General features: G+C 51.3%; 51 protein-coding genes, 1 tRNA gene and 2 pseudogenes (2 of these 54 cut by a window edge). 29 read left to right on the top strand and 25 right to left on the bottom strand.

Translation table 11 applies throughout. From position 1 onward, the window contains the following. The 5 genes and pseudogenes from QQZ17_RS13025 to QQZ17_RS13005 form a co-directional block, all read left to right on the top strand. Positions 1–82 carry the final stretch of an SRPBCC family protein gene (locus tag QQZ17_RS13025; RefSeq protein WP_152400689.1) on the top strand. It extends 335 nt beyond the left edge of the window, so 82 of the gene's 417 nt are visible here — the last part of the coding sequence; the start codon falls outside the window, past its left edge; it ends in the stop codon at positions 80–82. Between the two features lie 157 nt (positions 83–239). Further along, a complete protein-coding gene (locus tag QQZ17_RS13020) occupies positions 240–452 on the top strand; it encodes a DUF1471 domain-containing protein (protein WP_152400687.1) in 213 nt (70 codons plus the stop codon). An 18-nt stretch (positions 453–470) separates the two neighbouring features. Beyond that, entirely contained in the window at positions 471–1,568 is a 1,098-nt protein-coding gene (locus QQZ17_RS13015) for an alkene reductase (protein ID WP_152400685.1), read from the top strand. A gap of 164 nt (positions 1,569–1,732) precedes the next feature. Further along, the gene (locus tag QQZ17_RS13010) at positions 1,733–2,224 is read left to right on the top strand and encodes a GNAT family N-acetyltransferase (protein WP_152400683.1); all 492 of its coding nucleotides are present in this window, start codon (positions 1,733–1,735) and stop codon (positions 2,222–2,224) included. A 56-nt stretch (positions 2,225–2,280) separates the two neighbouring features. Continuing rightward, positions 2,281–2,589 (top strand): annotated as a pseudogene (locus QQZ17_RS13005) (IS4 family transposase); the annotation flags it as partial. 93 nt (positions 2,590–2,682) lie between these two features. On the opposite strand, the gene QQZ17_RS13000 reads toward QQZ17_RS13005, so the two are convergent. The 3 genes and pseudogenes from QQZ17_RS13000 to QQZ17_RS12990 form a co-directional block, all read right to left on the bottom strand. Further along, positions 2,683–5,487, bottom strand: a complete 2,805-nt coding sequence (locus tag QQZ17_RS13000) for an autotransporter outer membrane beta-barrel domain-containing protein (protein WP_235922433.1) — start codon at positions 5,485–5,487, stop codon at positions 2,683–2,685. Between the two features lie 686 nt (positions 5,488–6,173). Next, positions 6,174–6,377, bottom strand: a pseudogene (locus QQZ17_RS12995) (Arm DNA-binding domain-containing protein); the annotation flags it as partial. Between the two features lie 194 nt (positions 6,378–6,571). Further along, positions 6,572–6,666: transfer RNA gene (locus QQZ17_RS12990), tRNA-Sec, on the bottom strand. A gap of 288 nt (positions 6,667–6,954) precedes the next feature. Between QQZ17_RS12990 and QQZ17_RS12985 the strand changes: the two genes are divergently transcribed. After that, positions 6,955–8,337: a glycoside-pentoside-hexuronide family transporter gene (locus tag QQZ17_RS12985; RefSeq protein WP_152400678.1), complete on the top strand. Its 1,383-nt coding sequence runs from the start codon at positions 6,955–6,957 to the stop codon at positions 8,335–8,337. 11 nt (positions 8,338–8,348) lie between these two features. After that, entirely contained in the window at positions 8,349–10,667 is a 2,319-nt protein-coding gene (gene yicI, locus QQZ17_RS12980) for an alpha-xylosidase (RefSeq protein WP_152400676.1), read from the top strand. Here the strand turns inward: yicI and QQZ17_RS12975 are convergent. Then, positions 10,664–11,839, bottom strand: coding sequence for an MFS transporter (locus QQZ17_RS12975; protein ID WP_152400674.1), 1,176 nt, complete (start codon positions 11,837–11,839; stop codon positions 10,664–10,666). The two genes, yicI and QQZ17_RS12975, sit on opposite strands and share 4 nt — an antisense overlap. Positions 11,840–11,936: 97 nt before the next feature. On the opposite strand from QQZ17_RS12975, the gene QQZ17_RS12970 reads away from it, so the two are divergent. Further along, positions 11,937–12,695, top strand: a complete 759-nt coding sequence (locus QQZ17_RS12970; RefSeq protein ID WP_152400672.1) for a MurR/RpiR family transcriptional regulator — start codon at positions 11,937–11,939, stop codon at positions 12,693–12,695. Here the strand turns inward: QQZ17_RS12970 and QQZ17_RS12965 are convergent. From QQZ17_RS12965 to xanP, 4 genes are all read right to left on the bottom strand, one after another. After that, positions 12,679–14,058: a family 4 glycosyl hydrolase gene (locus tag QQZ17_RS12965; protein WP_046492246.1), complete on the bottom strand. Its 1,380-nt coding sequence runs from the start codon at positions 14,056–14,058 to the stop codon at positions 12,679–12,681. The two genes, QQZ17_RS12970 and QQZ17_RS12965, sit on opposite strands and share 17 nt — an antisense overlap. A gap of 12 nt (positions 14,059–14,070) precedes the next feature. Next, positions 14,071–15,633 carry a PTS transporter subunit EIIC gene (locus QQZ17_RS12960; RefSeq protein ID WP_152400671.1) on the bottom strand — a complete coding sequence of 521 codons (1,563 nt, stop codon included), beginning with the start codon at positions 15,631–15,633 and terminating at the stop codon, positions 14,071–14,073. 194 nt (positions 15,634–15,827) lie between these two features. Beyond that, the gene (locus QQZ17_RS12955; protein WP_152400669.1) at positions 15,828–17,561 is read right to left on the bottom strand and encodes an AsmA family protein; all 1,734 of its coding nucleotides are present in this window, start codon (positions 17,559–17,561) and stop codon (positions 15,828–15,830) included. A gap of 121 nt (positions 17,562–17,682) precedes the next feature. Next, positions 17,683–19,074, bottom strand: coding sequence for a xanthine/proton symporter XanP (gene xanP, locus QQZ17_RS12950; RefSeq protein ID WP_042323367.1), 1,392 nt, complete (start codon positions 19,072–19,074; stop codon positions 17,683–17,685). 229 nt (positions 19,075–19,303) lie between these two features. Here xanP and gltS point away from each other — a divergent pair, with 229 nt between their 5' ends. After that, entirely contained in the window at positions 19,304–20,509 is a 1,206-nt protein-coding gene (gltS, locus tag QQZ17_RS12945) for a sodium/glutamate symporter (RefSeq protein WP_152400667.1), read from the top strand. A 45-nt stretch (positions 20,510–20,554) separates the two neighbouring features. Here the strand turns inward: gltS and recG are convergent, their stop codons facing one another. The 5 genes from recG to gmk form a co-directional block, all read right to left on the bottom strand. After that, the gene (gene recG, locus QQZ17_RS12940) at positions 20,555–22,636 is read right to left on the bottom strand and encodes an ATP-dependent DNA helicase RecG (RefSeq protein WP_152400665.1); all 2,082 of its coding nucleotides are present in this window, start codon (positions 22,634–22,636) and stop codon (positions 20,555–20,557) included. A gap of 3 nt (positions 22,637–22,639) precedes the next feature. Further along, the gene (gene trmH, locus QQZ17_RS12935) at positions 22,640–23,329 is read right to left on the bottom strand and encodes a tRNA (guanosine(18)-2'-O)-methyltransferase TrmH (RefSeq protein ID WP_152400663.1); all 690 of its coding nucleotides are present in this window, start codon (positions 23,327–23,329) and stop codon (positions 22,640–22,642) included. Positions 23,330–23,457: 128 nt separating this feature from the next. After that, positions 23,458–25,569, bottom strand: coding sequence for a bifunctional GTP diphosphokinase/guanosine-3',5'-bis pyrophosphate 3'-pyrophosphohydrolase (gene spoT, locus QQZ17_RS12930; protein WP_042323359.1), 2,112 nt, complete (start codon positions 25,567–25,569; stop codon positions 23,458–23,460). Positions 25,570–25,587: 18 nt separating this feature from the next. Continuing rightward, positions 25,588–25,863 carry a DNA-directed RNA polymerase subunit omega gene (rpoZ, locus tag QQZ17_RS12925; RefSeq protein WP_000135057.1) on the bottom strand — a complete coding sequence of 92 codons (276 nt, stop codon included), beginning with the start codon at positions 25,861–25,863 and terminating at the stop codon, positions 25,588–25,590. A gap of 54 nt (positions 25,864–25,917) precedes the next feature. Then, positions 25,918–26,541 (bottom strand): guanylate kinase, encoded by a 624-nt coding sequence (gene gmk / locus QQZ17_RS12920; RefSeq protein WP_152406220.1) that lies wholly within the window; start codon positions 26,539–26,541, stop codon positions 25,918–25,920. 256 nt (positions 26,542–26,797) lie between these two features. Between gmk and ligB the strand changes: the two genes are divergently transcribed. Then, positions 26,798–28,483 (top strand): NAD-dependent DNA ligase LigB, encoded by a 1,686-nt coding sequence (ligB, locus tag QQZ17_RS12915; RefSeq protein WP_152400661.1) that lies wholly within the window; start codon positions 26,798–26,800, stop codon positions 28,481–28,483. On the opposite strand, the gene QQZ17_RS12910 is transcribed toward ligB, so the two are convergent. Further along, positions 28,480–29,097 (bottom strand): trimeric intracellular cation channel family protein, encoded by a 618-nt coding sequence (locus QQZ17_RS12910; RefSeq protein WP_152400659.1) that lies wholly within the window; start codon positions 29,095–29,097, stop codon positions 28,480–28,482. The genes ligB and QQZ17_RS12910 overlap by 4 nt on opposite strands. 255 nt (positions 29,098–29,352) lie before the next feature. Continuing rightward, positions 29,353–30,216, bottom strand: coding sequence for a YicC/YloC family endoribonuclease (locus tag QQZ17_RS12905; RefSeq protein WP_046492189.1), 864 nt, complete (start codon positions 30,214–30,216; stop codon positions 29,353–29,355). Between the two features lie 125 nt (positions 30,217–30,341). On the opposite strand from QQZ17_RS12905, the gene rph reads away from it, so the two are divergent. Together rph and pyrE are read left to right on the top strand one after the other, a co-directional pair. After that, positions 30,342–31,058: a ribonuclease PH gene (rph, locus tag QQZ17_RS12900; protein ID WP_042323350.1), complete on the top strand. Its 717-nt coding sequence runs from the start codon at positions 30,342–30,344 to the stop codon at positions 31,056–31,058. 78 nt (positions 31,059–31,136) lie between these two features. Next, positions 31,137–31,778 carry an orotate phosphoribosyltransferase gene (pyrE, locus tag QQZ17_RS12895; protein WP_152400656.1) on the top strand — a complete coding sequence of 214 codons (642 nt, stop codon included), beginning with the start codon at positions 31,137–31,139 and terminating at the stop codon, positions 31,776–31,778. Between the two features lie 39 nt (positions 31,779–31,817). Here pyrE and slmA read toward each other — a convergent pair whose 3' ends face one another. The 3 genes from slmA to coaBC all read right to left on the bottom strand — a co-directional run bounded on the left by slmA (position 31,818) and on the right by coaBC (position 34,179). After that, positions 31,818–32,414 (bottom strand): nucleoid occlusion factor SlmA, encoded by a 597-nt coding sequence (slmA, locus tag QQZ17_RS12890; RefSeq protein WP_046492184.1) that lies wholly within the window; start codon positions 32,412–32,414, stop codon positions 31,818–31,820. A 108-nt stretch (positions 32,415–32,522) separates the two neighbouring features. Continuing rightward, complete coding sequence (gene dut / locus QQZ17_RS12885; protein WP_042998633.1) at positions 32,523–32,981, bottom strand: dUTP diphosphatase; 459 nt, start codon at positions 32,979–32,981, stop codon at positions 32,523–32,525. Further along, complete coding sequence (gene coaBC, locus QQZ17_RS12880; RefSeq protein WP_178823844.1) at positions 32,959–34,179, bottom strand: bifunctional phosphopantothenoylcysteine decarboxylase/phosphopantothenate--cysteine ligase CoaBC; 1,221 nt, start codon at positions 34,177–34,179, stop codon at positions 32,959–32,961. Before coaBC ends, dut begins: the two co-directional genes overlap by 23 nt. Positions 34,180–34,352: 173 nt before the next feature. Between coaBC and radC the strand changes: the two genes are divergently transcribed. From radC to mutM, 4 genes are all read left to right on the top strand, one after another. Further along, positions 34,353–35,018, top strand: coding sequence for a RadC family protein (radC, locus tag QQZ17_RS12875; protein ID WP_152400652.1), 666 nt, complete (start codon positions 34,353–34,355; stop codon positions 35,016–35,018). 216 nt (positions 35,019–35,234) lie between these two features. Continuing rightward, the gene (rpmB, locus tag QQZ17_RS12870; protein WP_003024071.1) at positions 35,235–35,471 is read left to right on the top strand and encodes a 50S ribosomal protein L28; all 237 of its coding nucleotides are present in this window, start codon (positions 35,235–35,237) and stop codon (positions 35,469–35,471) included. A gap of 20 nt (positions 35,472–35,491) precedes the next feature. Next, entirely contained in the window at positions 35,492–35,659 is a 168-nt protein-coding gene (gene rpmG / locus QQZ17_RS12865) for a 50S ribosomal protein L33 (RefSeq protein WP_003024094.1), read from the top strand. Between the two features lie 98 nt (positions 35,660–35,757). After that, on the top strand, positions 35,758–36,567 hold the full coding sequence (mutM, locus tag QQZ17_RS12860) for a bifunctional DNA-formamidopyrimidine glycosylase/DNA-(apurinic or apyrimidinic site) lyase (RefSeq protein WP_152400650.1): 810 nt from the start codon (positions 35,758–35,760) through the stop codon (positions 36,565–36,567). A gap of 25 nt (positions 36,568–36,592) precedes the next feature. On the opposite strand, the gene coaD is transcribed toward mutM, so the two are convergent. Both coaD and waaA read right to left on the bottom strand, forming a co-directional pair. Next, positions 36,593–37,072, bottom strand: coding sequence for a pantetheine-phosphate adenylyltransferase (coaD, locus tag QQZ17_RS12855; protein ID WP_152400648.1), 480 nt, complete (start codon positions 37,070–37,072; stop codon positions 36,593–36,595). Between the two features lie 8 nt (positions 37,073–37,080). Then, entirely contained in the window at positions 37,081–38,358 is a 1,278-nt protein-coding gene (waaA, locus tag QQZ17_RS12850) for a lipid IV(A) 3-deoxy-D-manno-octulosonic acid transferase (protein ID WP_152400646.1), read from the bottom strand. A 410-nt stretch (positions 38,359–38,768) separates the two neighbouring features. On the opposite strand from waaA, the gene rfaQ reads away from it, so the two are divergent. The 10 genes from rfaQ (at position 38,769) to QQZ17_RS12800 (ending at position 48,791) form a co-directional block, all read left to right on the top strand. After that, positions 38,769–39,839, top strand: coding sequence for a lipopolysaccharide core heptosyltransferase RfaQ (rfaQ, locus tag QQZ17_RS12845; RefSeq protein ID WP_152400645.1), 1,071 nt, complete (start codon positions 38,769–38,771; stop codon positions 39,837–39,839). After that, positions 39,836–40,960, top strand: coding sequence for a glycosyltransferase family 4 protein (locus tag QQZ17_RS12840; RefSeq protein ID WP_152400643.1), 1,125 nt, complete (start codon positions 39,836–39,838; stop codon positions 40,958–40,960). Before rfaQ ends, QQZ17_RS12840 begins: the two co-directional genes overlap by 4 nt. Next, the gene (rfaP, locus tag QQZ17_RS12835) at positions 40,953–41,750 is read left to right on the top strand and encodes a lipopolysaccharide core heptose(I) kinase RfaP (protein ID WP_152400641.1); all 798 of its coding nucleotides are present in this window, start codon (positions 40,953–40,955) and stop codon (positions 41,748–41,750) included. The genes QQZ17_RS12840 and rfaP overlap by 8 nt, the downstream gene beginning before the upstream one ends. A 45-nt stretch (positions 41,751–41,795) precedes the next feature. Further along, a complete protein-coding gene (locus tag QQZ17_RS12830) occupies positions 41,796–42,776 on the top strand; it encodes a glycosyltransferase family 8 protein (RefSeq protein WP_284554136.1) in 981 nt (326 codons plus the stop codon). A 19-nt stretch (positions 42,777–42,795) separates the two neighbouring features. Further along, complete coding sequence (waaB, locus tag QQZ17_RS12825; RefSeq protein ID WP_152400637.1) at positions 42,796–43,875, top strand: lipopolysaccharide 1,6-galactosyltransferase; 1,080 nt, start codon at positions 42,796–42,798, stop codon at positions 43,873–43,875. A gap of 5 nt (positions 43,876–43,880) precedes the next feature. After that, the gene (gene waaO, locus QQZ17_RS12820; RefSeq protein ID WP_152400635.1) at positions 43,881–44,894 is read left to right on the top strand and encodes a lipopolysaccharide 3-alpha-galactosyltransferase; all 1,014 of its coding nucleotides are present in this window, start codon (positions 43,881–43,883) and stop codon (positions 44,892–44,894) included. A 20-nt stretch (positions 44,895–44,914) separates the two neighbouring features. Next, positions 44,915–45,931: a glycosyltransferase family 8 protein gene (locus QQZ17_RS12815; protein ID WP_152400633.1), complete on the top strand. Its 1,017-nt coding sequence runs from the start codon at positions 44,915–44,917 to the stop codon at positions 45,929–45,931. Positions 45,932–45,944: 13 nt separating this feature from the next. Next, complete coding sequence (gene rfaY / locus QQZ17_RS12810) at positions 45,945–46,643, top strand: lipopolysaccharide core heptose(II) kinase RfaY (protein WP_152400631.1); 699 nt, start codon at positions 45,945–45,947, stop codon at positions 46,641–46,643. A gap of 180 nt (positions 46,644–46,823) precedes the next feature. Beyond that, the gene (waaZ, locus tag QQZ17_RS12805; RefSeq protein WP_152400629.1) at positions 46,824–47,678 is read left to right on the top strand and encodes a 3-deoxy-D-manno-oct-2-ulosonate III transferase WaaZ; all 855 of its coding nucleotides are present in this window, start codon (positions 46,824–46,826) and stop codon (positions 47,676–47,678) included. Between the two features lie 36 nt (positions 47,679–47,714). After that, complete coding sequence (locus QQZ17_RS12800; protein WP_152400626.1) at positions 47,715–48,791, top strand: glycosyltransferase family 9 protein; 1,077 nt, start codon at positions 47,715–47,717, stop codon at positions 48,789–48,791. 26 nt (positions 48,792–48,817) lie between these two features. On the opposite strand, the gene QQZ17_RS12795 is transcribed toward QQZ17_RS12800, so the two are convergent. The 4 genes from QQZ17_RS12795 to rfaD are packed head-to-tail and all read right to left on the bottom strand — an operon-like array spanning position 48,818 to position 53,048. Further along, a complete protein-coding gene (locus QQZ17_RS12795; protein ID WP_152400624.1) occupies positions 48,818–50,089 on the bottom strand; it encodes an O-antigen ligase family protein in 1,272 nt (423 codons plus the stop codon). 11 nt (positions 50,090–50,100) lie between these two features. After that, the gene (gene rfaC / locus QQZ17_RS12790) at positions 50,101–51,063 is read right to left on the bottom strand and encodes a lipopolysaccharide heptosyltransferase RfaC (RefSeq protein ID WP_152400622.1); all 963 of its coding nucleotides are present in this window, start codon (positions 51,061–51,063) and stop codon (positions 50,101–50,103) included. A gap of 3 nt (positions 51,064–51,066) precedes the next feature. Continuing rightward, entirely contained in the window at positions 51,067–52,113 is a 1,047-nt protein-coding gene (gene rfaF / locus QQZ17_RS12785) for an ADP-heptose--LPS heptosyltransferase RfaF (RefSeq protein WP_152400620.1), read from the bottom strand. Between the two features lie 2 nt (positions 52,114–52,115). After that, entirely contained in the window at positions 52,116–53,048 is a 933-nt protein-coding gene (gene rfaD / locus QQZ17_RS12780; RefSeq protein ID WP_152400618.1) for an ADP-glyceromanno-heptose 6-epimerase, read from the bottom strand. A 215-nt stretch (positions 53,049–53,263) separates the two neighbouring features. On the opposite strand from rfaD, the gene kbl reads away from it, so the two are divergent. The 3 genes from kbl (at position 53,264) to QQZ17_RS12765 (ending at position 56,766) form a co-directional block, all read left to right on the top strand. After that, positions 53,264–54,460, top strand: coding sequence for a glycine C-acetyltransferase (kbl, locus tag QQZ17_RS12775; protein WP_152400615.1), 1,197 nt, complete (start codon positions 53,264–53,266; stop codon positions 54,458–54,460). Positions 54,461–54,469: 9 nt separating this feature from the next. Next, positions 54,470–55,495 carry an L-threonine 3-dehydrogenase gene (tdh, locus tag QQZ17_RS12770; RefSeq protein WP_042323301.1) on the top strand — a complete coding sequence of 342 codons (1,026 nt, stop codon included), beginning with the start codon at positions 54,470–54,472 and terminating at the stop codon, positions 55,493–55,495. 236 nt (positions 55,496–55,731) lie between these two features. Then, positions 55,732–56,766 (top strand): glycosyltransferase, encoded by a 1,035-nt coding sequence (locus QQZ17_RS12765; protein ID WP_152400613.1) that lies wholly within the window; start codon positions 55,732–55,734, stop codon positions 56,764–56,766. On the opposite strand, the gene QQZ17_RS12760 is transcribed toward QQZ17_RS12765, so the two are convergent. Next, positions 56,753–57,671 carry the 3' portion of a divergent polysaccharide deacetylase family protein gene (locus QQZ17_RS12760; RefSeq protein ID WP_152400611.1) on the bottom strand. It continues 41 nt past the right edge of the window, so the window shows 919 of its 960 coding nt (coding positions 42–960); its start codon lies off the right edge, out of view; the stop codon is at positions 56,753–56,755. The genes QQZ17_RS12765 and QQZ17_RS12760 overlap by 14 nt on opposite strands.

The following is a 57,671-nucleotide window of genomic DNA, read 5'->3' as shown; positions in this document are numbered from 1 at the left end:
ATCTGACGAAGAGGCACGGGCGCTATTTACGGGCATCTACAGTGATGGTCTCAAGGCGCTGAAGGACAACTTCGTTTCCTGATACGACCTGCAGGCGTCGGAGAATCTGACGCCTTATTATTAACTAAAACGCAATAGTCTATTGCCATTTGTATCATTTATGTCATCAGGCTATAGGCGTATTCTTCTTCTATCGCGTTAATCAACGCCAAATTATCACTTTATTCTGGGATATAAACATGAAAACTATTTTCGCTATTTTTACGGCTTCTCTGCTCTCTGCTGCGGCGTTTAACGCCTCTGCGCAAAGCGTGACGGCAACGGGCACCACGCTGGATTCCGCTGAAGCGGTCATCGCGCAAAAAGCCAAAGAGATGAACGCCTCTGAATACAAAATTACCAGTGCGCGCATGGGTAACACCGTCACCATGAGTGCAGAACTGTATAAATAATCGCGAGAGGAACCCATTATGTTATTCGATCACTATGCGCTGAATGCCTTGCCGTTAAAAAACCGGATTGTTATGCCGCCGATGACGCGTTCTCGCGCCGGGGCAGGCGACGTCGCGACTGACATGATGGCGGACTATTACGCACAGCGTGCCAGCGCAGGGCTTATCATCAGCGAAGGCACGCAAATCAGCCAACAGGGCCAGGGCTATGCCTGGACGCCGGGCATCTATTCTGAAGCGCAGATTGCCGGCTGGAAAAAAGTCACCGACGCCGTGCACAAGGCGGGCGGTAAAATCTTCGCTCAGCTGTGGCACGTCGGTCGTGTTTCACACACCGTTTTGCAGCCTGGCGGCGCGGCACCGGTCTCTTCTTCTGCCATTCAGGCGCCAGGGGTGAAAGTGTTTGTCGATGTTGAAGGGCGTGGCCCGGAAAATGGCGTCGGCGAGATGGTGCAGCATGACATGCCGCGTGCCCTGACGCGGGAAGAGATCCCGGCTATCGTCAATGACTATGCCCAGGCGGCGCGCAATGCTATCGCTGCGGGGTTCGACGGTATTGAACTGCACGGGGCGAACGGCTATCTGATCAACCAGTTCATTGACTCGCAGGCCAACCTGCGTGATGACGACTACGGCGGCTCGCTGCAAAATCGTCTGCGCTTTATGCGAGAGGTGGTGACGGCGGTCTCTGCGGCGATTGGTAAAGAGCGTGTGGGCATTCGTCTCGCACCGCTGACCACGCTGATGGGTTCAAAAGATGATACGCCGGAAGCGACCTACCTGGCGGCGGCCTGTGTGCTGAATGAGCTGGGCATTGCCTATATTCATATCGCAGAAGCGGACTGGGAAGATGCGCCGGTCATGCCTGCCGCGTTTAAAGAAGCGCTGCGCATTATCTTCCACGGCACGCTGATTTATTCCGGTAAATACACCAAAGCGCGTGCTGAAGAGGCGTTGGCGAACGGCTGGGCCGATCTGATCGGTTTTGGTCGCCCGTTTATTGCCAACCCGGATCTGCCGCATCGTCTGAAAAATGACTTGCCGCTGAATGCGCCCATTAAAGAGACGTTCTTCGGCGGTGGGAAAGAAGGGTATCTGGATTACCCGGTTCTCTGATTCCATGACGCAGCGCGTCGATCTGCTCGCGCATCCACAAATGGCCCGGTGAATAACACAACGCCGGGCATCCCCTTCTTTCTTCATGTGAATACAATCAGCGTAAACCGTATTGTCAACAGGTATGATGAGGCTCTCCAGTTGATTCAGTAAAAGGGAAACGCATGTCCACTCCGCTATTCCGTCAGGCCACGCCCGCCGATATTGACCGCTGTTATGAGATTGAAACGCTCGCCTACGAAGGCGATGAAGCGGCAACCCGGGAAAAGATTGCCACCCGTATCCAGCGCTATCCGCAGGGATTTATGTGCATGGAACTGAACGGTGAGGTGGCTGGCTTTATCAATGCCGGATGCGCTTGGGCGGTGGTGATGTCTGATGAAGAATTTAAGGAGCTGGTGGGGCACGATCCGGATGCGCCCAATGCGGTGATTATGTCGGTGGTGGTACACCCGGATTTTCAGGGGAAAGGCTACTCGTCACTGATGATGCGTGAGTTTGTAACGCGGATGAAAGCGATGCACAAAAAAACGATTCACCTGATGTGCAAAGACCGTCATGTCGATCTCTATGCCCACTTTGGCTATCGCTACGTCAAACCGTCAGAATCCGATCACGGTGGGATGGCGTGGCACGAGATGGTGATGACGTTGTAAGTGAGGCGATGAGAACCGTGCAAAACACGAATGCAGAAGGAGTTTTAGGCTTTCTGAAGCAGGGCATGATGGACAATCTCTGGACGTTACGCAGCAAGTTGCCAGAACTGGTGCGACAGGAGTTATGGGGTGTACTGCTGACTTACAACCTGGTGAGATACCAGATGGTAAGAATGGCGTTCGAACTGAAAGGTGATTATCTGCCTTACCAACTGAGCTTTAGCGGGACAATAAGTGAAATAACCTGGCTACTGATAACGTTGCCATGGGCTTCACCGGGTAAGATGCCGGGTGAGTTAAGAACGTTGTATGAGCAAGCAAAGTGGCTGGTATTACCGGGAAGAAGGGAGCGAAGTTACCCCTAGGAATTGAGAGTAAAAGCCCAGAAATATCCGGCATAAAAAAATGCTGATCACTTTAAGTGACCAGCATTAGGGAAATTCCCGGCTTTCTTAGTATCAGAATGCGACTTTGACGCCCAGCATCGCGGAGGTATCGCTGTAACCCTTATCCCCCACCTGTTGCGCCACGTTGCCCCACAGGGTGACATTCTTATTCAACTGACCTTCAACACCTGCTTTTACTTCGCCGATATTCTTCGTGCCAGCGTAGTCCACGCTTTCGCCATTCAGCGTTGCGCCAAAGTCCTTGCTGTTACGGATCCAGTTCACTTCCACAAACGGCTGGAAGTTACGGCCGATGTTGTCATCGAGTGAGTTATGACCTTTGCCGAACAGACGGATGCCGAGGCGGGTCTGCAGGTTGCCATCCCCTTTGCCTTCGACACGCGTGCCGTTGGTTTCTTTATGGGAATCGGCTTTGACGCCCATCCAGGTTGCCTGGGCCTTCGGCTGGATATACACCGCCGACCGTTCGCTCAGATCGCTCAGTTTCCAGGTATAGCCCGCTTCTACAGAACCGGTAAAACCTTTGGATTTGTATTTCTCCGCGGCAACGTCTTCACCTGAGACGGTGTTGTCAAACCAGTTGTACAGCGCCCACGTATCCACATACGCGCCTTCCTGAGTTTCGTTGTTTTGCAGCCAGGTGCCATACATCCCAACGCTGTAACCGTCGATGGATGAATCCGCGCGATAACCCGTTTTGTTGCTGTTGCTGCGGCTCTTCTGGTTGGCGTAACCCGCCATCACGCCGACATGGTAGCGATCCTGATTGTCGGTGCTCCACTGGGCAATGTCGCTGCCCAGTTGCATGACATAGCGATTGCTCTGAATGCCGAGCTGGCCGCTGTTGTCATGAGCGCGCGTGTGACCGCCGCTGTTACGCAACCACAGGCTGGTGACAGATTCTTCGCCTGTGATGGCGTCAGTGTAATGCGTTTCGCCCAGACGGTCCTGCAGACGATGGTTAAACATCGTATTCGCGGCGTACAGGTTAGCACCGTACAGGCCCGCTTCCGGGCGGACCAGCGCTTCCGGTTTTGTTGCCGGGGCTTCTGGTGAGGCTGGCGCAGGCGTTGGATCGACGGGGTCAACCGGTTCTGGCGACAGGGCGCTGGTCAGATACCAGTTGTTGGCATTCTGCCCGTTGCCGCGCAGCAGGTTATAGTCATACGCACCGGCAACGATACGACCGGACTGCTTAAATACACCGTCAGAGGCGCCCGCCACGCTAATCAACTCGATACCGTTGGTGGTCAGCGCGCCGTTACCGCCCGCGTTTTTCACCTGGACGGTCGTCGAACCACTGGTGTTGCCGTTGATGGTCAGATGGTCCGTTTCAGAAGCGTCATCACCCAGCGCGGTGTTCATCACGATATGACCGTTTTCACCGTGGTAGTCGCCATTCAGCGTTAGCGTCTTAAAGGCAGGTGTGGCGCGGGTGGATCGGCTTGCGGCGCCGTCTTCATGCAGGAAGTTCAGCGTCGCGTCTTTCAGCGTCAGGTTGGTGACTTTTGAATTTCCGGTCATATCCCAGCGCGTATTGCCACCGTTCAGCGTCATGTTGATGACGCCGATGTTCGAATACGATATCGTTCGCCAGATTTCAGAATCCCCATAAAGATACGAATTATCCGTCGTGGCGATATCAATGACGGAATACGGATCGGCAGAGATTTTGCCCCACGCGACCAACTTGACGCCATCGATCGTCGCGGAGTTATAAATCGAATACAGGGTGCCGGTGGTCGTATCGTATGCCTTCTGGCTACCCAGCGTGACGTCGCCGAGGAAATGTGTTTTTTTGCTGACGCGGTCGAGCAAATAGACGTTTTCGCCGCCTTCAGTATCGACGGTTAATTTGCCGATGATGCTGTTATTTGCTGAATTAGAGACCCCTGAAATGCGGGATTTTTCTCCCCCTTTCAGGTAGATGTTCGCTTCATGGATCGTGGTGATCGATTTATCGTCACTGGTATTTGTACCAAAATGAAGGCCGTAAAGGTTATTGTTGCTGGACGCATTAATATTCAGCTTATTAACTTCCGTTTCGGCGTTCGCATAAATCGTGAAAAAGCCGGAAACTGCATTATGCACCGCCGGGTTATAGGCGATGTTGCTCTGCATTTTGATGTTAACTTCATTCATGAAAACATGCTTGCGGGCGCCATTTGCGTCGTTTGTATCCGCAAGGTTTACCCCATAGAGCGCACCCTGGGTTGAGGTTTCAAGGTCAACATTTGTTGTCCCGGTAATATTAACCGAGGCTTCATTATTCCATAGCCAAAGGCCGGATGCTTCATTAATACCAATAGTGTCCGGACCATTAGAACGGTAGGTCACATTGATATTTTCGGCATCCATTGACGCATGGCCCTGAAGATAGATCCCTTCGGCGCGGGCCATAGGAAACAGCATGTTTTCTTTGGTCGTATTAAGATTAATATTCGTGGTGCCTTTCAGCACCAGATGGTTCGAGCCATGTGCGCCGATCCCGTTGAAGGCGGCGCCTGTGCTGTTGACCGTCAGATTCTTTGCCGTAAATTGACCGTCGCCATTCAGGTCAATCACATCTTCATTACCAATCGCGTGGATCTGATCAGAGGTAAAGTTCACAACGGAACCATCCCCTAAATCCAGCTTTCCAGCGTTCTGGCTGATTGCCACACCCGGTGAAATTCCGGCCTGGCCATTAACGGTTGTTTTGCCATTTACGATTACGTCAGCATTTGGAGAATAAACGCTAATGCGTGACCAGACCGAATCATTATTAATGGTGACCTTTTGTTCAGGGGATGCGGGAGTTATATAAAGCAAGTCATCCGCCGCACAGGCGGACCCGGAGGCCAGTATTGCACTCATAATAAGTGCAATTTTTCTCGGTTTTAATTCCCTGTGATAATAGAAAGACAGCATAAGCGTACCTTTTAAATCCGTATATTAGTGCGTGGTTTGTGATAAAGTTTAATAAGAGTGTTTCTATTGCTGTGTTTTATTTCAATAATGAAATGGAAAAATAGTAAAATCTTTTTAACTCATTAAGCAGTAACCACCCGTCCTGGGAATATAATCAACACGCTAAGGTTGTACTTTATTATTTGGTTTCTGTTGTGATTATTTTAGTAACCGCTCGGATCAAATCATAATGAAATAGTCTTAAATTTTTCTTGCTATTAAATTCTTTTATATAATGAATTTAAGATATAAAAATCTTAAATAATTTATTTTTTTGGATTAAAAATCTGAATAAGAGTGGGGCGAGTGGCAGGAATCCGCTTTCGCCAGGCGCAAAAGCGGAATTTTTGTTTTTATTCACCACGCAGAATCTGGCGGAAATGGGATAAGGGACGAACTTCAGCAAGGTTAAAATCTAAATTATTTGAGACATTGACTGAGCGCTGCGCGACTCTCAGTAAAAGTAGCCCCCCCCGCAGCGGCCAGTTTATTTGTGTTGAGCCGCACATCTCGTGCGTCAGGGGCTTCGGACGAAATCAACAGCTCCGGCAGGCGCGCTTCCTGACCCAGTTCGGTAAGGATATGCCGGGCGATCTCATAGCGGCTGGCGTTATTCCGGGCGCCAGTGTGGTACAGGCCATAGACAGCATCTTTTCTTTACCGGCGAAGCGGTACTTCATACGCCAGTATTTGGAACCATTAGCGTTAATCAGCAGATACATACCGCCGCCATCAGCCAGCTTATAGGGTTTTTCTTTTGGCTTCGCGGTTTTCACTTTAACATCGATTAGCGCCATGACATCCTCCGGCTTTTGATGAATCCATCCTCCTGGGAGATTTCCGCCAGTAACCAGCCTGATACCCCCAATGCACCCCCAAAAACAACTTGATGTGGGTTGAAGTCGGGTGACCTCAGGATACAAGGACAGCCTGATATATAAGGGATTACAAAGGAGATTATTGACTTCGGGAGAGTTCAGTAGACGCAAACTGGCGGAAGATCACAGGAGTCGAACCTGCCCGGGACCGCTGGCGGCCCCAACTGGATTTGAAGTCCAGCCGCCTCACCGGAGACGACGATCTTCCGCGCCTGCATTGCTACATGGAGGCGGGGCGCATTATAGCTACTTCCTGACGTTTCCACACCCCCTCACTCACTTTTTTAACTTCCCTTTCTCCTTACCATGATCGGTTTCATATAAATCCTCATAAATTCCGCTAGTTACATTTCCTCACATCTTCTGGCGCAACCGCGATCACAGAAAACAAGAATCGTAATTTGATAACGAGATATCGGAATATTCGCAGCCAACGGGATGGTTTACAAAAACGGTAACCGGTACCAGTGCGCATGGGAGCGCCAAAGGATGTGTTATGACTATTCATGTTTTGTCTGTTAAGGAGAAGATTGGCTACGGTATGGGTGACGCGGCCAGTCATATTATTTTCGATAACGTAATGTTTTATATGATGTTTTTCTATACTGATATTTTCGGTATCCCTGCCGGTTTTGTCGGCACCATGTTTCTACTGGCGCGCGCGCTGGACGCTATTTCAGACCCGTGCATGGGACTGCTGGCGGACCGAACACGCTCTCGTTGGGGAAAATTCCGTCCGTGGATACTGTTTGGCGCCCTGCCGTTTGGTGTGGTTTGCGTTCTGGCATACAGCACGCCGGACCTCAGCCTGAACGGTAAGATGATTTACGCCGCTGTCACCTATACGCTGTTGACGCTGCTTTATACCGTGGTGAATATCCCGTATTGCGCGTTGGGTGGGGTGATTACCAGCGACCCGACGCAGCGTATTTCCCTACAGTCCTGGCGCTTTGTGTTGGCGACGGCGGGCGGAATGCTCTCGACCGTGCTGATGATGCCACTGGTGAATCTCATTAACAGCGAGAACAAAGCGGTGGGTTTCCAGGGCGGGATAGCGGTGTTGTCCGTGGTGGCGTTTCTGATGCTGGCATTCTGCTTCTTCACGACTAAGGAGCGTGTGGAAGCGCCGCCGAGCACCACCTCGATGCGTGAAGATCTGCGCGATATCTGGCAAAACGACCAGTGGCGGATAGTGGGGCTCCTGACCATCCTCAATATCCTCGCCGTCTGCGTGCGCGGTGGTGCGATGATGTATTACGTCACCTGGATCATGGGAACGCCGGAGGTGTTTGTCGCCTTCCTTACTACCTACTGCGTCGGTAACCTGATTGGCTCCGCGCTGGCAAAACCCCTCACCGACTGGAAATGCAAGGTCAGTATCTTCTGGTGGACCAATGCGGCGCTGGCCGTGGTTAGCCTCGCGATGTTCTTCGTCCCGATGCAGGCCGACATCACCATGTTCGTCTTCATCTTCGCGATCGGCGTGTTGCACCAACTGGTGACGCCGATCCAATGGGTGATGATGTCCGATACCGTCGATTATGGCGAATGGTGCAACGGTAAACGTCTGACCGGCATCAGTTTTGCGGGCACTCTGTTCGTACTCAAGCTGGGACTGGCGCTCGGTGGCGCGCTTATTGGCTGGATGCTGGCGGGCGGCGGTTACGACGCGGCGGCGAAAACTCAGAACAGTGCCACCCTCAGCATCATTATTGCGCTGTTTACGATCGTCCCGGCCATCTGTTACCTGCTGAGCGCCGTGATTGCCAAACGCTATTACACCCTGAAAACGCCCTACCTGAGAAATATTCTTGACCAACTGGCACAAGGCGCGCGCCGCAATCAGCACGAATTTACGCATAACGAATTTCAGAACTAAAGGAACAGAGTATGAAGATTAGCGACGGGAACTGGCTGATTCAGCCGGGCCTTAATTTGACTCATCCGATCCAGGTGTTTGATGTAGAACAGCACGGTAACGAACTGGTGGTTTATGCCGCACCGCGCGACGTACGTGAACGCACCTGGCAACTGGATACCCCGCTGTTTACGTTGCGTTTCTTTTCGCCGCAGGAAGGGGTTGTGGGCGTACGCATGGAACACTTTCAGGGGGCGCTGGATAACGGTCCGCATTACCCGCTCAACGTTTTACAGGACGTGAAGGTCGACATCCAGAACACGGCTGACGTTGCTGAATTGAAAAGCGGTAACTTAAGCGTACGCGTTACCAAAGGTGAGTTCTGGTCGCTGGATTTCCTGCGTAACGGCGTGCGCATCACCGGCAGTCAGTTGAAGAACAACGGCTATGTGCAGGACACCGACACGCAGCGAAACTACATGTTCGAGCGCCTGGATCTGGGCGTCGGCGAGACGGTTTACGGTCTGGGCGAGCGCTTTACCGCACTGGTGCGCAATGGCCAGACGATAGAAACCTGGAACCGCGACGGCGGCACCAGCACTGAGCAGTCTTACAAAAACATCCCGTTTTACATGACTAACCGTGGCTACGGCGTACTGGTCAACCATCCACAGTGCGTCTCGTTTGAAATCGGCTCGGAGAAGGTGTCGAAAGTGCAGTTCAGCGTCGAAGGCGAATATCTCGAATACTTCGTGATCGACGGCCCGACGCCGAAAGAAGTGCTGAACCGCTATACCCGCTTCACGGGGCGTCCGGCGCTGCCGCCAGCCTGGTCGTTTGGCCTGTGGCTGACCACCTCGTTCACCACCAACTACGACGAGGCGACGGTAAACAGCTTCATTGATGGCATGGCAAAGCGCAATCTGCCGCTGCACGTCTTCCACTTCGATTGCTTCTGGATGAAGGCCTTCCAGTGGTGTGATTTCGAATGGGATCCGGTGACCTTCCCGGACCCGGAAGGGATGATTCGTCGGCTGAAGGAGAAAGGGCTGAAGGTCTGCGTTTGGATCAACCCGTACATTGGACAGAAATCACCGATTTTCAATGAACTCAAAGAGAAAGGCTATCTGCTGAAGCGTCCGGATGGTTCTCTGTGGCAGTGGGATAAATGGCAGCCGGGGCTGGCGATTTATGACTTCACCAATCCGCAGGCCTGTGAATGGTATGCCAGCAAACTGAAAGGTCTGGTGGATATCGGCGTTGACTGTTTCAAGACCGACTTCGGCGAGCGTATCCCGACCGATGTGCAATGGTTTGATGGTTCCGATCCGCAGAAAATGCACAACCATTATGCGTATATCTACAACGAGCTGGTATGGAACGTACTGAAAGAGACCGTGGGTGAAGAAGAGGCGGTTCTGTTTGCCCGATCCGCTTCCGTGGGTGCCCAACAATTCCCGGTGCACTGGGGCGGCGACTGTTACGCCAACTATGAGTCAATGGCGGAAAGCCTGCGCGGCGGCTTGTCTATCGGCTTGTCCGGGTTTGGCTTCTGGAGCCATGATATCGGCGGCTTCGAGAATACCGCGCCGGCACACGTCTATAAACGCTGGTGTGCGTTTGGTCTGCTCTCCAGCCACAGTCGCTTGCACGGCAGTAAATCCTATCGTGTGCCCTGGGCGTATGACGATGAATCCTGCGATGTGGTGCGCTACTTCACCGAGCAGAAGTGCCGCATGATGCCGTATCTGTACCGGGAGGCGGTTCGTGCGCACGAACGGGGCACGCCGATGATGCGCGCCATGATGCTGGAGTTCCCGGACGATCCGGCATGCGATTATCTCGACCGTCAGTATATGCTGGGTGATTCTGTGATGGTGGCACCGGTGTTCTCGCAAGCCGGTGACGTGCAGTTTTACCTGCCGGAAGGACGCTGGACGCACCTGTGGCGCAACGACGAAGTGCAGGGCAGTCGCTGGCACAAACAGCAGCATGACTTCCTGAGTCTGCCAGTGTACGTGCGTGACAACACTCTGCTGGCGCTGGGCAGCAATAATCAAAAGCCGGATTACGCGTGGAACGACGGCACCGCCTTTCAGTTGTTCGCTCTCGACGAGGGACGCGAAGCCGTTTGTGAAGTCCCTGCGGCGGACGGTTCGGTTGTCTTTACGCTGACCGCTAAGCGCAATGGCAACACCCTCACCGTGACGGGGAATGGCGATGCGCACAGCTGGACGCTGTGCCTGCGTAACATTGCGCAAATTAGCGGTATTCGCGGTGGTTCACATCGGGGCAGCGAACCGGGCGTGGTGGTAACACCGCAGAGTCATGAGATCGTCATTACGCTTTAAGCGGATGTAGCGAGGGGGCGGAGATTCAGCCGCCCCCACAGCGCCAGCAGCAGATACAGCACGACCGGTAGTAAAAAGCTGAACCGGAGATTGAGTCCGTCAATGCAGACCGCCTGCAATAAGGGAATGACCGCGCCGCCAATCCCGGCCATCACCATGGCTGCGGCAGAAATGTTGGCAATTGCCGGATTTTTGTTGATGGTATGCCCGAAGATAATCGGATACAGAATCGAGTTTCCTAAGCCGGTCAGGATAAGCAGGTAACCGCCGGTGATATCGTTCAGCCATATCGCCATGATAACCGCCGTTGCACAGGCCAGTGTCGCCACCAGAAACGGCGTGTAATTGCCTGTTTTGTCGGCGAGCAGACCATAAAGAAAACGACCCGCCAGCGCACCTCCCCAGTAAAAAGAGACCAGCGACATCGCGGCCGTGGTGCTCCAGCCGCCGATGGTGATGAGATATTTCACCAGGCTGGTTGCAAGGCTCACCTCGACGCCAACATAAACAAAAATCGCCGCCACGCTGAATAACAGTTCTCTGTTCTTCCAGGCATTATGCGTCCCGGACGCGGCTTTTTCCGGGCGCACCACATCCGGCAGGCGGATCCAGAAAACCCCCGCAATCAGCGCCAGCGAAAAGAGGGCGAGGCAAAGCCAGAGCGCGCTGATGGGCTCTTCGCGTGCCAGGATATCAACCGGGGAAAACGCCAGCAGCAGTGCAACCAGCATGGGGGCAAGCGTAGTGCCCAGCGAATTAACGGCAGAGGCCAGGCACAGATTGCCGATCCGTTTGTGTGGCGGGCTGAGCAACGTCAGATAAGGGTTAGCGACAACCTGCATCGCCGCCACGCCAGTTGCCACCACAAACATCGCCAGCAGTGACAGGGCGAAGGAATCCAGTTGCAGTGCAAGGGCGAACATCAGACATCCCGCAACCGACAACGTTAGCGACAGCAGCAGTACCTTACGGTATCCCTGGCGTTCAATCAGCATTGAGCAGGGCAGGCAGGTCAGAAAAGGGGCAACGTAAAAAATAACGGTAATGAAAATAGACTGCGACCATGACAGATGAAAATACTGATAGAAAAATATGATCAGCACGCTGTTAATTGCCGTGATATTTCCCCACAAGAAAAACATCATCGCGAGTAATGCTAGATTTTTATTCATTTCTTTTTTTAATATGAAATTGTGATGAAGTGACCTGTTGCACAGACCGATTGTTTTAAAAAGTGATAAATTTATTTTGCACTCACAGGAGCTTAAAATGGAACTGGAAAATGTATTTCGTGATGTAAAATTAAGTAAGACAGAAGTCACCGTCCTGCGCTTTATTCAGAATAATCCAGAGCAATGCATTCGTGAGGGTATTCGCACAGTCGCGGAGCACTGTTACAGCAACCCGTCCTCGCTGGTTCGACTGGCGAAAAAACTCAAGTTTAGCGGTTGGCTGGAGTTGGTGTACTTCATTAAGTTTAATATCACAATGCCAAAACTTGATGTGACAAATGATATTAACTTTATGAATATCCAGCCTGCCGAAAACCTGTCGCAGCTATTAAATCGGCTGCAACACGACCGTATTCTTATTCATGGTAGCGGCTTCTCTCAACTGATTGCTCAATATATTTATAATAAATTCCTGGTGATTGGCGTGAATGCCAGTCTGGCACTTTGGCCGGACTATGAAATACTTGAACAAAAAACGGCTGCAAAATTCGACTCTATCTGGCTGGTGTCTAAATCCGGTCGCAGCAGTTCGGCATTAAACTGGGTCAAAGCGCTGGAAGGAAAAAATACCGACCTGGTCTGCTTTACCGGTGACTATCAAAGCCCGCTTGCCCAGGCGGCGGACACCGCCGTCATCATCCACGATCCACAAAAGTTTGATGATGATATCTACTGGAGCAATCCTTTCTTTGGTTACTGCATCCTGGGATTCGAACATCTGCTGAAGCTCTGGTTTTTGCAAAATCCGGGCGGGGCGTCAGTCGACGCCCCGGGGACGATCATTTCCAGTCGCTAAACTGCGCTTCGTCGAGATACTCGCTAACCAGCTGTTTGGCCAGTGACCAGGAGCCAATCAGCGGGTGCGCCATTAATGCGCGGATAGCCAGACTCTTATCTTTGCGCATGATGGCGTCCACTGCCAGACGTTCGTACTCTTTAACGCAGGAGATCATGTTTTTCTGGGCGTCCGGTACGTGGATTGGCGTAACGGGTTTCAGCCCCTCTTTGCTCAGGTCACAGCTGATCTCAATAACATCATCAGGACGTAAGAAATCCAGCGTACCGTTATTTTGTAACGAGACAACAATGCGCTTGCTGGTGGAACTGTTCACGGCTTCAAGAATATCCAGCGCCACCCCTGCGTAACCGCCACTATCCGGCTCTTCAATAAACTGTTGCAGCGTTAACGGTGTGCGAGTATTGAATTTTTCCTGATGCGACTCGTTTTGCATATAGCTATTTTCGCGGCGCAGATAGTGTTTCATCCAGATATCAAATGCGGCTTCCGGGTTTGCCTGCGCATCCACGTTCTGGAGTTCCTCGCGCATTTCCTTGTTGATCCGTGCAATGGCTTCACCGCGGGTTTCCGGCGCATCCTGAATCGCTTTCAGTGCTACTTCGCGATAGTAGTAGTAGTAGAGATATTCATTCAGCAACTGCTTGTCGCAAAGCTGAACCAGCACCGGTGAGAAGTACTGCATCGCCGTTTTACTGTACAGTTCCGGGTTGCTCACCAGTTTGTCGGTCACGTCCTCCCCTTTCACAGTGAAGTGGGTAAACCAGGAGAAGTGGTTCAGACCATAGCATTCCACTTTCAAATCCGCTTCGTCGCAGTTGAGGATGGCGGGCAGTTCGCGAATCAGCTCCGAGGGCGCATCGCAAATGCCATAAACCCGACGTTTAAACCCGGACTTAATGATGGCTTCGGTAACCAGCCCGGAAGGGTTGGTAAAGTTGAACAGAATGGCATCGGGGGCGGCATGCTCTTCAATCAGGCGGCAGTAATTGAGAATGGCGGGAATTGAGCGCATCGCCATCGCAAAACCGCCCGCTCCGGTGGTCTCCTGACCCAATGTGTTATGGTTCAGCGCAATACGTTCATCGCGCACGCGGCTTTCATCGCCGCCGACACGCAGCGTGGTGATGACATAATTGCTGTTCTTTAATGCGGATACCGGATCCGTCGTCAGGCTGAAACGAATATCAGGTCGAATCGTGGCAAAAACATAACGGGCGATTTCGCCGAAAATTTTCAGGTTCTCTTCTGCATTATCGAGGAATACCACTTCTTGTAAACCAATACGATGTGCATTATAGGCCAGAGATTTTGCCAGGAACGCGGAACGAACACCGCCTCCACCTAATACAGTTAATTTCATAACAACTCCTGATTAATTATTTGCCAGCCAGTTATCTACCCGGGATCGAACCTGTCCAACCCTCACACCGTAAATAACCTGAACTTCATTTTGATTACGCACTACGCCATTGGCGCCGGTCGTTTTTAACAGGGCTTCATCAATTTTGTCGGGATGATGGAGCGCGACGCGTAATCGGGTAAAACAGTTATCAACAGAAATAATGTTCTCTTTGCCACCTAAGCCTTTAATGATCTCATCGGTGACGGCCTGACCTGCGTTGGCCTTTTTATTGCGGTAATCTTCTTTGCTGTAGAGCTTCACTTCGCCGTCATCTTCGCGACCCGGGGTTTTCAGGTTCAGTTTGATAACCAGGGTGCGGAAAATCACGTAGTACGCAGCGAACTGCCCGATACCGATCAGGACGTATAACGGCCAGCGGGTGAGGGCTGCCGGTAGCGGCAGGTTATAAATCAGAAACTCAATGAGTCCGGACGCGCCCCACGGGCGAACCGTCAGCAGATCGCAAATCGCCTGAGAAGCGGCGGTCAGCGTGGCGTGAATCAGCCATAACAGCGGTGAAATAAACAGGAACGTAAATTCAATCGGTTCGGTAATTCCGGTCAGAATAGAGGTAATAATCGCGGGCAACAGAATTGCCTTCGCCATCATTTTCTTCTCCGGTGTGGCGGTGTGGTAGAACGCCAGCGCCGCGCCGGAAAGGCCAAAGATCGTCGTCATCCCCTGCTGGGAAAAGCGTAGCGCTTCGTTCATCACCGGGGTGAGATCCGGATGGCGCATATAGGCCAGGAAGATAGCCTGCGTCCCGGAGACGACTTGCCCGTCAACGTTCAGGGTTCCGCCAATCTGGGTTAACTGGAACGGTGACCAGACAAAGTGGTGCAGCCCTGTTGGAATCAGGAATTTTTCAAAGAAACCGTACACGAAGACGCCTGCTACCCCGGCATTTTTCATGAAACTGGTTAACGCGGCGATGCCGTGCGTTATGAATGGCCAGAACCAGGTAAACGCAATAGCGTAAAAGAGGATCACCGGCGTCATGGCGATTAAGGTCAGTTTCGCCCCGCCATACATCGAGAGTGCGCCAGGCAGTTCTATTTCAGAGACTTTATTGTGTACCCAGGCAATGGTGCAGCCGAGAATAATCCCTAAAAAGATCCCCATATCGACAACGACAAAACCTAAAATTTGCGTTTGTCCGGTGCCATAATATTCGCCATTGACCTTTTCAGCGATGCCGTGAGTATATTCCAGCCAGGAGTGGTTAGCGCCCAAAAACATAATAAAGCACATGACGGCAACCAGTGCGACTTCGGTTTTTTTATCTTTCGCCAGGCCATAACTGATCCCGACACAGAAAAGCAGTCCCAGGTTGCCAAATAATGGCCAGAAGGTATCACCAAGGAGTTGACCTATTTGATGTAAAAAGCTGGTTTCGGATATAAGCGTCGGGTTAGTTAATATTGAGCTTAAGGCCAGAATTAAGCCAATAACAGGTAAGAACAAGACCGCCCCGATCATTGCTCTGGAGAATCTTTGCATATCCGCCAGAATACGTTGACGTATTACAGACATGGCTATTCCTTTATTTTATATAGAGTGTTTGTAATTATTAAATAAGACTTCCAACCTCATCGTTATAACAACTCTCTGTGGAGATGAAAACCTGTTGCGGGAAATAGGCACAAATAGCCGATAAATGAGTACCTGTTTCGTTTTCATGCGAAAAACGCCCCGGATCGAGAACATCCGGGGGCGAGGTGGGGAGATTACGGCGTAACGGGAGCGGGGGTTGTTGGAGCGGGTTCGGTCGACGTCACTTCACCCGCAGAGACGACGCCAGCCTGCATGGTTTGCGTGACCTGCTGTTTATCCGCATTCACGGCGTGCAACTGCCCATTCACCGTGGGTTTGAGGGGCGCGTTAGCCTGTACTGTACCGTTGGCGGTCAGTTGAATATTGCCGTCACCGGCGATCGGCAGAGTCGGCCATCCCCACGGTTGCAGAACGTTCACCGGGACGCCGCGTCCATTCAGGCTGACCTGCGTCTGGCGTGGTGGTAACTGCGACACGCTGGCGGTTGCTTCCAGAATCCCTCTTTCCGTAAAGGCGCTCAGTTCACTGATGTTCACCGTGTTGGCGTTGGCAGCTAAAGACAAGGAGGGACGGCGCACGTCGACGCGGTTGAAGGTGGCGGCAGCGGCATTAAGGGTTGCATTTCCGCTCCAGACGCCCCATTGCTGGTTTTGCACCAGCCCCAGATTCGCGCCATAGCCATCCAGCGCGGTCAACTGCCACGGGAACGTCGGATCGATATCAATCACCAGGTTGCGGCTGGCATTAAATTTCTTCAGCGTCAGGCTGTTCAGCCATGCCGGTAGCGGCTGCATCCAGCGCTGTTTCCAGTTTTCCGGCAGGGTGTACTCTATGCCCGCGATGGCCGCGTCATCGAGGATCAGCGCTTTACCCTCGCGCAGCCAGTTGCCGGAGGTTCTGACCATACCGCCCTCCCAGCGGGTGGTGAACTGGCGCAGTGCGATACCTTGCGGTGAAAATTCGGCATTCAGAATGGGATCGAACAGGTGCAATGAGCCAAAAATGAACTCGCTGGCATTCATCGACAGTTTGCCTTCCTGCGTTTGCCAGTCGTCTTTGCTGAAGGTCAGATTGCGCAAGCTAAGGTCAAGATCGGTGACCGCCCAGTCCGGGCCCTGAAGACGCGCGTCGGTGACCTCAAGGCGATTAATCTGTAGCGACGGAATGGTATTAAGCGGCGCGAAAAAGTCTGCCAACGATTTATCGCTTTGCAGTCGGATATCGTTCAGACGCAGATTCTCAACCATCCAACTGCCGTCGGCATGGCGTTTTGCCACGCCGGTTAAGGCACCGCGCGCGATATCTGCGCCGATATTGCTTAATGTCACCTGTTCGTTATCGATACTGCCTTCAATCAGGACGTTGGCAGCAGGAACATCATTCAGCGTCAGAGAGCCGGCGCTGAGCTGGATTTGCGCTTTGCCGCCGAGCACTTTACCGGCTTCAGGCAGCCAGGGGATGATGCCGCCATTCACTCGTTGGGCGCTCAGATCCCACTCGCTGCCAGGGCTGTTAAACGCCATATCCAGCAACTGCAGGCGATCGGCCTGGAGGGGGAGCGGTGCCGTCTGAGGAGAAATATTCAGGGTGCCATTTTGTAGTAGGATCGTATCGACATGTCGTGGATGCGTCAGTTGGCGAGTGCTCAGGCCAATATCGACCGTTTTTGCCACAAGCGTGGCGGGTTGCCCGTCGCGGCCAAAGGTGACGTTTTTCAGCAGGATATGCGAAGGAGAAGAAAAACGATGGTCCATCGCCTCAAAGGACAGTCGATAGTCGCTGTGCTCAGATATCCAGGAACTGATGTGTTCTGCGCCCCAGCGTGTTTGCAGCAGGAAATAGAGGCCGAGAATCACCACCAGAAGGGCGATCAGCACGTAGATAATCAGCTTTCCAATAAATTTCATGGTCTTCCATCCTGCGAAGTGCACATAGTTGAGTTATGCACGATTTACGCGCAATCCTCAAGGCAGGAATCGTGAAAGAGTATGATAGCGACGGTGAAGTTGAATCACCGTCGCAAAGCGTTTACTGCTTTTCAGGTGGGAAAATCAGGTTCAGTACAATAGCGGTGATTCCGCCCGCAGCGATTCCGGAAGAGAGCAGATTTTTCACCCAGTCAGGTGCGAACTGCAGGATCAGCGGCTGCTGAGAGACACCAAGACCGACTGCCAGCGACAGCGCAATAATCAGGATCGCGCGGCGGTTCAGCGGTTCACGGGAAACAATACGTACGCCAGATGCCGCGATAGTACCGAACATGACAAGCGTAGCCCCGCCGAGTACCGGCTCAGGAATATGCTGCACAAAGCCGCTCACCGCCGGGAACAGGCCGAGTACGATCAGCATCAGCGCAACCACGAAGCCAACGTAGCGACTGGCCACGCCGGTCAACTGAATGACCCCGTTATTCTGTCCGAAACAGGAGTTCGGGAAGGTGTTAAAGACCGCAGAGACGAATGAGTTCAGGCCGTTCGCCAAAACACCCCCCTTCAGACGTTTCATGTACAGCGGGCCAGAAACGGGCTGCTCGGAAACGTCGGACGTTGCGGTGATATCGCCGATGGTCTCCAGAGAAGTGATCATAAACACCAGCATCAGCGGCAGCAGCAGATTCCAGTCAATGCCCAGACCGTAGTACAACGGTGTCGGCACCATGATCAGTTCCTGGGAGGCTGGCGCGCTGTTTTCTGGCAGCATGCCCATAAACCACGCCAGTGCATAACCTGCGGCCATGGCGATAACCAGTGAAGCCACGCGCAGGTACGGATTACGCTGACGGTTGAGCAGAATAATCAGCAGTAGCACAACGCCTGCCAGCATCAGATTTTTTGGGGCCCCGAAGGTGTTGTCGCTCATCGCGGCATAGCCGCCGCCGATGGACGTTAGACCAACCTGAATCAGCGACAGGCCGATGATCATCACCACCACGCCCGAGACCAGCGGAGTGATAATACGACGCGCAAGATGCAGGATGCGGGAGAGCACCATTTCTGTGCAACTGGCCAGCATCAGGGTACCAAACAGCGCCGCCATCATGGTGGGGACATCTGCGCCACCGGTTTTCAGTGCCGTACCGCCCATAATCAGCGGTGCCACGAAGTTAAAACTGGTGCCCTGAATCGATAACAACCCTGAACCTACCGGACCCCACGCTTTAATCTGAATAATGGAGGCCACGCCGGAGGCGAACAGCGACATACTGATAATGTGTTGCGTATCCTGAGCCGGTAACCCCAGCGCCTGACAGATGAGCAGCGCCGGCGTAATCACCGCAACGAACATCGCCAGCAGATGCTGACAGGCGGCAAACAGGGTTTGTGGAAGCGGCGGGCGATCCTCAAGACGATAAATCAGTTCGCTGTTTTGAGTCTGCGCAACCGGTTGCGCATTTTCGGACTCGAGGGTGTTAACAGACATCAGTGATAATCCCGTGGTGACAAAGCGGGCATTTTATCTGAGCAGAGGGTAAAAGCAAACGTTTGCGAGTGGGTATTCTTAATATTTAAAATAGATAAAATAACATTTTTATATAACTTACCACGCTTTTCTGCTTAAAATCCGTGCCGAATTGCCATTAAAAGCTAAAAATAGTCTCAGGAATAAGACATCGTGCGTAACTGATTCAGACGTACTCAAGGAGCTTTGTATGTTTCAACTCGATACCTTATCAACCCTCGTTGCCGCAACGCTGACGTTGCTGCTGGGGCGTAAACTGGTTCAGTCCGTCTCCTTTCTCAAGAAATACACGATTCCAGAACCCGTTGCCGGCGGGTTGCTGGTGGCGCTGGCCCTGTTGGTGCTGAAAAAGAGCATGGGTTGGGAAGTGAACTTCGATATGACCTTGCGCGATCCGCTGATGCTGGCATTTTTCGCAACCATCGGTTTAAACGCCAACATCGCCAGCCTGCGGGCAGGTGGTCGCGTAGTGGGGATTTTCCTGATCGTGGTGGTGGGGTTGCTGCTGATGCAAAACGCCATCGGCATCGGGATGGCCAGCCTGCTGGGACTTGATCCATTGATGGGGCTGATTGCCGGCTCGATCACGCTGTCTGGTGGACACGGTACCGGCGCGGCCTGGAGTAAGTTGTTTATCGAACGCTACGGCTTTGCTAACGCGACCGAAGTGGCGATGGCGTGCGCTACCTTTGGTTTGATCCTCGGGGGGCTGATTGGCGGGCCTGTTGCGCGTTACCTGGTCAAACACTCGACGACACCGGACGGCATGCCTGACGATCAGGCGGTGCCTACCGCGTTTGAAAAACCGGACGTCGGGCGCATGATCACCTCTCTGGTACTGATCGAAACCATTGCGCTTATTGCTATCTGTCTGACCGTAGGCCGGATTGTTGCGCAACTATTGGCGGGAACGGTGTTTGAGCTGCCGACGTTTGTTTGCGTGCTGTTTGTCGGCGTGATTGTCAGCAACGGTTTGGCCGCGGTGGGATTTTATCGTGTCTTTGAGCGTGCGGTGTCTGTCCTCGGGAACGTCAGTCTGTCGCTGTTTCTGGCCATGGCGCTGATGAGCCTGAAGCTGTGGGAACTGGCATCACTGGCCCTGCCGATGCTGGCGATCCTGGTCGTGCAGTCCATCTTTATGGCGCTGTATGCAATAGTGGTGACCTGGCGGATGATGGGCAAAAACTACGATGCAGCCGTGCTGGCAGCGGGACATTGCGGGTTTGGTCTGGGGGCGACACCAACGGCAATTGCCAACATGCAGGCGATTACCGAGCGATTCGGGCCTTCACATATGGCCTTTCTGGTGGTGCCAATGGTCGGTGCGTTTTTCATCGACATCGTCAATGCGCTGGTGATCAAACTGTATCTGCTACTGCCCATTTTTGCGCAATAGAGAGAGGGCGCGGTGGGGATAAACTGCCGCGCTTGTGCATTGCCGTCAGGCGTTAGAGTAGCGCTCTGTTTCTGGCATCCAGCGTTCGATCAGCGCCTTTGCCTCTTGTGGGTAACGTTCATGAATGTGGCGCGCAATGCGCTGAACTTCCGGAATAATGGCCTGATCGCGCAGTAAATCCGCCACCTTAAATTCCGCATTCCCCGTCTGCCGCGTACCCAACAATTCACCCGGTCCGCGAATCTCGAGATCTTTTTGCGCAATCACAAAGCCATCGCTACTGTCGCGCAGCACCTGCAGGCGTTTCTGCGCCGTTTTCGATAGCGGCGACTTGTAGAGCAGCACGCAGTGTGAAGCCACCGCACCACGGCCGACGCGCCCACGCAGTTGGTGTAACTGTGCCAAACCGAGACGTTCCGGATTTTCGATAATCATCAGACTGGCGTTAGGGACATCCACACCCACTTCGATAACCGTCGTGGCGACCAGCAGATGCAGCTCGCCCTGCTTAAACGCCGCCATTACCGCCTGTTTCTCGGCAGGTTTCATACGTCCGTGGACCAGGCCGACGTTCAGTTCTGGCAGTGCGAGTTTCAACTCTTCCCACGTGGCTTCCGCGGCCTGGGCTTCTAACAGATCGGATTCTTCAATCAGCGTGCAGACCCAGTAGGCCTGGCGACCTTCCTGCGTACAGGCGTTGCGCACCCGGTCAATAATATCGCTGCGGCGGGTATCCGGAATGGCCACCGTTGTGACGGGGGTACGTCCGGGCGGCAGTTCGTCAATGACGGAGGTATCGAGATCCGCGTAGGCGGTCATCGCCAGCGTCCGCGGAATAGGCGTCGCGGTCATGATCAACTGGTGCGGATGGAAACCCTGCTGCTGGCCTTTCTCCCACAGCGCGAGACGCTGATGCACGCCAAAACGGTGCTGTTCATCGATGATGACCAGCGCAAGGCCGTTGAACTGCACCTGTTCCTGGAAGATCGCGTGCGTCCCCACCACCATTTGTACCTGTCCGCTGGCGATAGCGTCTTGTTGCGCCAGACGAGCTTTCCCTTTTTGTTTGCCCGCCAGCCAGCCGACTTCAACGCCAAGCGGGGCAAACCAGTTGCGGAAGTTGTGGGCATGCTGTTCCGCCAGTAGCTCGGTCGGAGCCATCAGCGCGACCTGTTTACCATGCGCAATCGCCCGCAGGGCTGCAAGCGCGGCAACCAGCGTTTTACCGGAGCCGACATCGCCCTGCACCAGACGCATCATCGGGATATCGAGAGCCATATCGTGCTCGATTTCCGCCACCACGCGGGCCTGCGCACCGGTTGGCTTAAAAGGCAGCGAGGCTAACAGTTGGTTTTTCAGCTTATCGTTGGCGCTTAGCGGTTGGGCATGGAAGCGCTGCGCGCCCGCACGAAGTGCCAGCATGCTCAGGTTATGCGCCAGTAACTCTTCCAGGATCAGACGACGCTGTGCTGGATGTTGGCCGGTCTCGAGATCGCTTAACTGTAGCGTCGGCGGTGGGCGATGCAGCGTGCGAAGCGCTTCGGGCAGGCTGAGCATGCCCTGTAATAATTCCGGCGGCAGGAGTTCAGCGATGGCACAGGTGTCCAGCAGATCCAACGCCTGATCGGTGAGCTTACGCAGTGTCGCCTGCTTGATACCTTCGGTGGTGGGATAAACCGGGGTGAGTGTCTCCTGCAACTCTGGCGTACTGAGATCGCCCTGCACCCGGTATTCCGGGTGGATCATCTCCGCGCCGTACTTCCCGCGTTTCGCTTCGCCATAGGCCAGTACGCGCCGTCCGGTAGCAAGGCTGTTTTTCATCGCCGCGCTAAAGTTGAAAAAACGCATTGTCAGAATGCCGGAACCGTCGCTGATCTGGCAGGTCATCATCCGTCGACCCCCGAAGGTGATATTGCAGTTCAGCACTTCCCCTTCAACGGTGGCGTAAACGCCCGGCAGCAGTTCACCAATGGGATAGAGTTGGGTACGGTCTTCATAACGCAGAGGAAGGTGTAACAGCAGGTCCTGCACGGTATGCAGACCAATTTTCGCCAGTTTGCTACTTTGCGCTGCGCCAACGCCCGTTAGTGAACTGAGCGGGACAGCATCTAACAGGCGGCCACTCATGATTTACTTCGCCGCCTGCATGGTGGACCACCAGACGTCATCGGCTTCAATTTGGCCCTGCTGATTGACATGCGGATAGGGCAGCCCCTTGCGTTTGGCGACTTTTGCCAGCACCGGGTAGCCGCCCTCAAACAACAGGCGCTGCTGTTCGTCTTCCGGCAACATGCTGTTTTCGCGAAGGTACATTCCGGCGTTCTGTCGCTGGCGCTGTGCTTCGTAAAGAATCAACGCAGAGGCGACGGAAACGTTAAGCGACTGAACCATGCCGATCATGGGGATGATGATATCCTGATCCGCCAAATCCAGTGCTTCCTGCGTAATACCGGTTTTCTCCTGACCCATCAGAATACAGGTCGGACGCGTGTAATCTATTTCGCGGAAATCGACAGCGTTATCAGAGAGGTGCGTTGCCAGAACCTGCATGCCCCGGCCTTTAAGATGGGTGACCGCGTCGCCAATCGTGCGGTGGGTTTTCACCTGCACCCAACTGTTGCTTCCTGCCGCCGCCGAGGCCATGGTGCGCATACGACTACCCGGCCAGACGGCGTGAACTTCGTGGACGCCAACGGCATCTGCGGTACGAATGATCGCAGAAACGTTATGAGGTTTGTGAACCTGCTCCATGCAGACAGTCAGGTCCGGCTGGCGCCTGGCGAGCATTTCGCAAATGCGGGCATAACGCTGTGCATTCATATACGCTTCATCCTTCAAATTGCCCCGGCGTTGGCGGCACTCACTCACCCCATTCACGTATTTCTGTACGTTCCTGGGGGTTCATTCGCTTGCCACCTTGCTGCAATTCGAATGATTTTGTTTATAAGTTAATTTCGGTTACGGGTGACTTTTATCACGTCTGGCATCACGCGAATTTTGCGCATGATGTTCGCCAGGTGCACGCGATCGCGCGCGGTTAGGCGAATAAAGGCGCTGTAGACGCGACCATCTTTCTCTTCGGTATTCAGACTCTGAATATTAGAGGTCGTGGTGTTGATCGCCGCCGTCAGGTTAGCCAGTGCACCCTGATGGTTAAACATATCCACTTTGATTTCGGTGATGAATTCCTGCTCCGTCTCTTTGTCCCATTCCACCGCCATAAACTTCTCTGGCTCTTTTTGGTAACCACGGATGTTACGGCAGGATTCATGGTGGATGACCAGACCTTTACCCGGACTGACGTGGGCAATGATCGGATCGCCAGGAATCGGACGACAGCACTTGGCAAAGGTAATCAGCACACCATCTGCGCCTTTGATGGGCAAATGACCGTGGCCCGGCGCCGCAGACTGGATTGCAGAGGCATCACCCTGTTGCAGGTTTTTCGCCACCACCACGCTCATGGCATTGCCGAGGCCAATTTCTGCCAGCAGGTCGTCAAGCGTCGCGAGTTTCATCCGCTCAAGTTCGCGCTGAATGCTTTCTTGCGGGATCTCGGCAAGCTTACGACTGCCACCCAACGCATGGTTGAGCAGGCGGCGTCCCAGACTGACGGAATCATCGCGTTTGAGGTTTTTCAGCAACTGGCGGATCTTGGCGCGGGCTTTTGAACTGACGACAAAGTTAAGCCATGCGGCGTTCGGGCGTGCCCCCGGCGCGGTAATGATTTCGACCGTCTGACCGCTGGTCAGCGGCTGCGACAGTGGGTAGGGCTGTCTGTCGACGCGCGCGCCCACACAGGCATGGCCAATATCGGTATGCACCGCATAGGCAAAGTCGACGGGTGTTGCACCGGCAGGCAGTTCGACAATGCGCCCTTCCGGTGTGAAAACGTAAATCTCATCCGGGAAAAGATCGGATTTCACGCTCTCGATAAATTCAAACGAGCTACCGGCGCTTTGCTGCAGTTCCAACAGGCTTTGCATCCAGCGCTGGGCACGAATCTGCGCGGTAGTGCTGGTTTCACCGTGCTCTTTATAAGCCCAGTGCGCCGCGACCCCCATTTCCGCCATCTGGTCCATATCCTCTGTACGGATCTGGACTTCAACCGGGACGCCGTGCGGGCCGATCATCGACGTGTGCAAAGACTGATAGCCGTTCGCTTTTGGAATCGCGATATAGTCTTTTACCCGTCCAGGACGCGGCTTATAGAGGCTGTGCATCTGACCGAGCACGCGATAACAGGTGTCGGCGTCATGAACGATAACGCGAAACGCGTAGATATCCATGATTGAGTGAAAACGCTGCTCTTTAAGCACCATCTTGCAATAGATGGAATAGAGGTGCTTCTCACGACCACTCACACGGCACGGAATACCCGCTTCCTGCAGACGCCCTTCGATTTCAGAGAGGATTTTTTGGATCATCTCTTTACGGTTGCCACGTGCGGCTTTAACCACCTCTTTAATCACGCGATAGCGGTTCGGGTACAGCGCCTCAAAACCCAGTTCTTCGAGCTCGGTTTTAATGTGATGAATACCTAAACGATGCGCCAGCGGGCTATAAATTTCGAGGGTTTCACGAGCGATGCGGCGACGTTTGTCCGGGCGTAATGAGCCCAGCGTGCGCATATTGTGAGTGCGGTCGGCGAGTTTGATGAGAATGACGCGGATATCCTGCACCATCGCCATAATCATCTTGCGAAAGTTTTCGGCCTGCGCCTCTTTCTTATCGCGGAACTTAAGTTTATCAAGCTTCGATACCCCCTCTACCAGTTCAGCAACGCTTTTACCAAAAAGCTGTTCCATGTCCTGGTAGGTGGCGGGAGTATCTTCGATCACGTCATGCAGCAGTGCAGCCATCAGCGTTTCATAGTCGAGTTTCATTTCGGCCAGAATGCAGGCTACGGCAACAGGGTGCGTGATATAAGGTTCACCGCTTGAACGTGTCTGGCCCTCGTGAGCGTCACGTGCAACGAGATACGCCTGCCGAAGACGTTTGATCTGGTCTTCCGGCAGGTAGTGTTGAATCAGTTGATTCAGGCTTTCAAACAGATACAAGGGCGACCCGCTTTGTGATTAACGACGACCTTCAGCAATTGCGGTTACGGCTTGTATTTCAGCGGCTTCCTGCTCTTGCTGTTCCTGGCGCTCACGTACGTCGAGGATCTGGTTATTGATCAGACCTTCTTCGATTTCGCGCAGCGCGATTACGGTAGTTTTATCGTTTTCTTCCGGTACGAGCGGATCCTTTCCGCCTACCTGCATCTGACGAGCGCGACGCGCGGCGACCAGTACTAGGTCAAAACGGTTACCAATTTTCTCTACAGCGTCCTGAACAGTTACGCGTGCCATACTTAAAATGCTCCACAGGTGAAGAAATGACTGGGCATGATACTGAAAGTGGGTTCAGTCTGCCAACAGTTTGCTGATTAAAGCGTCATGACGCTGCTTTTGGCGGCTCATGCGCAGACGTTCGGCGCGAATAATGGTCTTCAAATCGCTCAGGGCGGTGTTGAAGTCATCATTCACAATAAGATAATCATATTCGGCGTAATGGCTCATTTCTGCAACAGCTTGCGCCATACGTTTTGCAATCACCTCTTCGCTATCTTGCCCACGACCCCGCAAGCGGCGATCCAGTTCAAGTTTAGACGGCGGCAGAATAAAGATACTGCGTGCATGCGGCATCTTCTTGCGAATTTGTTGCGCGCCCTGCCAGTCGATATCCAAAAAGACATCTACCCCGGAGGCCAGTACTTGCTCAATGGCTTCACGCGAGGTGCCGTAGTAATTGCCAAAAACTTCTGCGTGTTCCAGAAACGCGTCGTTACCAATCATGGTTCTGAATTCATCATGATTCACAAAGAAATAATGTTCGCCGTGAACCTCACCCGGGCGCGGAGCGCGCGTGGTGTGCGAAACAGAAACCTGGGTGTCATACAACGGTTGGGTTTTTAACAAAGCCTGAATCAGGCTGGATTTACCCGCGCCACTGGGGGCAGAAACAATATAAAGCGTGCCTTGAGCCATGAGTATCTTACGTATGTGATTATCGAAAATGAACCTACATACGGGCTTATTATACACGTCGCCGCTACGCGACGTAGCCTTTGTCACACTTTTTGCGCCAGATTATTGCTTTTTGCGCGCCAGTTTCCTGATTTACGCAACATTCGCTGCAAATGAGAGGAATCGTTGGAAGCCTGTACGCAATCTTAACTTTTGTCACTCGGCGTAGGTCACGCAACGCGCTATATCTGCCTGGCAACGTACAACGGAGGTGGCGATGAAAACAGGGACAGCGATATTGATGGGGTTGTGGTTGTGGCACTCGCAGGTTCTGGCGATATGCCCGGTATGGTCGGCGGCCAGAGCCCACGAGGAGATCTCTCGTTTGCAACAGCAAATTACACAGTGGGATGACGCCTACTGGAAAGAGGGCGTTAGCGCGGTTGAGGATGGCGTCTACGATCAGCTGCATGCGCAACTGCTCCAGTGGCAGCATTGCTTTGCTGACGACGACCCGCCCAGCCTGACGTTGCCCTCGCCAGGCGGTACGATCCCCCATCCTGTCGCCCATACCGGAGTGCAAAAGCTGGCAGACAAGCGAGCAATGCAGCAATGGATGCGCGAGCACAACGATTTGTGGGTACAGCCGAAGGTTGATGGCGTGGCGGTTACGCTGAAATATCAGCAGGGCAAACTGACCCAGGCGATCAGCCGTGGCGATGGCCTGAAAGGCGAAGACTGGACGCAAAAAGTACAACAGATTCCTGCTGTGCCGCAAACTGTGGTGGGTGCGCTGGCAAATAGCGTGTTGCAGGGCGAGATCTTTCTGCAACAGGAAGGGCATATCCAGCAAAAAATGGGCGGAATGAATGCCCGTTCGAAGGTCGCGGGTCTGTTGATGCGCAAGGGCAACGTCAGTGACTTATCATCACTGGGGATTTTTATCTGGGCATGGCCTGATGGCCCGCAGACAATGTCCGAAAGAGTAAACCAGTTGAGTGCGGCGGGGTTTACGCTCGCGAAAAAATTCACGCTGCCGGCAGACAATGTTGAGTCAGTGGAACGGGCGCGTACGCACTGGTGGACGTCCGCTTTGCCCTTTGTCACCGATGGGGTCGTTGTGCGGATGAGCAAAGAGCCGGCGTCCCGCCAGTGGTTACCGGGACAAGGGAGTTGGCTGGTCGCCTGGAAATACCCGCCCGTTGCGCAGGTGGCTGAGGTCACAGCGATTCAGTTTACGGTCGGCAAAAGCGGAAAAATCGCCGTTGTGGCGACACTCGCTCCCGTCATGCTGGACGATAAACGGGTACAGCGGGTGAATATCGGTTCCGTAACCCGCTGGGAAGAGTGGGATATTGCCCCAGGCGATCGGATCCTGGTGAGTCTTGCCGGACAGGGGATCCCGCGTATTGACGATGTCGTCTGGCGGAGTTCGGAACGGACTAAACCGATGCCGCCTGAAAATCGCTTCAACGCATTGACCTGCTTTTTTGCTTCTGCATCGTGTCAGGAGCAGTTTATCTCGCGCCTCGTCTGGGCGGGCTCTGGTGCTGTTTTACAGTTAGACGGTGTGGGTGAGGCAGGCTGGCGGGCGCTTCATCAACAGCATCACTTTGAGCATATCTTTTCGTGGCTGGCTTTAACTCAGGAGCAGATTCAGCACACGCCGGGCTTTGCGAATGCGAAGAGTGAGCAGGTGTGGCATCAGTTTAATCTGGTGAGAAAACAGCCGTTTATTCGCTGGATACTGGCGCTGGGCATCCCGTTACCCCAGACGGCGCTCAATGCCAGCGGCGATCGTTCGTGGCTGCAGTTGTCAGGGCGAACGGAATCGTACTGGCAACAACTTCCGGCGGTCGGCCCGCGTCGCGCACGTCAGGTGATGGCATGGCTGGACAACGCGGAAGTTAAGCAACTGAGCCACTGGCTGGCGGCCCAGCACATTGAGAGCTTTATCCCTTAGTGGCTTTCGTGGCGGTAGTAAAACACGGGCAAACCCAGCTTAAGGCGCAGCGCCAGGAGTCGGGCGACAAAGCCAAACATCAGGGTTGAGATAACCACGATATCCTGATTGGAAACATAGTGTTGCAGGATGATGTAAAGCACGGCAGAGGCGAATGAGACGCCGGCGTACAACTCTTTCTGGAAAACGAGCGGAATACGCTTACAGAACATATCGCGCAACACTCCACCGAAGACGCCGGTGGTAACCGCCGCTACGACGGCAATGATCGGCCCATGCCCCATATCCAGGGCCACCTGGGCGCCAATGATGGAAAAGACGACCAGGCCTAAGGCATCCAGTACCAGGAACACCTTGCGCAGATAGGGCATGACGGGAGCCACAATAGTCGTTAAGACCGCCGCCGTGGCGACAATAATTACGTATTCGGGATGTTTAACCCAACCCAGAGGATAGTGCCCGAGCAGAATATCGCGGACAGAGCCGCCGCCGATGGCCGTCGCGGTGGCAATAATGATAACGCCGAATGTATCCATCCGACGGCGACCCGCCGCCAGTGCACCGGTCATGGCTTCGGCAGTGATTCCTATCAGGTACAAAACATGTAACAGCATGACTCCCCCCAGTATTTAGGGGACAAAGAGTAACGACTTGCACTCATCGTCACGATTGAGATTTTCTAAGGCGAGTGATTTTTAATAATGTCAGGTAATGCGAAATTACTGTTTTGATGAAGTAGTATGGGATGTGAGGATTTTTTCGTCAGTAAAATGGATAAGAAAAACTAACCTGAAAATGTGTGAGAGTCAGCGAGACTTGCGAAAAAACGTAGCACCGCCATCGACTGACGGGCTACGCGGAAAGACACTTTACTCGATATTCTGGATCTGCTCGCGCATTTGCTCGATCAGGACTTTCAGTTCAATCGCGGAATTGGTCACTTCGGCATTGATGGATTTAGACGCCAGCGTATTCGACTCGCGGTTGAATTCCTGCATCATGAAGTCCAGACGGCGACCCACCGCCTCTTTTTTCTTCAGGATGTTGTAGGTTTCTTTGACGTGGGCTTCCAGGCGATCCAGTTCTTCTGCCACATCGATGCGCTGTGCCATCAGGACCAGTTCTTGCTCCAGACGGTTATTCTCCAACTGGACCTGAGCGTCCTCGAGCTTAGCGACCAGACGTTCACGCTGCCATTGCAGAATTTCTGGCATATGGGCGCGAACTTTAATGACTTCAGCGCTGACACCTTCCAGACGTTGTTCGATCAGCGCTTTCAGAGCCTGACCTTCCGTTTCGCGGGCAACGATGAAATCGTCAAGCGTACCGTCCAGTGCGGTCAGGATTTCAGCCGCAATGGCATCAAGATCCTGTTCCTGTGCCGCCATGACGCCAGGCCAGCGAAGGATATCGACTGGATTGATTTCTCCTTCATCGCTCTGCATTTTGACCCAGTTGGCCGCGTTCACGAGTTGTTTTGCGAGCTTTTCATTCAGGATGAGCTCGCCCTGCGCGCTCGCATCGGGCTCAAAGCGCAGCATGCACTCGACTTTACCGCGCGTCAGGCGCGTACGGATGCGTTCACGAACAACAGGTTCAAGGCTACGGAACTGTTCCGGCAGACGAAAGTAAGTTTCCAGATAACGCTGGTTTACCGAGCGCATTTCCCAGGTGGCGCTACCCCATTCACCCTTGATTTCACGCCGGGCGTAGGCTGTCATACTGCGGATCATAGACGTTCCTGTTTTTAAAGGAGAGATGGGGGGATTATAGCCATCCCGGCCTTGTCAGGATAGGAATAACAGCTGGAAGTCCGTATAATGCGCAGCCACATTCGTTTCAAGCCGGAGATCTCAATATGCGTCCAGCAGGCCGTAGCGCTAATCAGGTGCGTCCCGTAACCCTGACCCGTAACTATACAAAACATGCTGAAGGCTCGGTGCTGGTCGAATTTGGCGATACCAAAGTGCTGTGCACAGCCTCGATTGAAGAAGGCGTACCGCGTTTTCTGAAAGGTCAGGGCCAGGGCTGGATCACCGCTGAATATGGCATGTTGCCGCGTGCAACGCATACCCGTAACGCGCGCGAAGCAGCAAAGGGCAAGCAGGGCGGTCGTACGATGGAGATTCAACGTCTGATCGCCCGTGCGCTGCGTGCTGCGGTCGATCTCAAAACGTTGGGTGAATTTACCATCACTTTGGACTGCGACGTGATCCAGGCCGATGGCGGCACGCGTACCGCTTCCATTACCGGAGCCTGCGTTGCGCTGGCGGATGCGCTGAACAAGCTGGTGGCAAGCGGTAAGCTGAAAACCAACCCAATGAAAGGGATGGTTGCGGCAGTATCTGTGGGGATCGTCAACGGCGAAGCGCTCTGCGATCTGGAGTATGTTGAAGACTCGGCGGCGGAAACCGACATGAACGTGGTGATGACCGAAGACGGGCGCATCATTGAAGTGCAGGGGACGGCAGAAGGCGAGCCGTTCAGCCATGAAGAACTTCTCACCTTGTTGGCACTGGCCCGAGGGGGAATCGAATCCATTGTCACGACGCAGAAGGCGGCGTTAGAAAATTGATTTTAAGGCGACCAATGAGTCGCCTTTTTTTTGTCCGTAGATTTTGTCAATGATGAAAGTGAAATGAGGAGCGAATCCATGAAACCCTATCAACGCCAGTTTATTGAGTTTGCGCTTAACAAACAGGTACTCAAGTTTGGCGAATTCACGCTGAAATCCGGGCGAAAGAGCCCCTATTTCTTCAACGCCGGGCTGTTTAATACCGGGCGCGATTTGGCACTGTTAGGTCGTTTTTACGCCGAAGCGTTGGTGGATTCTGGCATTGAGTTTGATCTGCTTTTTGGCCCGGCTTACAAAGGTATTCCGATTGCAACCACCACGGCGGTCGCGCTGGCGGAGCATCACGACAAAGACCTGCCGTACTGCTTTAACCGCAAAGAAGCTAAAGATCATGGCGAAGGTGGCAATCTGGTTGGCAGCGCACTGCAGGGCCGCGTGATGCTGGTGGATGACGTGATCACTGCCGGTACGGCAATCCGGGAATCGATGGAAATCATCCAGGCCAATGGCGCGACGCTGGCTGGCGTGCTGATCTCTTTGGATCGTCAGGAGCGGGGGCGTGGCGAGATTTCCGCCATTCAGGAAGTCGAGCGCGATTATGGCTGTAAGGTGATTTCTATCATCACCCTGAAAGACCTGATTGCCTATCTGGAAGAGAAGCCGGAAATGGCAAAACATCTGGCGGCGGTGCGGGCGTATCGGGAAGCGTTTGGCGTTTAACCAGAATGGCCGGATAACGCGCGCGCTATCCGGCAAGCATTACTGCAGTTGTGAGGCGAGCAGTGGCCAGCGGGCATCAAAATCATCCGTTGGACGGTATTTGAATTCACTACGCACGAAGCGCGACAGCATACCTTCGCAGAAGGCAAGTAACTGGCTTGCCAGCAACGTTTCATCCGTCACGTATCCTTCACCTTCGCGCATCCGCTTTTCCCGCAGCACCTGGCGCAGTTGTGCTTCAATGCGTTCGAACAGTTGATTGATACGCCCTTGCAGACGATCCTGTTCAAACATCAGCGCATGCCCGGTCAGGATACGCGTCAGGCCGGGATTGCGCTCACCGAAACCCAGGATCAATAACACGATCAGACGCAGACGCGCGTGGGTATCTTTTTCATCTTTCAGAATCAAATTGATACGGGTGATCAGGCTGTCTTCGATAAACTCAATCAGGCTATCGAACATGCGTGTCTTGCTGGGAAAGTGGCGGTACAACGCCGCTTCGGAAACGCCGACAGAAGCCGCCAGTTTTGCCGTTGTGATGCGCTGGCTTCCATCGCTGGATTCCAGCATCAGCGCCAGAGACTGAAGTATTTCTTCGCGACGATTCCTTTTCGCAGTTTGTTTTTCTGCCATGTTACAAAATACCCCTGAAAATAAGCACTTGCAGGCGAGCATCCACACTATGACCGCAAACACAGGGCTTGCGGTGATGTTATGACGTTATCGGGATGCGTAACTTTCTTACTTACGACCGGAATGGCCGAAACCGCCTTCACCACGGTGAGTGGCATCAAACTCTTCCACCAGGTTAAATTCGGCCTGCACAACCGGCACAAAGACCATCTGTGCGATGCGTTCACCCGGCTCAATGGTGAAACTGTCCTGACCGCGGTTCCAGACGGACACCATCAGTTGCCCCTGATAGTCAGAGTCAATCAACCCCACCAGGTTGCCCAGCACGATACCATGCTTATGGCCCAGACCCGAACGCGGCAGGATGACGGCAGCCAGAGACGGATCGGCGATATGAATAGCCAGCCCGGTTGGCAGCAGCGTGGTTGCGCCCGGCGCCAGTTCTACGGCGTCATCAAGACAGGCCCGCAGGTCAAGTCCGGCGGAACCGGAGGTGGCATACGTCGGCAGCGGGAATTGCTTGCCAACACGCGGATCCAGAATCTTAACGTCGATTTTTTTCATCATAAAGGGTCACGATCTCGTCGAGTAATAATTGGCCAAGGAGTGCTTTGCGCGCAAGCGGTAAGACTTTATCTCCATCCTGCCAGAAAAGGTGTAGAGCGTTGCTGTCGCTATTAAATCCTTGAGTTGAGAGTGAAACATCGTTTGCACAGATCAAATCAAGATTTTTGCGGTTACGTTTTTGCCGGGCGTATTCTTCCACATTATTCGTTTCCGCGGCAAACCCAACGACATAGGGACGATGGTCTTTACGTGCGGCAACCCCGGCGATGATATCCGGGTTTTTGACCATTTTTATTGTTAATTCATCACCCTGCGTTGCCTGTTTCTTAATTTTTTCCGGTGCGACAACGGCGGCGCGATAGTCTGCTACCGCAGCACAGCCGATAAAAATATGTTGCTGTTGTACGGCGGATTGCACTGCTGCTTCCATCTCCAGAGCGGTCATCACATCGACACGCTGTACAAAAGGCGGCGTGGGTAACGACACGGGGCCGGTGACCAGCGTAACGTTCGCCCCACGACGGGCGGCCGCAGCGGCGATGGCAAACCCCATCTTACCTGAGCTGTGGTTGGAAATGTAACGCACCGGGTCGAGCGGTTCACGCGTCGGGCCCGCGGTAATCATGATATTGAGATGTTGCAGATCGTTGACAGGGGAGAAATGCGCCGCGGCCATATCGACAATCGTTAAGGGATCCAGCATGCGACCCGGACCCACGTCACCGCATGCCTGGCTGCCGCTGTCCGGCCCCCAGATGAGCAACCCACGGGAAGTCAGAACGTCCAGATTGTGCTGAGTCGCCGCAGCCCGATACATCTGCTGGTTCATCGCCGGTAAAACGGCAATGGGCGCAGGTGTCGCCAGACAAATCGTGGACACCAGATCGTTTGCCATGCCGGCTGCGACACGCGCGATAAGGTCTGCGGTGGCAGGGGCGAGAATCACCAGGTCGGCCCATTTCCCCAACTCAATATGGCCCATCGCGGCTTCTGCCGCGGGATCCAGCAGACTGTCGGAAACGGGATACCCGGAAACCGCCTGTAAGCTGAGTGGGGTAATAAAGGCTTTAGCCGCCTCGGTCATTGCCACACGGACATCGGCACCGCGTTCGCGCAGACGACGCACCAGTTCAGGGGTTTTGTAGGCAGCAATGCCGCCGCTGACGCCGAGAACGATTTTTTTACCGGCCAGGCTCATCATGATCTTTCCTGTTGGATTACACCAGAAGGCGGATATTTTATCACAATCCGTAAACTGTCGTGCGCTCACCCATGAATCACTTTGCGAGGCGCTACGCAGGAGTGGAAATTGTACGTCGATTCCCCCTCATGGCTATGCCACCATTCGTGCTGGCATAAGGAGGTGTGGGGATGGAAACTGCTGAGTATGTATTGCCAAGGGAAAAACTGTTGGCACTTGGGGTAGATACGCTGACGGATGATGAACTGCTGGCGCTCTTCTTGCGGACTGGAACGCCCGGAAAAGATGTCTTTACGCTGGCAAAAGAGATCCTGGAACATTTTGGCTCTCTCTATAGCTTGTTGACGGCGGACTACTCGCAGTTCAGTACGGTGACAGGGATTGGCGTGGCAAAATACGCGCAGCTTAAAGGCATTGCGGAGCTGGCCCGTCGCTTTTATGAAGTACAAATAAAAGGCTCGAACCCGTTACTCAGCCCGTTGTTAACACGGGATTTTTTGCAGAGTCAATTTGCGGGGGAAGGGCGAGAAGTTTTTATGGTGGTTTTTCTCGATTCCCAACACAAGGTCATTAAACATAGCCGCCTTTTTTCTGGCACCCTCACCCATGTTGAGATTCATCCGCGTGAAATTATTCGTGAAGCGATAAAAATCAATGCATCTGCGGTGATCCTTGCACATAATCATCCGTCGGGGTGTGCAGAGCCGAGTAAAGCGGATAAACTTATCACTGAGCGTGTCGTAAAATGCTGTCAGTTCATGGATATCCGTGTGCTTGATCACCTTGTCATTGGACGCGGAGAGTACGTTTCGTTTGCGGAACGTGGTTGGATTTGACGCACTTTGCGCGATCCATCGGGATCTTTGTCTGTTCGGGACTTGAGCACATCGCTGACTCAGCGTATACTACGCCACCTTTGAGAATCTCGGGTTTGGCATTTGGGCCTGGCAATCGAGTGTTCGCTTAGAACCGCGATGACCGGGCTGTAAAGCCTGACGAGGCGCCGATACCCCATACGAAGCTCGAGCTAATTTGATTTTTGGAGAATAGACATGTCCCGAGTCTGCCAAGTTACTGGCAAGCGTCCGGTGACCGGTAACAACCGTTCCCACGCACTGAACGCGACTAAACGCCGTTTTCTGCCTAACCTGCACTCTCACCGTTTCTGGGTTGAGAGCGAAAAGCGTTTTGTCACCCTGCGTGTATCTGCTAAAGGTATGCGTGTAATTGATAAGAAAGGCATCGAAACAGTTCTGTCTGAACTGCGTGCCCGTGGCGAAAAGTACTAAGTACTAAGAGGAAATAAATCATGGCTAAAGGTATTCGTGAGAAGATCAAGCTGGTTTCTTCTGCTGGTACTGGTCACTTCTATACCACCACGAAGAACAAACGTACTAAGCCGGAAAAACTGGAACTGAAAAAGTTCGATCCAGTTGTCCGTCAGCACGTTCTCTACAAAGAAGCGAAAATTAAGTAATTTCCGCTTTGCTGTAATGAAAAACCTCGCCTCGGCGGGGTTTTTTGTTTTCTGGCCATCCCCATATTAGTGAGACCTGATACACAGCCGGAGACGTTATGCCTGAATTACCTGAAGTCGAAACCAGCCGCCGCGGTATTGAGCCGCACCTGGTCGGGGCAACCATTCTGCATGCCAATGTGCGTAATGGACGTCTGCGTTGGCCGGTGTCAGAAGAGATCTACCGTCTGAGCGACAAACCGGTGCTCAGCGTTCAGCGTCGTGCGAAATATCTTCTGCTGGAACTGCCCGATGGCTGGATAATCATCCATCTGGGGATGTCGGGCAGTTTGCGTATCCTTCCTGAAGAACTTCCGGCAGAAAAACACGACCACGTCGATTTAGTGATGAGTAATGGTAAAGTCCTGCGCTACACCGATCCCCGTCGCTTTGGCGCCTGGCTGTGGACGAAAGCGCTGGAAGGGCACAACGTGCTGGCGCATCTCGGCCCTGAACCGTTGAGCGACGATTTCAATGGTGAATACCTGCAACAGAAGTGTGCGAAGAAGAAAACGGCGATTAAACCCTGGTTGATGGATAACAAACTGGTGGTGGGAGTTGGGAACATCTATGCCAGTGAATCCCTGTTTGCTGCCGGCATTCATCCTGACCGTCTGGCGTCGTCGCTGTCGCAGGCCGAATATGAGCTGCTGGCGCGCGTGATTAAGGCCGTTTTGCTGCGCTCAATAGAACAGGGCGGGACGACATTGAAAGATTTTCTGCAAAGCGACGGTAAACCGGGCTATTTTGCTCAGGAGCTACAGGTCTATGGCCGCAAAGGCGAACCGTGCAGGGTGTGTGGAACGCCGATCGTGGCATCGAAACACGCACAGCGCGCGACGTACTATTGCCGTCAGTGCCAGAAGTAAGGTGAAGCGTCCCGGCCCAGGGACGCTATTTGAGCTTAGCCAGCAGCGCCTGATGAATATTCTCTGGCAGGAAGTGGGTGACATCACCCTGATGGCGGGCCACTTCTTTCACCAGTGACGACGAGATGAAGGACCACTCTTTAGAAGGCATCAGAAAGACGCTTTCCAGTTCCGGCATCAAATGACGATTCATATGGGCCAGTTGCATTTCGTATTCAAAATCCGCAACGGCGCGCAATCCACGAATCAGGATATTGGCCTGCTGCTCACGCGCAAAATTTGCCATCAGATCGCTAAAGCCCAGGACTTCAACGCCGGGCAGATGGGCTGTAGCCAGCTGAGCCAGCGCAACGCGCTCTTCAAGGGTGAACATTGGTTTTTTACCGGGACTTGCCGCAATTGCCAGAATGACATGGTCAAACATCTGCGTAGCACGCGTGATGATATCGATATGGCCGTTCGTCAACGGATCAAAAGTGCCTGGATAAATCGCCCGTTTTTGCATAACAGCCCTCAATGCGTTTTCGGTGGCAGATAAGGTTCCAGCAGTTGCAGTAGGCGTTGTAGTGCGCCCTGGTTTTGATAGAGAACTTCAACTGCGTGACGACCATAGAAATTACGATAATCGGCATCGGTCAGTAAAGAGGAAACCTCTTTAGCGAGGCTTGTGGCATCCGTGACCGTAATCAAACCGCTGGCCTGCTCCAGACGGGCGCAGATATCTTTGAAGTTGAATGTGTGAGGCCCCATTAGCACGGGAATCGCGTGGGCCGCGGCTTCCAGCGGATTGTGTCCGCCACGCTCAACCAGAGATCCCCCGACAAACGCCAGATCTGCAATTCCGTAAAGTAGCATCAGTTCACCCATCGTATCACCCACAACGACCTGTGTACTGGCTGAAGGAACTTCACCGGAGGAACGTGTTGTATAGCTTAGTCCGGCTTCACGTACGAGGTTAATCGCATCCGGGAAACGTTCCGGATGACGCGGGACCAGAATCAATAGCAGGTTGGGGAACTGGTGTAGCAATGCCTGATGCGCGGCGATCACAATACTCTCTTCGCCATCATGGGTACTGGTTGCGATCCATACCGGGCGATGCGGCGCCCACTGGCGACGTAACGTAACCGCCTTCGCAGCGAGCTGTGGCGTCACGGAGATATCGAACTTCAGACTGCCGGTGACGGTCACCTGGTTGTTCTTCGCGCCCAGCGTCACAAAGCGCTGACCATCCTCTTCATTTTGCGCCGCAATTAGCGTAATACGGCGGAGGATTCGGCGGATAAATTTCCCCAGCTTCGCGTAACCGTCAGCGGAGCGAGCAGAAAGACGCGCATTGGCGATGACCAGCGGAATATGGCGTTTATGCAGCGCGGCAATCAGGTTCGGCCACAGCTCCGTTTCCATGATCAGTACCAGCTTAGGATCGACCTGGTTCAGGAAGCGTCCCAGCGCATCAGGTAAATCATAAGGCAGATAGACGTGCTGAACATCGCTACCGAAGGCGGACTGGACACGCTCGGAGCCGGTCGGCGTCATCGTGGTGACCGTGATCGGCAGGTCGGGATAGCGATGCCGCAGGGCGCGAACCAAAGGAATGGCTGCCAGCGTTTCGCCGACAGAGACGGAATGGAGCATAATTCCGCCCGGTTTCAGGGGGCGGCGATAAAAACCGTAGCGTTCACCCCAGCGTTTACGGTAGGCCGGGGCTTTACGTCCGCGCACCCAAAGCCGTATCCAGATAAAAGGCTGAATAAGGTAGAGAAGGGCGGTGTAAAGCAATTCGAGCATAGTAAATAGCTGGCTTATGGATGTGCTGGGGATTCTATGTATTTAGACAGGGCTTTACCATTACTTTTCCCGTTTTTGACTTAAATAGCTTTAAGTTCGACTAATTCCGGCAGCCTGGCCCAGATTTTTTGCATTTTTATGCCATTTATTGATTTTTGCCGCCTTGCCGTTGTTTGCAGAGTCAATCAGTGACGTAAAAAGCGATGATTAGATTAATATCAATTTGATTTAAAAAAGAAAAAACTCCTATTTGTGGTTAATTTATTCGAGTCGGATCGCAGCGAAAGAAGTGATACACTAGCGCGTAAAAGTCGGTGCAATATCAGTGATCGGGTAGCTGTTGAGCCTGGGGCGGTAGCGTGCTGTTTTCTGCTTAACTTTATCGGACAATCACAACAAAAGAGTCGCGTGTGGAAAAGCCTTTTCGAAAAATTCTGGTCATCAAGATGCGTTTCCACGGGGATATGCTATTAACCACTCCCGTCATCAGTACGTTGAAGCAGAACTATCCTGACGCCAAAATCGATATGCTTCTTTACCAGGATACGATGCCTATTTTGTCGGAAAACCCCGAGATTAATGCCCTCTATGGCATCAGTAATAAGGGAACGGGGGCGGCAGAGAAAATTAAAAATACGCTTTCGCTGATTAAGACTTTACGCAACAACCAATATGATCTGGTCATCAATCTGACCGATCAGTGGATTGTGGCGCTGATTGTCCGTTTTTTACGTGCAAGAGTAAAAATATCCCAGGATTTCGCCAACCGGCAGTCTGCATTCTGGAAACAGAGTTTTACCCATCTCGTTCCCTACGCCGGTGAACACGTCGTCGAACGCACGCTGTCAGCGCTCAAACCACTGGAGCTGGAGCATGTTGTTACCGAAACGACCATGAGCTATCGGCCTGAGCACTGGGAAAATATGCGTCGACAGTTGCATCAACTCGGCGTGAATCGTCAGTATGTGGTGATTCAACCCACGGCAAGGCAGTTATTTAAGTGCTGGGATAATGACAAATTTTCCCGCGTTATTGATGCTCTTGAGCGTCGCGGCTACCAGGTGGTGCTGACATCAGGTCCTTCTGCAGACGATTTAGCGTGCGTGGAAGAGATTGCGCAGGGATGTGAAACCAAACCGGTCACCGGACTGGCGGGTAAAACCCGATTCCCGGAATTAGGCGCGCTGATTGATCATGCCGCACTTTTCATTGGTGTCGATTCAGCGCCCGGGCATATTGCTGCAGCGGTCAAAACGCCGGTGATATGTCTGTTTGGTGCGACCGATCACGTCTTCTGGCGTCCCTGGACCGACAATATTATTCAGTTTTGGGCTGGGGACTATCAGGCCATGCCTAAACGATCTGAACTGGACCGTGACAAAAAATATATGTCCGTTATTCCTGCTGAGGATGTGATTGCAGCAACGGAAAAAATGTTGCCGCAGAACGCGCAAATTATCGAAATGGATGCGCCGGTATGATCGTGGCTTTTTGTTTGTATAAGTATTTTCCGTTCGGCGGATTACAACGTGACTTTATGCGCATTGCGCAGACCGTAGCCGCACGCGGCCATCAGGTCCGTATTTATACCCAATCCTGGGACGGAGAATGTCCGGATGTTTTTGAACTCATTCGCGTACCGGTTAAATCGCGAACCAACCATGGGCGCAATGCGGAATATTACGCCTGGGTGCAGGCACATTTGCGTGAACATCCTGTTGATCGGGTCGTGGGTTTTAACAAAATGCCTGGTCTGGATGTCTATTTTGCCGCTGATGTTTGTTACGCCGAAAAGGTTGCACAGGAAAAAGGCTTTTTCTACCGCCTGACCTCTCGTTATCGCCATTATGCGGCGTTTGAACGGGCAACGTTTGAGCAGGGTAAGTCAACGCAGTTATTAATGCTGACGGATACACAGATTGCTGATTTTCAGAAGCACTATCAAACCGAAGCGGAGCGTTTTCATATTCTCCCTCCGGGTATTTACCCGGACAGAAAATACAGTGCGCAAATCCCGAATGCCCGCGAAATAGTTCGCCAGAAGAACGGTATTACTGAGCAGCAAAACTTATTGTTGCAGGTCGGTTCTGATTTTACCCGCAAAGGGGTGGATCGCTCGATTGAAGCACTTGCTTCACTGCCGGCGGCGCTGCGGCATAATACGCTTCTGTATATTGTCGGCCAGGATAAACCGCGAAAATTTGAAGCGCTGGCGGAAAAACGCGGTGTGCGTAGCAATGTGCATTTTTTCTCTGGGCGCAATGATGTCGCGGAGTTGATGGCCGCAGCCGATTTATTGCTGCACCCGGCCTATCAGGAAGCGGCAGGAATTGTTCTGCTGGAGGCCATTACCGCAGGTCTGCCGGTGTTGACCTCTGCCGTCTGTGGCTATGCGCATTATATTGCGCAGGCTAACTGTGGTGACGTTATTGAAGAGCCCTGGCGGCAGGACGCGTTGAACGACATTTTACGTAAAGCGTTGACCCAGCCGTCATTGCGCGCCGCGTGGGCAGAAAACGCACGGCATTTCGCGGATACGCAAGATTTGTACAGTCTGCCGGAAAAGGCGGCGGACATTATTACAGGTGGTCTGGATGGTTGAATTGAAAGAACCGTTAGCCACATTATGGCGCGGTAAGGATGCGTTTAAGGAAGTCAAAACGCTGCAGGGTGAAGTCTTCAGGGAACTGGAAACCCGTCGTACGCTGCGATTTGAACTGGCGGGGAAAAGCTATTTCCTTAAATGGCATCGGGGGACTTCTCTCAAGGAAATCGTCAAAAATCTTCTCTCACTGCGGATGCCGGTTTTGGGCGCCGACAGAGAGTGGAACGCTATTCATCGCCTTCAGAATTTGGGGGTGGATACCATGTATGGCGTTGGGTTTGGTGAGAAGGGGCTCAATCCTCTGACCAAAACCTCGTTCATTATTACCGAAGATCTCACTCCGACCATCAGTCTGGAAGACTATTGTGCGGATTGGGCAACGAATCCACCGGACGTCAACGTGAAGTGGATGCTTATTGACCGCGTGGCCACGATGGTACGCAAGATGCACGCAGGCGGAATCAATCACCGTGATTGTTATATCTGTCACTTCCTGCTGCATCTGCCTTTTTCAGGCAATAAAGAAGACTTAAAGATTTCGGTTATTGATCTACACAGGGCACAGATTCGTACGAAAGTTCCTCGTCGCTGGCGTGATAAAGATCTGATTGGTCTCTATTTTTCGTCGCTAAACATTGGGTTGACGCAGCGGGATATCTGGCGGTTTATGCGGGTTTATTTTGGCATACCGCTGAAAAAAATTTTGCAGTCAGAAGCTGGACTACTCGCCCAGGCTGCAGAAAGAGCAGAAAAAATAAAAGAAAGAACAATTCGGAAAAAATTATAATTAATTCACATGATTGGTTATCTCAATTAAGCAGGATTTTCTAAATTGACTAATGTTAGCAATTTCGTCACGAGCAAAGAAGAACTATTCCTTAACAGCGAGGCATTAACGAATACGCTTCATATCTCATTCTGTTTTGATCGTGGTTTCGTAATGCCCGCAGGAGTGGCGATATTTTCTATCATTGAAAATAATAAAAATATCAACTTACATTTTCATCTTTTAGTTTCTGATGTATCAGATAATGATTTGACATTATTCTATAAACTAAATAGGCCAAATGTTTTAATCACGATTTATCATATAAATAGAGATTTTAATATAAATCCGGACACATTAGTTCTGGGTATTCCATTATCAACATGTTTGCGCTTTCTAATCCCTGAAGTCATTGATCAATCCATTGATAATATAATGTATTTGGATTGTGATATAATTTGTTATGGCTGCTTAATTGAGTTGATTGATTACGATTTGCAGAATAATATTGCTGGGGTAATTTCAGATTCTATAGAAATGCAAGCGCGCATTGATAAGTTAGATTATGGCATAAAGTTTAATAAATATTTCAATGCCGGTGTTATGTTGATCAATAATAAAGAGTGGCGGAAAAATAACATTACGCAGAATGCATTAACCATGATTAATAGCGGTAAAGTTTTTAGATACGCAGATCAGGATGTTCTAAATATTTTACTTAACGGGAAATTACAATATCTTGACGCGAAATTCAACAATAAAACAACGTTAAGTATATATCATGATGCAGAAGATGAAAACATACAAAATACAGTTATCATGCATTATGTAACGCCAAATAAACCATGGTATCTTATTTTCAATGCTAGTAATTTTAGCCGATATTTTTCTCAATCTCCTTGGTGTAAGGCTAAGCGACATCTAGCGCCGTCGGCAAGTGAAATTAGATTGAAATCTAAAATGCTATGGAAAGATAGTCAATATGGTGAGGCAATATATTACTATCTGAGCTATTTATTGATGAAGATATTTAGAATAAAATTTTAGCAGGGAAGGGATTATCTATATGAAAATTTTATTTGTAGGTGAATCCGTTTCCGGCTTTGGTGGAATGGAAACGGTTATCCGGAATGTTATCAATAACTTTCAGGCCGAACATTCTGCAATCCAGTGTGAGATGTTCTTCTTTTGTCGACATGACAAAATGGATAAGGCATGGTTAAGCGATATTAACTATTCATGTTCGTTATCCACTATCCGTCTGGGCTTTTTGCGTCGGGCAAAGCATATCCATACGTTTAGCCGCTGGTTAAAGAAAACAGAACCCGATGTTGTTATCTGTATTGATGTGCTGTCCTGCCTGTTTGCCAGTAAAGCACGGAAGAAATCAGGCCAGAATTTCACGATATTCTCCTGGCCGCATTTTTCGCTGGATCATAAAAAACACGCCGAATGTGTTAGCTCGGCTGATTATCATCTGGCAATCAGTAGCGGTATCAAACAACAGATGATTGCGCGGGGTATTGATCAAAAGAACATTACCGTTGTTTATAATCCCGTATCCAGAAAATCAGAGATTATTCCACAACCAGAAGAAGGCCAGCCCGCCGTCTTTCTGTATGTCGGAAGGATGAAGTTTGAGGGGCAAAAAAGAGTTAAGGACCTGCTGGATGGATTATCCCATGCGGAAGGCGAATGGCGGTTGCATGTGGTTGGTGACGGCTCAGATTTTGAAAAATGTCAGGCCTATGGGCGAGAACTGGGGATTGACAATCGTATTACCTGGCATGGTTGGCAGGTCTCTCCCTGGGATGTTGTGCAAAACAAGGTAAAGAACGTCACGGCACTGTTGCTGACATCGTCATTCGAAGGCTTCCCGATGACCCTGCTGGAAGCCATGTCGTATGGTATCCCGTGCATCAGTTCAGACTGTATGTCTGGCCCCCGGGATATGATCAAACCGGGTATTAATGGCGATTTGTATCCGCCGAGCGATCTCAAACAGTTTATCCACCTACTCAACCAAATCCTCTCTGGTCAGATGAAGTATGATAGTAATCTGATCCCTGAGACGATAGATAACTTCTATAATGAAGTCTATTTCCAACATTTAAGAAGTGCGATATTTTCGAAAATCAATAAGTGATCACTATGACTCAAAAATATTTTGAAGAAAAAGTCATTCAGAAGACTTTAGATTATAACTATGCAGAACATAGTGATGTTGATAAGTTTAATATTGCCTATGGCATTGATAAGAACTTCCTTTTTGGTTGTGGTGTTTCCATCGCGTCGATACTGATTGCCAACCCCAATACGCCGTTTGCTTTTCATGTATTTACAGATTCATTTAGCAATGAAGAACAGGCTCGATTTAATGCACTCGCAAAGCAATATGCCACCCAAATCGTGGTGTATCTCATTGACTGCGAGCAATTGAAATCGTTACCGAGTACTAAAAACTGGTCTTACGCAACGTACTTCCGATTTATTATCGCTGACCACTTCGCGGGAAAAATGGATAAGGTACTGTATCTGGATGCAGATATTGCCTGTCAGGGAAGTATACAAGAGTTGATTGACCTCGAGTTTGCTGAGCATGAAATTGCGGCCGTGGTTGCGGAGGGTGAGTCAGAGTGGTGGACTAAGCGCTCAATCAGTCTGGCAACACCGGGACTGGTTTCTGGCTACTTTAATGCGGGTTTTTTGCTGATTAACCTCCCCATCTGGACCGCTGAGGATATTTCTCGCAAGGCTATTGAGATGCTACGCGATCCGGATGTGGTACAGCGCATTACTCACCTGGATCAGGATGTGCTGAATATGTTGCTTGTTGGCAAGGCGCGTTTTGTCGGTAAAAAATTTAACACCCAATTCAGCATAAATTACGAGTTAAAGCATGACGTGGTCAATCCCGTGGATGTAAACACGGTATTCATTCATTATATTGGGCCGACTAAGCCCTGGCATCAATGGGGTAACTACCCTATTGCGCAGAGCTTTTTGAATGCGAAAAAATTATCACCCTGGTGTGATGTTGAATTGCTGAAACCTAAAAACAGTCATCAGTTACGTTATGCGGCAAAGCATATGTTTAATCAGAAGCAGTACTTCGCTGGCCTGATTGATTATGCACTTTATTTTAAAAGCAAAATTGTTAAATAAAAATAATTATAGGTGACGCAGTGGACTCTTTTCCGGAAATAGAGATAGCAGAATATAAAGTTTTTGATGAGCGCTATGATAATAATGGTAACACATTAAATATCTCTTATGGAATCGATGAGAACTATCTTGATGGTGTCGGGGTGTCTATTACCTCGGTGTTAATTCATAATGATATTAATGTTGATTTTCATATCATCTGTGACAAATACACAAAAAGTTTCGTTGATAAGATTGGGGTGCTGGCGCAAGAACATAAGATTAAAATTTCATTATATCTTATCAATGTCAAATGCCTTGAGATATTGCCGAAAACGCAGGTCTGGTCAAGAGCTATGTACTTCCGACTTTTCGCTTTTGATTATCTGTATCATAAACTGGATAAATTATTGTATCTTGATGCAGATGTCATCTGCAAAGGTCCTCTGGATCTTCTTCTGACCCTTGACCTTAATGATAATGTCGCCGCAGTAGTAAAAGACGTTGACTCTATTCAGTCCAGGGTAAATGAAAGACTCCCCTCGTTTAATCTTCAGGGACGATATTTTAATTCCGGTGTTGTTTTTATAAACCTCCAGGAATGGGCTAAAAATCGATTAACTGAAAAAGCATTATCCCTGCTAACGGGTAAAGACGGGAGTGCAACATTTTTTAAATATCCCGATCAGGATGTCCTGAATATATTACTTCGTGATAAAGTTTATTTTTTGCCTCGTGAATATAATACAATTTATACCATTAAAAGCGAGTTAAGCGATAAAACACATGAGAAGTATTTAGATATAATCCATGCTGATACTAAGTTGATTCACTTTACAGGTGCGACGAAGCCCTGGCATGCCTGGGCAAGTTACCCTTCTGTAATTTATTATACCAATGCTTTCATTAAGTCACCGTGGAAAGATGTTCCTGCCAAAGATGCGCGAACGCTGGTTGAATATAAAAAAAGATATAAACACCTTTTGGTCCAAAAACATTATCTGCGTGGAATGATTGCGGGGGCTGCATACCTCTATCGTAAATTTTTAGCAAAATGATACCTTTATACTTATGATCACTGAAACAAAAATTAAAAACTATACTGTATTCGTAAAACAAGGTGGTGAAAAATACATTGATATTTTCAATGATTTTTTAACACATAATCTTAAGGTACTAAAAGTCTTTCGTAGTATTGAGGATACCAAGGTCGTGTTAATCGATACTGACCATGGGAAATATATTCTGAAAGTATTTCATCCTAAAGTTAAAAATACTGAGCGATTTTTTAAATCACTGGTAAAAGGGGATTACTACGAAAAGCTTTTTTATCAGACCGATCGCGTTCGACAGGAAGGTTTTGACGCGTTAAATGACTTTTATCTGCTTGCCGAAGTGAAGACCCTGCGCTATGTGCATACTTACATAATGATTATTGAGTATATCGAGGGTGTTGAACTGGTTGACCTGCCCGTCATTTCTTCTGATGTGAAAGAGAAGATAAAACAGTCCATTCAAGGGTTACATCGGCATGGTATGGTCTCAGGCGATCCACATAAAGGTAACTTCATATTACAAAATGAAGAGATAAGGATCATTGATCTGTCCGGGAAAAGACCTTCACGACAGCGAATGGCAAAAGATCGTATTGATTTAGAACGTCACTATGGTATTGAAAATAACAAAAAAGACCTCGGTTTTTATCTCCTGGTGTATAAGAAAAAGTGGCGGAACTTTCTGCGCCGTCTAAAAGGTAAAAGTGTGCGCTAAGTTTCAATGTGAATATTTAGAACGTTGCATTTGGTCGTTCTAAATGCAAGAATGGATTTGTATATTTTGTGAGCAAATTTGTTCATTCTATTTTGTTCATCCTCGCTAAAGATAAACCATGAACACTTTCCTCAAAGATTCATCGTGATTTAAGTTGCATGACAAGCCTACAGGTTTCATATGAGTAATGTTAAGTTTATAACTCGAGCAGGTGTTCAGCAACTTATTGCCAGCAGAACATCTGATAACGCGATCATTTTCTTATCGGGACCCACCTCCCGAGGGACTCCGCTTTCTCTTTTGCAGAACAATGATGTCATTACCGTTAACGGCGCAGCGGAATACTTGCTCAGTAATAGTATTACTCCCTTCATTTATGTCTTAACAGATGCGCGTTTTTTGCTACAAAGACGCCATGATTTTTATCAATTCAGTCGGGCGAGCAAATTCACTGTCGTCAATATGGATGTTTATGAAGCCGCTACGGAAGATGATAAGAAATATATGCGGGCTCATTGTTTTATTTTACGTGCATTTTATAAGCGTGAAAAAGGCGGTTTTTTCAAGAAGCTGAAACTGGAAATGCTTTCAAAATGGAATAAAAAGTTACTGATTCGAGTGCCCGTTTCTAAACGTAAAAGACTGGTTGGATTTAGTAAGGATATCAGCTTAGGTTACTGCTCATGCCATACCGTGGCGTATACGGCGATGCAGATTGCGTATTCATTAGGTTATGACAACACGATCTGCTCCGGGTTAGATATCACCGGGAGTTGCGCGCGTTTTTATGATGAAAGCCGTAACCCGATGCCTTCTGAATTGAGCAAGGATTTAGTCAAAATTCTGCCGTTTTTCCAGTTTATGTGTGAGAATGTTGATGACTTTAGTATCTACAATCTGTCTGACGATACCGCAATTAGCTACGATATTATTCCTTATATCAAGGCAACGGACGTCGCAACGTTGTCATCCAAACTGCGCTTCATGAACAACGCGCACGATCTTCACGATCGTGCCGATTCTTATGTCAGTTAGTGTTAACCTTTTATTTATTGTAGTGTGGTAACTCGCATGGGTTTAGGTGCTTTTCATAAGAAAAAAAGATACTGCATTAATAAACTTAAGATTAATTTTTTGTCTTTTTTCTTCACCCGGAAAAAGAATAATAAAATTAATGCAGATAATATTCAGACCTGCTTGCTAATCCATGATAACAACAAGTTAGGCGATTTGATTGTTTTGAGTTCGCTGTATCGCGAACTGTCTAATCGTGGTGTCAAACTGTCAATTTTAACCACCGCAGCGGGAAAAGCATTTCTTTCCGGTAATAGCAGAATACATCAATTTTATATTAAAAAATCAAATGCCATCAGTGATGTACTGGCATTACGTAAACAACTTTCCGGCGAGTCTTTCGACATCGTACTTGACCCTTTTGAAACCATGCCCTCATTTGGCCATAGCGTGTTGTTGTCTGGTGTCAGACACTCGTATATCCTGGGTTTTGATAAGTGGTATAAACGTTACTACACCGTTTATCATCCGCATGATGAGATGTTAACGGCGCATATGTGTACGCGGGCAGGTGAGATACTGCGTCATTTTTATGGCGATGAGCGTAATGAATTTGATGTCAGTTATGATTTACCCCTGCCGGAGTCGGTTGAAAAAGACGTTCAGAAATTTGTCGGCGACTCAAAAATAGTTATTATCAATGCGTTGGGCGCAAAAAAAATATGTCGATTATCCGATGAGCAGATTAGTACGATTTATTCGCATCTTTGCGAACATTACCCGGAATACAGGATTATCTTTACCGGCCTGGCCGAAGATATTCGGTCTATTCCACTACCGGGTATTGAATCTCTCCCCTTTAAGGAATTCATTTATACCGTCGCCCTGACAAAATTCAGTCAGTACGTGATCTCAGTAGATACCGCACTGGTCCATATTGCATCGGCATATGAAATTCCCACGCTCGCACTTTATCCGAATGCGCGACAAGAGACCTACCCCTCACATCTTGTCTGGGCACCGAATAACTGCAATGCCTTACAGGTGATCTCTCCGACGTATACGGTGAAGGATATTAGCCTGGACGTTCTGGCTGAATCGGTAGAAGATTTGCTGTCAACGCGTCAGAAGTGAGGGAATAGCCACTTCTGACGGTCAACTTATTGTGGCGAAATATCGCCGTGCTGGCGGTTTTTCTTGAGGAAGAGCATTAAAACGATCGCGGTTATTAAGATGATGGGCACACTGCGAGACCAGAGAATAACATCACTGAGTCCAGTCCCGACGATCGCTAACGTTAGCGCAAAGAGTCCCAGCGAACGGTGGTAATAGACCGTAAAGAACAACGCGACATAGAATAACAGCGTCGATAGTACCCCTGTGATCCCTTTCAGTGAAGCGGCTTCGATAAACTCGTTGTGTAAGTGGACATTCGAAAACTCCAGCGCGCCTTGCAGATATTTATTTTCATTTGCGAGTTCGGTCATCCGCTGAGCCCGTGTATCGGCCGATCTTGCCGCAAGCGGAGCCTCTTTAAAGATGTCGAAGCCAATTTCATACATCGCCAGTCGCGCGCCCAGGGAACTCTTGCTATTGCCCTGGCTATAGCGCGTCAGATCCGAGACGCCTTCGTGGTAACGGTTATAAATCGGCTTGCTAAACAGGGCAACCAGCACAACCAGCGCGATGAAAAAGCCAATCACTGAAAAGAAGAGTTTTTTCGGCGACTTGATATACCCGGCAACCAACGACAGCGCACATATCACCGGGAAGATCAGCAGCGCGGAGCGCGTCTGGGTGAGCGCCAGGGCGTAGAATACTGCGATAGCATTCAGTAAGAATAATATCGGGTGATTCCGTTGGGTATAGAGAATCGATATACCGCTGACAATGCCAACAAACATAATAGAGTAGGCTGCGCCCGTGGCCGAACCAATGCCGAAATCAAGACGAATTATGCCGGTGGTGGCTTTGATATAATACGCATATCCCGCGATAAAAAATGACAGTGAATACAGGATATAAAGCGGTAATTCTTTCTTAAAGCGAATTCTGGACGTCAGTGCCAGCAGGGTAAGAAATGCGCCAAAAAGAAAGATCTTCGCGGTGTTCAGGTAACTGTGGTACGTCGCGCGAAAGGGAGAATGATCAACCTTAAAGGCAGAATACCAGGCAACGTCCAGCGCGCCGATGATAAAAATAGCGAGCGGCAGCAACCAGTACTGTACTGAATAGCTTTCAGGCTTACCGCGCAACAGTAGCGCCAACAGACCCAGTATCGCGGTGACATTATAGAGCTTCATGCTCAGCGTATTATCAAATAGTGCAACAATCAGCGTGATGGTGCAGAGCAAATAGGTTGTTATTTCCAGCGCTGAAGACGTCTTCGCGGCGTAGTGACGCCACGGACTTATAAGACTCAAGGTTGGCATTCATTTACCTTTTATAATAATGATGTGAGCTCGTCGCGGACGGAATCAGCGCTTAGCGTTGCTAATTGATTTCCTGGCGCGCGACACGCCACCTGGTTCTTCCCATAACCACCAATGAGCCCCGGATCCGTAGGACCGTACAACGTGATATTGGGTCGATCGAGTGCAGCGGTCAGATGGCTTAACCCCGTATCGACTGAAACGACAAATTTTGCCCCAGCCAGCACTCGAGCGACACCTTCCAGCGTCATTCGCGGTAATACCTCAACGTGAGCGAATCCTTCCGATAACCTCTTCGCCCGTGCTTCTTCATGAGGCGCACCCCAGGGCAATTTAATGCTTATCCCACTGTCAGCCAACAGACTGATTAACGTTCGCCAGTTCGACTCCGGCCAGTGTTTATCATCGCGCGTAGTGGCATGCAAAAATACCGCATAGGGCTGTTCATCCGTATTTCCGAAGGTAAGGAAATGCTGCGCGATGGCGTAATCGCCCTGTGACATCGGTTTCTGATAGCCCAGGCTTTTCGCGAACAGTTCACGCGTACGCTCTACGGCATGCTGTTGTCTGGCGATGTGATGGCGGCGATTATAGAACAGACTGGCCAGCGGTTCACGCGCGGTTTGCCAGTCCATGCCGTGTTTTGTTCCATGCGCCAGACGCGTGACCAGCGCCGCGCTTTTCACCAGCCCCTGAGCGTCGATGATCGCGTCATAGCGTTCGGCCTGTACGGCGTCACGAAAGGCTTTGCGCTCCGCTTTAATCGGTGCTGAAAACCAGGCTTTACGCCAGCGGCGAATCGCCACGGGGATGACGCGGTTCACCGCGGCATGCCAGGACGGTATCTGCGCAAATCCTTCTTCAACCACCCAGTCAAACTGAATATCCGGGATGGCCTGTTGTGCATCCGTGAGTGCCGGCAGCGTATGTAGCACATCACCCATTGAGGATGTTTTGACGATCAGAACCCGCATTCGTCAGGCTTCCTCTTGCAGTAACAGGCTGTTGAGTTCTTCCAGTACGCGCGCAGGTGTAATGTCGATCAGGCTCTGATGATAGCCCTCGGCGGCATCGCCTTTACGCACTTTGTGATAGCCCGTAATCAGGCGAATCACGCGCGCTTTATGTGACAGTGGAGGGGTGAAATCCGGGCTGCTTGGTCCATAGAGGGCGACCAGCGGACGGTTCAGCGCCGCGGCGACGTGCATCAGGCCGGAATCATTGGTGACAACGGCCTTACACGCGCCAATCAATATGACCGCCTGTTCCAGTTGTGTTTCACCTGCCAGATTACGGCACCAGGCCTGCTGTTCGTCACTTAACGTTGCCTGAATTTCGTTTCCGGCCTCATGATCTTTCGCCGAGCCAAACAGCACAATCTGATAGCCTTCATCAATGAGCTGTTTTGCCAGCTCTGCATAGTGGTAGTGCGGCCAGCGTTTTGCCGGACCGAACTCTGCACCGGGGCAAAAGCCGATCATTGGACGTTCGTCAGAAAGCGAAAACGCGCTGCAGGTTAACGACTTCTCGCCTTCGCTCACCTGGAGTTGCGGCCATAGCAGCGGCTGCGGCAGATCTTTTGCCGTGCGCATCACGCCTTTGTCGTAGGCCAGCGCGACATAGCGTTCGACCATTAAGGGCCATGCGTCTTTATCCAGTACGCGCGCGTCGTTAAGCAGGCCGTAGCGCATTTCGCCGCGCCAACCCGTACGATGAGGGATACCGGCAAAGAAAGGAATCAGTGCGGATTTAAACGAATTGGGCAGTACATACGCACGGTCGTAGCGTTTTTCACGCAGGCTGTGACCGAGTTTGCGACGTTCGCCCAGTTCCAGCGCCCCATGTCCAAGCGGCATTGGAATCGCCTCGTTGACTTCCGGCATCCGCGATAACAGCGGACGGCACCATGCCGGTGCCATCACGTCGATTACCGCCTGGGGATAGCGCGCCTTGAGCGTGCGATAGAGACTTTGCGACATCATCATGTCGCCCACCCATGACGGGCCTACCACCAAAATTTTCATACTTACGCGTCGCGGTTCAGCCAGACCATATATTCCGTTACGCCTTCGGCAACGGTCTTGAAGGGCTTATCGTAGCCCGCAGCGCGCAGGTTGGTCAGATCGGCCTGAGTAAATGCCTGGTAACGACCTTTCAGTTTTTCCGGGAATGGAATGTACTCAAGCTCGCTTTTCTTATGGTACGCCAGCGCGGCATCGGCTACGGCCTGGAAGGATTCAGCACGGCCAGTGCCCAGGTTAAAGATGCCGGAGACGTCATTTTCCCAGAACCACAGGTTAACGTCAGCTACGTCGCCAACATACACGAAGTCGCGCTTGAAGTTTTCACTACCTTCGAACAGCTTCGGCGTTTCACCATTGTTGAGCTGCGTATTGAGATGGAAAGCCACGCTTGCCATGCTGCCTTTATGGCCTTCACGCGGTCCGTAGACGTTGAAGTAACGGAAACCCACGATCTGTGAATTGGCCTCTGGCAGGATCTGACGCACGTACTCGTCAAACAGGAACTTTGAGTAGCCGTAGACGTTCAGTGGCTTCTCATATTCGCGGGATTCAATGAAGTCAGAAGTACGACCGCCATAGGTGGCCGCAGAAGAGGCATACAGGAACGGAATTTCGCGCTCCAGGCAGTAGTGTAGCAGCTCTTTGGAGTACTGATAGTTGTTATCCATCATGTACTTACCGTCCCACTCGGTGGTGGAAGAGCAGGCACCTTCGTGGAAAATCGCTTCGATCTCGCCGAACTCTTCACCCGCCATAATCTGGATTAAGAAATCTTCTTTATCCATGTAGTCGGCAATGTTCAGATCCACCAGGTTAACAAATTTGGTGCCGTCTTTCAGGTTGTCCACCACCAGAATATCGGTGATGCCTTTATCATTCAGGGACTTAACGATGTTGCTGCCGATAAAGCCCGCGCCGCCGGTAACGATGATCATAACTGTAACCTATGAATTATGGAGTCAGAGACTATCTCAGACACGAATATCTCTTATCATATCACTACATAGCGTTGGCTTCAGCCATTCACCGAATGGTCGTGTGGGTACGCGTGATTTATCCTGCATTTTAAAGAAGTGATAATGCGTCATCTCGTATCAGCGACCAGGGTTAGGTAAGATGTGCTGAAATTTGCCCAGTCTGGAGAATCGCAATGCGTGGGGATTTTTACAAACAGTTAACTAACGATCTGCAAACCGCCCGTGCGGAAGGATTGTTTAAAGAAGAGCGCATTATCACATCTGCTCAGCAGGCAGATATCACTGTGGCGGATGGTAGCCACGTCATTAACTTCTGCGCCAACAACTACCTGGGGCTGGCGAACCATCCGGAGCTGATTGCCGCGGCGAAAGCCGGTATGGACTCTCACGGATTTGGGATGGCGTCGGTGCGCTTTATCTGTGGCACTCAGGACAGCCATAAACAGCTGGAACAAAAACTGGCTGCATTCCTCGGCATGGAAGATGCCATTCTTTACTCCTCCTGTTTCGATGCCAATGGCGGTCTGTTCGAAACGCTGCTGGGTGCTGAAGATGCGATTATCTCTGACGCGCTGAACCATGCCTCTATCATTGACGGCGTGCGACTGTGTAAAGCGAAGCGCTTGCGTTATGCCAACAACGATATGCAGGAACTGGAAGCTCGTCTGCAAGAGGCGCGCGATGCCGGGGCTCGTCATGTGCTGATTGCCACCGACGGCGTGTTCTCAATGGATGGTGTGATAGCCAACCTGAAGGGCGTGTGCGATCTGGCAGATAAATACAACGCGCTGGTGATGGTCGATGACTCCCATGCGGTAGGGTTTGTTGGTGAGAACGGTCGTGGTTCCCACGAATATTGCGATGTGATGGGCCGTGTGGACATCATCACCGGGACGTTGGGTAAAGCGCTTGGCGGGGCTTCTGGTGGCTATACTGCCGCGCGCAAAGAGGTCGTTGAGTGGCTGCGTCAGCGCTCTCGCCCCTATCTGTTCTCCAACTCGCTGGCCCCGGCGATTGTCGCTGCTTCCATCAAAGTGCTGGAGATGGTCGAGTCTGGCGGCGAATTGCGCGATCGCCTGTGGGCAAACGCGCGCCAGTTCCGCGAGCAAATGTCTGCCGCCGGGTTCACTCTGGCTGGTGCCGATCACGCGATTATCCCGGTAATGCTGGGCGACGCGGTGATTGCACAAGAATTTGCCCGCGAGCTGCAAAAAGAGGGTATTTACGTCACAGGATTCTTCTATCCGGTTGTTCCGAAAGGTCAGGCGCGCATTCGTACTCAGATGTCTGCGGCGCACACCCCGGAACAAATCACCCGCGCGGTGGAAGCCTTCACCCGCATTGGTAAACAACTGGGCGTTATTGCCTGAGGATGTGAGATGAAAGCGTTATCCAAACTGAAAGCGGAAGAGGGCATCTGGATGACCGACGTTCCGGAACCGGAAGTTGGCCACAACGATCTGCTGATTAAAATCCGTAAAACAGCCATCTGCGGCACTGACGTTCACATCTATAACTGGGATGAGTGGTCGCAAAAAACCATTCCGGTTCCTATGGTTGTCGGCCATGAGTACGTTGGCGAAGTGGTCGGTATCGGTCAGGAAGTGAAAGGCTTTAAGATCGGCGACCGCGTATCTGGCGAAGGTCACATCACCTGCGGACACTGCCGTAACTGTCGTGGCGGACGTACCCACCTGTGTCGTAATACCACGGGCGTAGGCGTGAACCGTCCGGGCTGTTTCGCAGAATATCTGGTGATCCCGGCGTTCAACGCGTTCAAAATTCCGGACAATATCTCGGATGATCTGGCCTCCATCTTTGACCCGTTTGGCAATGCGGTGCACACGGCGCTGTCGTTCGATCTGGTCGGCGAAGACGTGCTGGTGTCGGGTGCCGGTCCGATTGGCATCATGGCGGCTGCGGTTGCGAAGCACGTGGGCGCACGCAACGTGGTGATCACCGACGTTAACGAGTACCGTCTTGAACTGGCGCGTAAGATGGGTATCACCCGTGCGGTTAACGTGTCAAAAGAGAGCCTGAGCGAAGTGATGGAAGAACTGGGCATGACCGAAGGGTTTGACGTCGGTCTGGAGATGTCCGGTGCGCCGCCAGCCTTCCGCGCGATGCTGGACACCATGAACCACGGTGGCCGGATTGCCATGCTGGGCATTCCTCCCTCAGACATGTCTATCGACTGGACGAAAGTGATCTTTAAAGGGCTGTTCATTAAAGGCATTTACGGTCGCGAGATGTTCGAAACCTGGTACAAAATGGCTGCGCTGATACAGTCTGGTCTGGATCTGTCGCCCATTATCACCCATCGCTTCTCGATTGATGAGTTCCAGAAAGGCTTTGATGCAATGCGCTCAGGCCAGTCCGGGAAAGTCATTCTCAGTTGGAATTAATCAGAAAAGGCCGGAATGTCCGGCCTTATTTCCTGAGGAATATCTGGAAAGCTGTAAAGAATTGTCATTGTCATAAATAATTCGTAATCACGTCGTAGTCTTATATTGCTGTTTACCTGATGCCTCTACGCTGAAGTCTCCTGGAGCCTTTACAAATATTATTTTCAGCCTTAATCGTTTCTTAATACAAAGGCTGTAAAAAGGCAGATAACTTCAAAGGTATTCGGTAATTTATTATGATGAACAGTACAAACAGACTCAGTGTTATTATCCCGTTATATAATGCGGGTAATGATTTTAAAGCCTGCATGGAATCTCTCATCGCGCAAACGTGGACTGCCCTGGAAATTATTATTGTTAATGATGGGTCAACGGATAATTCTGTTGATATAGCAAAGTATTACGCCGAAAACTATCCCCATGTACGACTGCTGCACCAGGCGAACGCCGGGGCTTCGGTTGCCCGCAACCGGGGGATGGACGTTGCCACCGGCAAGTATATCGCGTTTGTCGATGCGGATGACCTCGTCTATCCGCACATGTACGAAACGCTGATGACGATGGCGCTGGAAGACGATCTGGATGTTGCGCAGTGCAACGCCGACTGGAGCGAGCGGGATACCGGCGTGACCTGGCAATCCATTCCAACCGACCGTATTCGCTCAACCGGCGTATTAACCGGTCCGGACTGGTTGCGTATGGCGCTCTCTTCCCGCCGCTGGACTCACGTGGTGTGGATGGGCGTTTACCGTCGGGATGTGATTGAAAAGAATAACATCCGCTTTATTTCCGGATTACATCATCAGGATATTGTGTGGACCACGGAGTTTATGTTTAACGCGCTGCGTGCCCGTTATACCGAAGAATCTTTGTATAAGTATTTTCTGCATAATAATTCTGTCAGCCGACTGAAACGTCAGGGTAATAAAAATCTGAACTATCAGCGGCATTACATTAAGATTACCCGCTTATTAGAGAAGCTGAACCGGAATTATGCCGACCGGATTACGATCTATCCTGAATTTCATCAACAAATAACGTATGAAGCATTGCGTGTTTGTCATTCCGTGCGCAAAGAGCCGGATACGTTGACGCGTCAGCGAATGATTGCCGAGATTTTTACCTCGGGGATGTATAAACGTATGGTGATGAACGTACGTAGCGCTAAAGTCGCGTATCAGACGTTACTGTGGTCAGTACGATTGTACCAATGGCGCGACAAAACGCGTTCGCACCATCGTACCGCGCGTAAAGCGCTTAACCTGGGTTAGCGGTGTTGTCGCGGGGCGATTTTCCCCAACCCTGCCACTGATTCTGGAACCAGTTCACCAGCGTACTCTGGCTGATGCTTTCGCTTAACACGCTGAAGAATCGACTGGTGTAGACCGGTTCTAACGGTTTCTTCGGTTTACACAACTTCACGCCGCGGAACGGATTTCGCGGGGCATCATTGGTTTTCGGCGGTGTCAGATTCGGCGTGGAGGTATCCACCTGCGGCTCATTGAGCAGGCTGCTCGGGCGCACAAGGGTGATGTCGGCTGGCAGGTTATACACCATTTGCTGTAACACACGCACCGTCGACGGATGAGGATGGCCTATTGCGATGGCAGAACCATTGCGGCGAGCCAGATCAATCGCGCGGGTAAACTGGCGGCGAATGTCTCCTTCGTTTTGCGTGTCATCGAGAAACACTTTCCGCTTAATCACCTTCACGCCGGTCCCGGATGCGGCACGCATCGCCTGACTGTTGCCGATGGTCATACTGTCGAGAAAATAGAGATCGTAGCGTTCCAGCGCCTGCATCACTTTCTGCATACCAAACAGGCTGGAGGTCATTGCGCTGCCCATGTGGTTGTTGAGCCCCACCGCGTAAGGCACTTTACCAACCGCCTCGCGGATGATCCGTTCAATTTCGTCGCTGCTCATCTCCGGGCGCAGCGTGTCCTTCTCCAGCGGCTGTTTACTCAGCGGCGCCATCGGCAGATGGATCAGCACTTCATGACCGCTGTTGTGCGCTTTGGTCGCCATTTCGCGCGCATGAGGTGCATTCGGCAAAACGGCAACGGAGATCGGGGCCGGCATCGCCAGAACCTGATTTTCGTAATGTGGACGATAGCCAAAATCGTCAATGACGATGGCGAGTTTGCCAGCAAAAACAGGGGATGCGAATGCCAGC

The organism is Citrobacter sp. T1.2D-1, assembly GCF_950098555.1.
GTDB classification, from domain to species: domain Bacteria; phylum Pseudomonadota; class Gammaproteobacteria; order Enterobacterales; family Enterobacteriaceae; genus Citrobacter_A; species Citrobacter_A telavivensis.
The sequence above is the reverse complement of the archived record's forward strand: the minus strand, read 5'-3'. Positions and strand labels throughout refer to the sequence as shown.

Coding starts and splice junctions, on each gene's coding strand:
- slmA (WP_046492184.1), bottom strand. CDS start 32,414: ATGGCAGAAAAACAAACTGCGAAAAGGAATCGTCGCGAAGAAATACTT.
- QQZ17_RS13015 (WP_152400685.1), top strand. CDS start 471: ATGTTATTCGATCACTATGCGCTGAATGCCTTGCCGTTAAAAAACCGG.
- QQZ17_RS12985 (WP_152400678.1), top strand. CDS start 6,955: ATGACTATTCATGTTTTGTCTGTTAAGGAGAAGATTGGCTACGGTATG.
- dut (WP_042998633.1), bottom strand. CDS start 32,981: ATGATGAAAAAAATCGACGTTAAGATTCTGGATCCGCGTGTTGGCAAG.
- radC (WP_152400652.1), top strand. CDS start 34,353: ATGGAAACTGCTGAGTATGTATTGCCAAGGGAAAAACTGTTGGCACTT.
- gmk (WP_152406220.1), bottom strand. CDS start 26,541: ATGGCTCAAGGCACGCTTTATATTGTTTCTGCCCCCAGTGGCGCGGGT.
- xanP (WP_042323367.1), bottom strand. CDS start 19,074: ATGTCTGTTAACACCCTCGAGTCCGAAAATGCGCAACCGGTTGCGCAG.
- mutM (WP_152400650.1), top strand. CDS start 35,758: ATGCCTGAATTACCTGAAGTCGAAACCAGCCGCCGCGGTATTGAGCCG.
- QQZ17_RS12975 (WP_152400674.1), bottom strand. CDS start 11,839: ATGAATAAAAATCTAGCATTACTCGCGATGATGTTTTTCTTGTGGGGA.
- gltS (WP_152400667.1), top strand. CDS start 19,304: ATGTTTCAACTCGATACCTTATCAACCCTCGTTGCCGCAACGCTGACG.
- QQZ17_RS13020 (WP_152400687.1), top strand. CDS start 240: ATGAAAACTATTTTCGCTATTTTTACGGCTTCTCTGCTCTCTGCTGCG.
- coaBC (WP_178823844.1), bottom strand. CDS start 34,179: ATGAGCCTGGCCGGTAAAAAAATCGTTCTCGGCGTCAGCGGCGGCATT.
- QQZ17_RS12840 (WP_152400643.1), top strand. CDS start 39,836: ATGATCGTGGCTTTTTGTTTGTATAAGTATTTTCCGTTCGGCGGATTA.
- rpoZ (WP_000135057.1), bottom strand. CDS start 25,863: ATGGCACGCGTAACTGTTCAGGACGCTGTAGAGAAAATTGGTAACCGT.
- rfaD (WP_152400618.1), bottom strand. CDS start 53,048: ATGATCATCGTTACCGGCGGCGCGGGCTTTATCGGCAGCAACATCGTT.
- QQZ17_RS12910 (WP_152400659.1), bottom strand. CDS start 29,097: ATGCTGTTACATGTTTTGTACCTGATAGGAATCACTGCCGAAGCCATG.
- QQZ17_RS12955 (WP_152400669.1), bottom strand. CDS start 17,561: ATGAAATTTATTGGAAAGCTGATTATCTACGTGCTGATCGCCCTTCTG.
- ligB (WP_152400661.1), top strand. CDS start 26,798: ATGAAAACAGGGACAGCGATATTGATGGGGTTGTGGTTGTGGCACTCG.
- QQZ17_RS13010 (WP_152400683.1), top strand. CDS start 1,733: ATGTCCACTCCGCTATTCCGTCAGGCCACGCCCGCCGATATTGACCGC.
- coaD (WP_152400648.1), bottom strand. CDS start 37,072: ATGCAAAAACGGGCGATTTATCCAGGCACTTTTGATCCGTTGACGAAC.
- rfaY (WP_152400631.1), top strand. CDS start 45,945: ATGATCACTGAAACAAAAATTAAAAACTATACTGTATTCGTAAAACAA.
- tdh (WP_042323301.1), top strand. CDS start 54,470: ATGAAAGCGTTATCCAAACTGAAAGCGGAAGAGGGCATCTGGATGACC.
- QQZ17_RS12795 (WP_152400624.1), bottom strand. CDS start 50,089: ATGCCAACCTTGAGTCTTATAAGTCCGTGGCGTCACTACGCCGCGAAG.
- recG (WP_152400665.1), bottom strand. CDS start 22,636: ATGAGTGGCCGCCTGTTAGATGCTGTCCCGCTCAGTTCACTAACGGGC.
- kbl (WP_152400615.1), top strand. CDS start 53,264: ATGCGTGGGGATTTTTACAAACAGTTAACTAACGATCTGCAAACCGCC.
- rfaF (WP_152400620.1), bottom strand. CDS start 52,113: ATGAAAATTTTGGTGGTAGGCCCGTCATGGGTGGGCGACATGATGATG.
- waaZ (WP_152400629.1), top strand. CDS start 46,824: ATGAGTAATGTTAAGTTTATAACTCGAGCAGGTGTTCAGCAACTTATT.
- rpmG (WP_003024094.1), top strand. CDS start 35,492: ATGGCTAAAGGTATTCGTGAGAAGATCAAGCTGGTTTCTTCTGCTGGT.
- rph (WP_042323350.1), top strand. CDS start 30,342: ATGCGTCCAGCAGGCCGTAGCGCTAATCAGGTGCGTCCCGTAACCCTG.
- rfaC (WP_152400622.1), bottom strand. CDS start 51,063: ATGCGGGTTCTGATCGTCAAAACATCCTCAATGGGTGATGTGCTACAT.
- QQZ17_RS12960 (WP_152400671.1), bottom strand. CDS start 15,633: ATGTCTGTAATACGTCAACGTATTCTGGCGGATATGCAAAGATTCTCC.
- waaB (WP_152400637.1), top strand. CDS start 42,796: ATGAAAATTTTATTTGTAGGTGAATCCGTTTCCGGCTTTGGTGGAATG.
- QQZ17_RS12800 (WP_152400626.1), top strand. CDS start 47,715: ATGGGTTTAGGTGCTTTTCATAAGAAAAAAAGATACTGCATTAATAAA.
- rfaP (WP_152400641.1), top strand. CDS start 40,953: ATGGTTGAATTGAAAGAACCGTTAGCCACATTATGGCGCGGTAAGGAT.
- pyrE (WP_152400656.1), top strand. CDS start 31,137: ATGAAACCCTATCAACGCCAGTTTATTGAGTTTGCGCTTAACAAACAG.
- yicI (WP_152400676.1), top strand. CDS start 8,349: ATGAAGATTAGCGACGGGAACTGGCTGATTCAGCCGGGCCTTAATTTG.
- trmH (WP_152400663.1), bottom strand. CDS start 23,329: ATGAATGCACAGCGTTATGCCCGCATTTGCGAAATGCTCGCCAGGCGC.
- waaA (WP_152400646.1), bottom strand. CDS start 38,358: ATGCTCGAATTGCTTTACACCGCCCTTCTCTACCTTATTCAGCCTTTT.
- QQZ17_RS12765 (WP_152400613.1), top strand. CDS start 55,732: ATGATGAACAGTACAAACAGACTCAGTGTTATTATCCCGTTATATAAT.
- rpmB (WP_003024071.1), top strand. CDS start 35,235: ATGTCCCGAGTCTGCCAAGTTACTGGCAAGCGTCCGGTGACCGGTAAC.
- QQZ17_RS12905 (WP_046492189.1), bottom strand. CDS start 30,216: ATGATCCGCAGTATGACAGCCTACGCCCGGCGTGAAATCAAGGGTGAA.
- QQZ17_RS13000 (WP_235922433.1), bottom strand. CDS start 5,487: ATGAGTGCAATACTGGCCTCCGGGTCCGCCTGTGCGGCGGATGACTTG.
- QQZ17_RS12965 (WP_046492246.1), bottom strand. CDS start 14,058: ATGAAATTAACTGTATTAGGTGGAGGCGGTGTTCGTTCCGCGTTCCTG.
- waaO (WP_152400635.1), top strand. CDS start 43,881: ATGACTCAAAAATATTTTGAAGAAAAAGTCATTCAGAAGACTTTAGAT.
- QQZ17_RS12970 (WP_152400672.1), top strand. CDS start 11,937: ATGGAACTGGAAAATGTATTTCGTGATGTAAAATTAAGTAAGACAGAA.